Annotated in this window: 47 protein-coding genes (1 of these 47 only partly in view); 19 read left to right on the top strand and 28 right to left on the bottom strand. The window is 72.9% G+C overall.

Annotated features, from left to right (window positions below; all coding sequences use genetic code 11):
- Positions 1–282: 282 nt before the first annotated feature.
- A complete protein-coding gene (locus tag ACFCZ1_RS18920; RefSeq protein WP_376679404.1) occupies positions 283–1,686 on the bottom strand; it encodes a DUF3152 domain-containing protein in 1,404 nt (467 codons plus the stop codon).
- Between the two features lie 5 nt (positions 1,687–1,691).
- The gene (locus ACFCZ1_RS18915; RefSeq protein WP_376679403.1) at positions 1,692–2,660 is read right to left on the bottom strand and encodes an alpha/beta fold hydrolase; all 969 of its coding nucleotides are present in this window, start codon (positions 2,658–2,660) and stop codon (positions 1,692–1,694) included.
- A 130-nt stretch (positions 2,661–2,790) separates the two neighbouring features.
- On the opposite strand from ACFCZ1_RS18915, the gene ACFCZ1_RS18910 reads away from it, so the two are divergent.
- The 4 genes from ACFCZ1_RS18910 (at position 2,791) to ACFCZ1_RS18895 (ending at position 4,554) form a co-directional block, all read left to right on the top strand.
- The gene (locus ACFCZ1_RS18910; protein WP_376679402.1) at positions 2,791–3,009 is read left to right on the top strand and encodes a hypothetical protein; all 219 of its coding nucleotides are present in this window, start codon (positions 2,791–2,793) and stop codon (positions 3,007–3,009) included.
- 126 nt (positions 3,010–3,135) lie between these two features.
- Positions 3,136–3,774, top strand: coding sequence for a TetR/AcrR family transcriptional regulator (locus tag ACFCZ1_RS18905; protein ID WP_266784876.1), 639 nt, complete (start codon positions 3,136–3,138; stop codon positions 3,772–3,774).
- Between the two features lie 117 nt (positions 3,775–3,891).
- On the top strand, positions 3,892–4,119 hold the full coding sequence (locus ACFCZ1_RS18900) for a DUF3107 domain-containing protein (protein ID WP_215149754.1): 228 nt from the start codon (positions 3,892–3,894) through the stop codon (positions 4,117–4,119).
- Positions 4,120–4,251: 132 nt separating this feature from the next.
- Positions 4,252–4,554 (top strand): hypothetical protein, encoded by a 303-nt coding sequence (locus tag ACFCZ1_RS18895; RefSeq protein WP_376679401.1) that lies wholly within the window; start codon positions 4,252–4,254, stop codon positions 4,552–4,554.
- A gap of 92 nt (positions 4,555–4,646) precedes the next feature.
- On the opposite strand, the gene ACFCZ1_RS18890 is transcribed toward ACFCZ1_RS18895, so the two are convergent.
- Positions 4,647–5,405 carry a ferritin-like fold-containing protein gene (locus ACFCZ1_RS18890; RefSeq protein ID WP_376679400.1) on the bottom strand — a complete coding sequence of 253 codons (759 nt, stop codon included), beginning with the start codon at positions 5,403–5,405 and terminating at the stop codon, positions 4,647–4,649.
- Between the two features lie 450 nt (positions 5,406–5,855).
- On the opposite strand from ACFCZ1_RS18890, the gene ACFCZ1_RS18885 reads away from it, so the two are divergent.
- The 3 genes from ACFCZ1_RS18885 (at position 5,856) to ACFCZ1_RS18875 (ending at position 9,183) form a co-directional block, all read left to right on the top strand.
- Positions 5,856–7,913 (top strand): DEAD/DEAH box helicase, encoded by a 2,058-nt coding sequence (locus ACFCZ1_RS18885; RefSeq protein WP_376679399.1) that lies wholly within the window; start codon positions 5,856–5,858, stop codon positions 7,911–7,913.
- 136 nt (positions 7,914–8,049) lie between these two features.
- The gene (locus ACFCZ1_RS18880) at positions 8,050–8,919 is read left to right on the top strand and encodes an alpha/beta fold hydrolase (protein WP_376679398.1); all 870 of its coding nucleotides are present in this window, start codon (positions 8,050–8,052) and stop codon (positions 8,917–8,919) included.
- A gap of 111 nt (positions 8,920–9,030) precedes the next feature.
- Positions 9,031–9,183 carry a hypothetical protein gene (locus ACFCZ1_RS18875; protein WP_376679397.1) on the top strand — a complete coding sequence of 51 codons (153 nt, stop codon included), beginning with the start codon at positions 9,031–9,033 and terminating at the stop codon, positions 9,181–9,183.
- A 79-nt stretch (positions 9,184–9,262) separates the two neighbouring features.
- Here ACFCZ1_RS18875 and ACFCZ1_RS18870 read toward each other — a convergent pair whose 3' ends face one another.
- The 4 genes from ACFCZ1_RS18870 to ACFCZ1_RS18855 all read right to left on the bottom strand — a co-directional run bounded on the left by ACFCZ1_RS18870 (position 9,263) and on the right by ACFCZ1_RS18855 (position 12,244).
- Entirely contained in the window at positions 9,263–9,868 is a 606-nt protein-coding gene (locus tag ACFCZ1_RS18870; RefSeq protein ID WP_376679396.1) for a MarC family protein, read from the bottom strand.
- Positions 9,869–9,923: 55 nt separating this feature from the next.
- Positions 9,924–10,790: a PHP domain-containing protein gene (locus ACFCZ1_RS18865; protein ID WP_376679395.1), complete on the bottom strand. Its 867-nt coding sequence runs from the start codon at positions 10,788–10,790 to the stop codon at positions 9,924–9,926.
- 166 nt (positions 10,791–10,956) lie between these two features.
- A complete protein-coding gene (locus tag ACFCZ1_RS18860; protein WP_376679394.1) occupies positions 10,957–11,601 on the bottom strand; it encodes a DUF6758 family protein in 645 nt (214 codons plus the stop codon).
- 58 nt (positions 11,602–11,659) lie between these two features.
- Complete coding sequence (locus ACFCZ1_RS18855; protein WP_376679393.1) at positions 11,660–12,244, bottom strand: suppressor of fused domain protein; 585 nt, start codon at positions 12,242–12,244, stop codon at positions 11,660–11,662.
- Between the two features lie 375 nt (positions 12,245–12,619).
- Between ACFCZ1_RS18855 and ACFCZ1_RS18850 the strand changes: the two genes are divergently transcribed.
- Positions 12,620–13,735: a magnesium and cobalt transport protein CorA gene (locus ACFCZ1_RS18850; RefSeq protein ID WP_328927502.1), complete on the top strand. Its 1,116-nt coding sequence runs from the start codon at positions 12,620–12,622 to the stop codon at positions 13,733–13,735.
- 31 nt (positions 13,736–13,766) lie between these two features.
- Complete coding sequence (locus tag ACFCZ1_RS18845) at positions 13,767–14,276, top strand: hypothetical protein (RefSeq protein WP_376679392.1); 510 nt, start codon at positions 13,767–13,769, stop codon at positions 14,274–14,276.
- Between the two features lie 23 nt (positions 14,277–14,299).
- Here ACFCZ1_RS18845 and ACFCZ1_RS18840 read toward each other — a convergent pair whose 3' ends face one another.
- Positions 14,300–15,103 (bottom strand): hypothetical protein, encoded by an 804-nt coding sequence (locus tag ACFCZ1_RS18840; RefSeq protein WP_376679391.1) that lies wholly within the window; start codon positions 15,101–15,103, stop codon positions 14,300–14,302.
- Positions 15,104–15,438: 335 nt separating this feature from the next.
- Here ACFCZ1_RS18840 and ACFCZ1_RS18835 point away from each other — a divergent pair, with 335 nt between their 5' ends.
- From ACFCZ1_RS18835 to ACFCZ1_RS18825, 3 genes are all read left to right on the top strand, one after another.
- Positions 15,439–16,710, top strand: a complete 1,272-nt coding sequence (locus ACFCZ1_RS18835) for a magnesium transporter MgtE N-terminal domain-containing protein (protein ID WP_376679390.1) — start codon at positions 15,439–15,441, stop codon at positions 16,708–16,710.
- 91 nt (positions 16,711–16,801) lie between these two features.
- On the top strand, positions 16,802–17,407 hold the full coding sequence (locus tag ACFCZ1_RS18830) for a DUF1003 domain-containing protein (protein ID WP_376679448.1): 606 nt from the start codon (positions 16,802–16,804) through the stop codon (positions 17,405–17,407).
- 42 nt (positions 17,408–17,449) lie between these two features.
- Complete coding sequence (locus ACFCZ1_RS18825) at positions 17,450–18,619, top strand: Mrp/NBP35 family ATP-binding protein (protein ID WP_376679389.1); 1,170 nt, start codon at positions 17,450–17,452, stop codon at positions 18,617–18,619.
- Positions 18,620–18,683: 64 nt separating this feature from the next.
- Here the strand turns inward: ACFCZ1_RS18825 and ACFCZ1_RS18820 are convergent, their stop codons facing one another.
- From ACFCZ1_RS18820 to sigE, 5 genes are all read right to left on the bottom strand, one after another.
- Entirely contained in the window at positions 18,684–19,403 is a 720-nt protein-coding gene (locus tag ACFCZ1_RS18820; protein ID WP_376679388.1) for a hypothetical protein, read from the bottom strand.
- A gap of 137 nt (positions 19,404–19,540) precedes the next feature.
- A complete protein-coding gene (locus ACFCZ1_RS18815; RefSeq protein ID WP_376679387.1) occupies positions 19,541–19,975 on the bottom strand; it encodes a sec-independent translocase in 435 nt (144 codons plus the stop codon).
- A 57-nt stretch (positions 19,976–20,032) separates the two neighbouring features.
- Complete coding sequence (locus ACFCZ1_RS18810; RefSeq protein WP_376679386.1) at positions 20,033–21,352, bottom strand: S1C family serine protease; 1,320 nt, start codon at positions 21,350–21,352, stop codon at positions 20,033–20,035.
- Positions 21,353–21,406: 54 nt separating this feature from the next.
- Positions 21,407–22,102 carry a zf-HC2 domain-containing protein gene (locus tag ACFCZ1_RS18805; RefSeq protein ID WP_376679385.1) on the bottom strand — a complete coding sequence of 232 codons (696 nt, stop codon included), beginning with the start codon at positions 22,100–22,102 and terminating at the stop codon, positions 21,407–21,409.
- Positions 22,099–22,875, bottom strand: coding sequence for an RNA polymerase sigma factor SigE (gene sigE, locus ACFCZ1_RS18800; protein ID WP_376679384.1), 777 nt, complete (start codon positions 22,873–22,875; stop codon positions 22,099–22,101). The genes ACFCZ1_RS18805 and sigE overlap by 4 nt, the downstream gene beginning before the upstream one ends.
- Positions 22,876–23,054: 179 nt before the next feature.
- Here sigE and ACFCZ1_RS18795 point away from each other — a divergent pair, with 179 nt between their 5' ends.
- On the top strand, positions 23,055–23,717 hold the full coding sequence (locus ACFCZ1_RS18795) for an O-methyltransferase (protein ID WP_376679383.1): 663 nt from the start codon (positions 23,055–23,057) through the stop codon (positions 23,715–23,717).
- A gap of 76 nt (positions 23,718–23,793) precedes the next feature.
- On the opposite strand, the gene ACFCZ1_RS18790 is transcribed toward ACFCZ1_RS18795, so the two are convergent.
- A complete protein-coding gene (locus tag ACFCZ1_RS18790; protein ID WP_376679382.1) occupies positions 23,794–24,411 on the bottom strand; it encodes a hypothetical protein in 618 nt (205 codons plus the stop codon).
- A 131-nt stretch (positions 24,412–24,542) separates the two neighbouring features.
- Positions 24,543–24,710: a DUF3117 domain-containing protein gene (locus ACFCZ1_RS18785; protein ID WP_003966491.1), complete on the bottom strand. Its 168-nt coding sequence runs from the start codon at positions 24,708–24,710 to the stop codon at positions 24,543–24,545.
- A gap of 332 nt (positions 24,711–25,042) precedes the next feature.
- On the opposite strand from ACFCZ1_RS18785, the gene ACFCZ1_RS18780 reads away from it, so the two are divergent.
- Entirely contained in the window at positions 25,043–25,846 is an 804-nt protein-coding gene (locus tag ACFCZ1_RS18780; protein WP_376679381.1) for an enoyl-CoA hydratase/isomerase family protein, read from the top strand.
- A gap of 29 nt (positions 25,847–25,875) precedes the next feature.
- On the opposite strand, the gene ACFCZ1_RS18775 is transcribed toward ACFCZ1_RS18780, so the two are convergent.
- Complete coding sequence (locus ACFCZ1_RS18775) at positions 25,876–26,454, bottom strand: DNA-3-methyladenine glycosylase I (RefSeq protein WP_376679380.1); 579 nt, start codon at positions 26,452–26,454, stop codon at positions 25,876–25,878.
- Positions 26,451–26,810 carry a DivIVA domain-containing protein gene (locus ACFCZ1_RS18770; protein ID WP_376679379.1) on the bottom strand — a complete coding sequence of 120 codons (360 nt, stop codon included), beginning with the start codon at positions 26,808–26,810 and terminating at the stop codon, positions 26,451–26,453. The genes ACFCZ1_RS18775 and ACFCZ1_RS18770 overlap by 4 nt, the downstream gene beginning before the upstream one ends.
- A gap of 76 nt (positions 26,811–26,886) precedes the next feature.
- On the opposite strand from ACFCZ1_RS18770, the gene folP reads away from it, so the two are divergent.
- Positions 26,887–27,747: a dihydropteroate synthase gene (gene folP, locus ACFCZ1_RS18765; RefSeq protein ID WP_376679378.1), complete on the top strand. Its 861-nt coding sequence runs from the start codon at positions 26,887–26,889 to the stop codon at positions 27,745–27,747.
- A gap of 52 nt (positions 27,748–27,799) precedes the next feature.
- On the opposite strand, the gene ACFCZ1_RS18760 is transcribed toward folP, so the two are convergent.
- Entirely contained in the window at positions 27,800–28,567 is a 768-nt protein-coding gene (locus tag ACFCZ1_RS18760; RefSeq protein WP_376679377.1) for a TIGR00730 family Rossman fold protein, read from the bottom strand.
- A gap of 64 nt (positions 28,568–28,631) precedes the next feature.
- Complete coding sequence (gene dapE / locus ACFCZ1_RS18755) at positions 28,632–29,711, bottom strand: succinyl-diaminopimelate desuccinylase (protein WP_376679376.1); 1,080 nt, start codon at positions 29,709–29,711, stop codon at positions 28,632–28,634.
- 85 nt (positions 29,712–29,796) lie between these two features.
- Here dapE and ACFCZ1_RS18750 point away from each other — a divergent pair, with 85 nt between their 5' ends.
- Both ACFCZ1_RS18750 and ACFCZ1_RS18745 read left to right on the top strand, forming a co-directional pair.
- The gene (locus ACFCZ1_RS18750; RefSeq protein WP_376679375.1) at positions 29,797–30,747 is read left to right on the top strand and encodes a hypothetical protein; all 951 of its coding nucleotides are present in this window, start codon (positions 29,797–29,799) and stop codon (positions 30,745–30,747) included.
- Positions 30,748–30,971: 224 nt separating this feature from the next.
- Positions 30,972–31,331 (top strand): ATP-binding protein, encoded by a 360-nt coding sequence (locus tag ACFCZ1_RS18745; RefSeq protein WP_376679374.1) that lies wholly within the window; start codon positions 30,972–30,974, stop codon positions 31,329–31,331.
- A gap of 70 nt (positions 31,332–31,401) precedes the next feature.
- Here ACFCZ1_RS18745 and dapC read toward each other — a convergent pair whose 3' ends face one another.
- Positions 31,402–32,496: a succinyldiaminopimelate transaminase gene (gene dapC, locus ACFCZ1_RS18740; RefSeq protein WP_376679373.1), complete on the bottom strand. Its 1,095-nt coding sequence runs from the start codon at positions 32,494–32,496 to the stop codon at positions 31,402–31,404.
- A 108-nt stretch (positions 32,497–32,604) separates the two neighbouring features.
- Positions 32,605–32,934 carry a ferredoxin gene (gene fdxA / locus ACFCZ1_RS18735; RefSeq protein ID WP_030713714.1) on the bottom strand — a complete coding sequence of 110 codons (330 nt, stop codon included), beginning with the start codon at positions 32,932–32,934 and terminating at the stop codon, positions 32,605–32,607.
- A gap of 117 nt (positions 32,935–33,051) precedes the next feature.
- Between fdxA and ACFCZ1_RS18730 the strand changes: the two genes are divergently transcribed.
- Positions 33,052–34,038 (top strand): GNAT family N-acetyltransferase, encoded by a 987-nt coding sequence (locus ACFCZ1_RS18730; protein WP_376679372.1) that lies wholly within the window; start codon positions 33,052–33,054, stop codon positions 34,036–34,038.
- Positions 34,035–34,829, top strand: coding sequence for a transglutaminase-like domain-containing protein (locus ACFCZ1_RS18725; RefSeq protein WP_376679371.1), 795 nt, complete (start codon positions 34,035–34,037; stop codon positions 34,827–34,829). Before ACFCZ1_RS18730 ends, ACFCZ1_RS18725 begins: the two co-directional genes overlap by 4 nt.
- Before the next feature lie 321 nt (positions 34,830–35,150).
- Here the strand turns inward: ACFCZ1_RS18725 and ACFCZ1_RS18720 are convergent, their stop codons facing one another.
- From ACFCZ1_RS18720 to mshB, 7 genes are all read right to left on the bottom strand, one after another.
- Positions 35,151–35,768 carry a response regulator gene (locus ACFCZ1_RS18720; RefSeq protein WP_376679370.1) on the bottom strand — a complete coding sequence of 206 codons (618 nt, stop codon included), beginning with the start codon at positions 35,766–35,768 and terminating at the stop codon, positions 35,151–35,153.
- Positions 35,765–36,931, bottom strand: coding sequence for a sensor histidine kinase (locus tag ACFCZ1_RS18715; RefSeq protein ID WP_376679369.1), 1,167 nt, complete (start codon positions 36,929–36,931; stop codon positions 35,765–35,767). The genes ACFCZ1_RS18720 and ACFCZ1_RS18715 overlap by 4 nt, the downstream gene beginning before the upstream one ends.
- A 4-nt stretch (positions 36,932–36,935) precedes the next feature.
- The gene (locus ACFCZ1_RS18710; protein ID WP_376679368.1) at positions 36,936–37,691 is read right to left on the bottom strand and encodes an ABC transporter permease; all 756 of its coding nucleotides are present in this window, start codon (positions 37,689–37,691) and stop codon (positions 36,936–36,938) included.
- Positions 37,685–38,623: an ABC transporter ATP-binding protein gene (locus ACFCZ1_RS18705; protein ID WP_376679367.1), complete on the bottom strand. Its 939-nt coding sequence runs from the start codon at positions 38,621–38,623 to the stop codon at positions 37,685–37,687. Before ACFCZ1_RS18705 ends, ACFCZ1_RS18710 begins: the two co-directional genes overlap by 7 nt.
- 128 nt (positions 38,624–38,751) lie before the next feature.
- Positions 38,752–40,545 carry a peptidoglycan binding domain-containing protein gene (locus tag ACFCZ1_RS18700; protein WP_376679366.1) on the bottom strand — a complete coding sequence of 598 codons (1,794 nt, stop codon included), beginning with the start codon at positions 40,543–40,545 and terminating at the stop codon, positions 38,752–38,754.
- 358 nt (positions 40,546–40,903) lie between these two features.
- On the bottom strand, positions 40,904–41,287 hold the full coding sequence (locus ACFCZ1_RS18695) for a DUF6113 family protein (RefSeq protein WP_376679365.1): 384 nt from the start codon (positions 41,285–41,287) through the stop codon (positions 40,904–40,906).
- On the bottom strand, positions 41,284–42,163 hold the 3' portion of the coding sequence (gene mshB / locus ACFCZ1_RS18690; RefSeq protein ID WP_376679364.1) for an N-acetyl-1-D-myo-inositol-2-amino-2-deoxy-alpha-D-glucopyranoside deacetylase. Its footprint extends 17 nt past the window's final position; the window shows 880 of its 897 coding nt (coding positions 18–897); the start codon falls outside the window, past its right edge; the stop codon is at positions 41,284–41,286. The genes ACFCZ1_RS18695 and mshB overlap by 4 nt, the downstream gene beginning before the upstream one ends.

Raw genomic sequence — 42,163 nt, 5'->3', positions numbered from 1 at the left:
TGGGGGCCCCCCCCCCTGGGGGCGCGGGGGGGGGGGGGGGGGGGCGCCCCCCCCGCCGCTTAAACACCCCCGTGCTTCCGCGGGGGGCGCGGGGGCGGGGGCCCCCCCCCGCCACCGGAAGGGGTGAAGAGTCGTAACTTTCCCGTACGGTTCGCGTTCGAGCACGCTAGGAAGGGGTGTCCTACACGAAGATCTCCCGCCGCGGCGCACGGCGCCGCGCGGCCGGTCCGGGACCGGGCGCCGGTGCGGCGGGGCCGCCGGTGCGGACGGCCGGGTGACCGGTCAGCTGCCGGGAAAGACCCAGGGGTTGGGCTTGCACTGGATCCCGTCGATGTCGAGGGACTTGGTCTGCTGCTGCATGATCGGCGCGAGCGCGCCCGGGGTGCGGCAGTTCACGTGGCCGTGTCCGAGCCGGTGGCCGACCTCGTGGTTGATGAGCATCTGGCGGTAGGCGAGCATCTGGTCCGGGCCGTACGTGGCCGAGCCCTGGGCCCAGCGGAACGCGTTGATCATCACCCGCTCGGTGGACGCCGAGTCGCAGGAGACGTTGTCGACGGTGGTGTCCAGCCCCGATTTGGCGCACCACGTCCCGGTGGTCCCCGGGCTGGCCAGGGTGATCACGAAGTCGGCCTCGCCGCCCGGCACCCGCTCGAAGGTCTTCGCACCGCCGTGGCCCCAGCTGCGGTCGTCGTTGAGGGTGCGGTGCACGGCCTCGGCGAACAGCTGCGGGTCCAGGCCCAGGCCCTGCTCCACGTCGACCCGGTAGCGCACGACTTTGCCCTTGCCGGGGGCCTTGGCCACACCGGGCACGGTGTCGAAGGTGCCGGGCCCGGCGAGCTTCTCGTCGATCGGCAGCTGCTGGGCCATCTTCTGCTCGTACGTCAGCTCGGGCGCGGCCGGCTGCGCGCCGCCGCCGGCGGCGGCGTCCGGCGTCGGGCGGCCGTCGGAACGGGAGGTGGGCGCCTCGGCCCGGCCGCTGTCGCCGGCGGCGAGCGTGCCGTGCTGGGCGGTCTCGCCGTGGTGGAGCACCTGGCCCGCGACGACGACGGCGACGACGGCGGTGACCGCCACGGCGGCCGCGCCGGTGTAGGCGCGGACCTTGCGGCTGCGGCCGGGGCCGGAGCCGGGGCCGGGCTGCTCCGCCGGGGCGTCGGCCGGCGTGCGCGGCCCGGGCACGCGGCGGTGCGATCCGGTGGACGTGACGGGGTCGGGTGCGGGTCCGGGCGCCGGGGCGCGCATCGGCGCCGGCGCCGGCTCCGGCAGGACGACCTGCGGGAAGCCCACGGCGGGGGTGCCGTAGGCCGGGGTGTCGGTGTCGAGCAGGGCGGTCGCGGTCCGGGCCCGCGGGATCCCGCGCCAGTCGCCGTACACGGAGCCGGACGAAGTGCCCCAGGCGCCGCCGGGCTCGCGCTGCTCGGGGTGGCCGCCGGGAACGGACCGCTCCTGGGGCGCGTATCCCTGGTGGGTGACGGTGGGTTCGGGCCACTGCCGGGTGCGCGGTTCCGCGTACGGTGCGCGTCCCTCGAACGGGGCACGTCCCTCGTCCGGGAATTGGTCCCCGTACGGAAACGGGTCCTCGTACGGGAACGCCTGCTCGTACGCAGCCGGTTCCTCGTACACCTGCGCCGGGCGGGCCGGGGCAGGGGCGGGAGCCGGGGCGGGGTCCTTGCGACTATGTCGTCCCACGGTTCTCAGCCTCTGCCGTCTTCGGTGTCCAGGAGCAGCTCCCGGAAGGCGGCGGCCACCACCTCGGGATATTCCATCATCGCCACGTGCCCGGCCTCGGGCAGGCACAGCAGCCGCGAACCCCGGAAGGCGGCGGCGGCCTTGTGCGCCATACGGTACGAGACGAGCTGGTCCCGGCCACCGTAGACCAGCAGCGTCGGCGCGAGCACCCGCTGCGCCTGCTGCCACAGCCCGTGCTGCCCACCGAGGGTGTAGGCGTCGACGATGCCGCGCGAGGAGCGGCTCAGGGACTCCCAGAAGTACGGCAGGGCCATCCGCCGCTCCATCTCCTCCACGGCGTCGCGGAAGCCCTCCGGTGTCACCCGCGCGGGGTCCCCGTAACAGAGCTCCGTCACTCCCCGGGTGCGCTGTTCGGCGGTCAGCCCCTGCGCCAGCCGCGCCAGCAGCGCGCCCATGCCGGGCACGGCGAGCAGCGCCGTCGGCACGGCGGCCCGCTGGACGCGCAGCTCGGGCAGGGCGGGCGAGACCAGGGTGAGCGAGCGCACGAGGTCGGGCCGGACGGCCGCGACGCGGGTGGAGACGGCGCCGCCGAGGGAGTTCCCGATCAGGTGGACCGGCCCGCGCGCGGCGGCGTCGAGGTGCCGGATGACCACGCGGGCGAACGCGGTGACGGAGTAGTCGCGGTCGGCGGGCGGCGGGGACCAGCCGAAGCCGGGCAGGTCGAGGGCCTCGCCGTCGACGGTGTCCGCCAGCCGCGCCATGAGCGTCGACCAGTTCTGCGAGGAACCGCCGAGTCCGTGGACGAACAGCGCGGGCGGCAGGTCCGCGCGCACGGACGGACGCCCCCGGACGGCCACTTCCAGCCCGGGCAGCGCGACGGTGCGCAGCTGCTCTCCGTCGGCCACGCGGACGGCTCCCGCCGGGGAAGTCGGCTCGGCGGCGGACCGTACGCCGGGCAGCTCGGTCGAAGACATGCGGGCAATGTTACGAGACGATCACACTCCACTTCTTGTGTTCGCCGTCACAGACGCATGCGGATCCGCATAGCGGGGCACCCGCGATCCTCATAGGCTCATAGGAGAAGAAGGAAGCGAGGGGAGTGGTATGACTGTCGACCCTGCGGAACCGGACACCTTCCGGGAGCCGTTTCCCGAATCCATCGACCCCGAGGCGCCGGAGGCGGACCTGGCGGAACAGCTGACCGAGGCGGAGCCGCCGGAGGACGATGACCGGGTCACCGGTGTGGAGCGCGGCGAGGCCACCGACGGCGACGCGGTCGAGCAGGCCCGGGTGGTGCCGCTGGACGACGACGACTACCGCTGACCAGCGCATCCGACCGGTCCGTACCGCGAGAAAAGTCGGCTTGAACCCACCAGATTCGGTTACCGAAAAGTACGATGGCGGCGCGGCGCAGAGCGCACTGTGTTCTTAGAGAAAGTGGGAGGCGGCGTGACAGCCATCGAGCAGACCGAGGCAGCGCGACCGCGGGGCACGCGACTGCCGCGCCGGGCCCGGCGCAATCAGCTGCTGGGCGCGGCTCAGGAGGTCTTCGTCGCGCAGGGTTACCACGCCGCGGCCATGGACGACATCGCCGAGCGGGCCGGGGTGAGCAAGCCGGTGCTGTACCAGCACTTCCCCGGCAAGCTCGACCTCTACCTGGCGCTGCTGGACCAGCACTGCGAGGCCCTGCTGCTCGCCGTGCGCACCGCGCTCGCGTCGACGACCGACAACAAGCTGCGCGTGGCCGCCACGATGGACGCGTACTTCGCGTACGTGGAGGACGAGGGCGGTGCCTTCCGGCTGGTCTTCGAGTCCGACCTGACGAACGAGCCGGCGGTGCGCGAGCGCGTCGACCGGGTCTCGCTCCAGTGCGCGGAGGCCATCTCGGACGTCATCGCCGAGGACACGGGCCTGTCGAAGGACGAGTCGATGCTGCTGGCCGTGGGACTGGGCGGGGTCTCGCAGGTGGTGGCCCGGTACTGGCTGTCGAGCGAGAGCCCGGTCGCCCGGGACACGGCGGTCGGCCTGCTGACCTCGCTCGCGTGGCGCGGCATCGCCGGATTCCCGCTGCACGGCACCGAGGGCTGAGTGGCTGTTCGCTGCGAGCATGTCCGCTCCGCGCGGTCCGCGTCCCCTCTCCGGGCTAATGTGGACCGCGTACGGCGCGGCTGATCGCGCGAACCGGATCGTCGGAGGGACAAAGCCGTGGAGGTCAAGATCGGCGTGCAGCACGCACCCCGGGAGATCGTGCTGGAGAGCGACCTGAGCGCCGAGGAGCTGGAGACCATCGTCGCCGCCGCGCTGTCCGGTACGGCGCCGCTGCTCAGCCTCACCGACACCAAGGGCCGCAAGGTCCTGGTGCCGTCCGACCGCCTGTCGTACGTCGACCTGGGCGAGCCGAGCGCGCGCAAGGTCGGTTTCGGCGCGCTCTGACGCGGCGGCACGTGACGTGCCGAGAACTGAGTGAAACGGCCCGGTGGTTGGATCCACCGGGCCGTTTCCCTTTCCTCCGCTTCGGGTAGGACGGCAGTGATCCGGTATGCCCCGACGTGTGGGAGGGAACCCATGCTGCTGATGGAGACGTTCGGCTCGGCTCTGCTGGGGCTCGCCCTGTCCGCGACCGCCGCCCGCGCGCTCGCCAGCCGGCTGCCCGACCGGAGGGTGGTGCTGGTCAGCGGGGTGCTCGGGGCGCTCTTCGGGGCCTATCTGACGCACTTCGCGCTCGGCCCCGGGCACAACACGCTGACCGCGACGTTCGTCGGGGCCGTGCTGGTGTCGGCCGTGGTCCTGTCCCTGCTGCTCCGGCCGGCCGCCGGGCCCCGCAGGCCCTCGCACAGGACTCCGTTTTCACTCCCGTCACGGGGCTGACCCCTGATCCCGGCCCCTCATCGTTCACGTACGCCGGCCCCGGCGCGGAGGATTCCGTGCCGGGGCCGGCGTACGTGCGCGGGGAACGACGCCTAGGCGGCGAGGCCGAGGGCCGCCATCCGCTTGGTGTGCGCCTTCGTGATCCGGGTGAACATCTCGCCGACGGCGGCGAGGTCGAAGCCCGCGGCCATGCCGTCGACGCCGCCGACCAGCATGGTGGACAGCGCGTCGCGCTCGGCGACCACGCGCTGGGCCTGCGAGAGCGCCTCGCCCATCAGCCGGCGTGCCCACAGGGCGAGGCGGCCGCCGCAGCGCGGGTCGGCCTCGATGGCGGCGCGCACCTTCTCGACGGCGAAGTTGCCGTGGCCGGTGTCGTCGAGCACGCCGAGCACGAGGGCGCGGGTGTCGGTGTCCAGGTGGCTGGCCACCTCGCGGTAGAAGTCACTGGCGATCGAGTCGCCCACGTAGGCCTTGACCAGGCCTTCCAGCCAGTCCGACGGCGCGGTCTGGCGGTGGAAGTCGTCAACGCCCTTGGCGAAGGGCTGCATGGCGGCGGTGGGCTCCGCGTCGATCGCGGCGAGCCGGTCGCGCAGCCGCTCGAAGTGGTGGAACTCTGCGGAGGCCATGGCGGCGAGCTCGGCCTTGTCGTCGAGGGTGGGCGCGAGCTTCGCGTCCTCCGCGAGGCGCTCGAAGGCCGCGAGCTCGCCGTACGCGAGCGCGCCGAGCAGGTCCACGACGGCGGCCCGGTACTGCGGCGAGGCAGAGGCGGTCGCCCAGTCCTGGGCGGCGATGCCCGAGGTTTCGGCGGGGGCGCCGTCGTCGGCGGGCGAGGCGTTTTCAACGGTCGACATGCTCCGCACAATAGCCGTCCGGCAGGCGGCCCACGCCACCACACATCCACACCGTCCGTCCACGTAAACGCGCCGGGCCGGTGAATTCGCCCGACACAGCTGCGCGATTCCGGGGTACAGTGGTAATGCGCCTGCCGGATACTCGGCGGGCCATCCGAATGAGGATGCCCGGTCGGTGGCCCGATCGGCTCCAACCGACCCGCCCTCTGCGTGGTGCGTGCGTTCATGTGCCGCCACCCTTGAGGGGCCCCCTCAGCGGCACAAGCGCTTGAGCGAAGGCTAGTGGTCCCGCGCAGCTTCGTACGTACGTAGCAGTACTGCAAGCCCGGCACGGTACGACCCCCCTCGCCGCCTCGCGCCGCGTCTCACAGAAGAGGCAGCACCCTGACTACGTTCCGAGACCTCGGGATTCTCCCCGAGACCGCCGAAGCCCTTGAGGCCGTCGGCATCGTGTCCCCCTTCCCGATCCAGGAGATGACCCTTCCCGTCGCCCTTTCCGGCACGGACGTCATCGGCCAGGCCAAGACCGGAACCGGCAAGACGCTCGGTTTCGGCCTTCCGCTGCTGGAGCGGGTCACCGTCCCCGCGGACGTCGAGGCGGGCCGGGCCAAGCCCGAGCAGCTGACCGACGCCCCGCAGGCCCTCGTGGTGGTTCCCACCCGCGAGCTGTGCACCCAGGTCACCAACGACCTCCTGACCGCGGGCAAGGTCCGCAACGTCCGCGTGCTCGCCATATACGGCGGCCGCGCGTACGAGCCCCAGGTCGAGGCGCTCAAGAAGGGCGTCGACATCATCGTCGGCACCCCGGGCCGCCTGCTCGACCTGGCCGGTCAGAAGAAGCTCGACCTGTCGCACGTCCGCGCCCTGGTCCTGGACGAGGCCGACGAGATGCTCGACCTGGGCTTCCTGCCCGACGTCGAGAAGATCATCAACTACCTGCCGCCGAAGCGTCAGACCATGCTGTTCTCGGCGACCATGCCGGGCGCGGTCATCGGCCTGGCCCGCCGGTACATGACGCAGCCGACGCACATCCGCGCCACCTCGCCCGAGGGTGAGGGCGTGACCGTCGCCAACATCAAGCAGCACGTCTTCCGTGCGCACAACATGGACAAGCCGGAGCTGGTCTCCCGCATCCTGCAGGCCGAGGGCCGTGGCCTTGCCATGATCTTCTGCCGCACCAAGCGCACGGCGGCCGACATCGCCGAGCAGCTGGAGAAGCGCGGTTTCGCGTCCGGCGCCGTCCACGGCGACCTGGGCCAGGGCGCGCGCGAGCAGGCGCTGCGCGCGTTCCGCAACGGCAAGGTCGACGTGCTGGTGTGCACCGACGTCGCCGCGCGCGGTATCGATGTCGAGGGTGTCACCCACGTCATCAACTACCAGACGCCGGAGGACGAGAAGACCTTCCTGCACCGTGTGGGCCGCACCGGCCGCGCGGGCAACAAGGGCATCGCCGTCACCCTGGTCGACTGGGACGACATCCCGCGCTGGCAGCTGATCAACAAGGCGCTGGAGCTGGACTTCCACGACCCCGTCGAGACGTACTCCACCTCCCCGCACCTGTTCGAGGAGATGAACATCCCGGCCGGCACCAAGGGTGTCCTGCCGCGCGCCGAGCGCACGCGGGCCGGCCTGAAGGCCGAGGACCTCGAGGACCTGGGTGAGACCGGCGGCCGTGGTGGCCGTGGCGGGCGCTCCGGCCCGGCCGCGGCGGCCGTGGTGACCGAGGAGCGTCCGGCCCGTACCCGTACGCCGCGTCAGCGCCGCCGTACGCGGGGCGGGTCCGAGCTGGGCGCCGAGTCCGACGCCGTCACGCCCGTCGCCGCCGAGGCTCTCGAGGCTCCGGCCGCCGACGAGCCGCGCAGGCCGCGCCGCCGCCGGACCCGCGTGTCCGCCGGTGCCGCGCTCGTCCCGGCGCCCGCCGTCGAGGCGACTGCGGTAGCCGTGGCCCCGGCCCAGGTGGCCGTCGCGGTCGCCGAGGCCGCCCCGGAGGCTCCGGTCAAGCCGAGGCGCACCCGGACCCGCAAGGCCGCCGAGGCCGCCCCGGTCGCCGAGGCGGCCGTGGTCGAGGCCCCGGCCGCGGTGGCCGAGGAGGCTCCGGTCAAGCCGAAGCGCACCCGGACCCGCAAGGCCGCCGAGACCGCTCCGGTCGCGGAGGCCGCCCCGGCCGCCCCGGTCGCCCCGGTCGAGGAAGCCCCGGAGAAGCCCCGCCGTGCCGTGCGCCCGCGCAAGGCCGCCGCCGCCCCGGAGCCGGACTTCCAGATGGCCGCGCCCCTGGAGCCGGTCAAGGCCCGCCGCACCACCCGGCCCCGCAAGGCCGCCGAGGCAGCCCCGGAGCCGGACTTCCAGATGGCCCCGCCCGTGGAGCCGGTCAAGGCCCGCCGCACCACCCGGCCCCGCAAGGCCGCCGAGGCAGCCCCGGAGGCTCCGGCCACCGCGGCCGCCGAGGAAGCTCCGGCCAAGCCGAAGCGCACCCGCACCCGCAAGGCCGCGGCCGCGCCCGAGGCGTGAGCACGGCCCGACGGCCCGGTCCCCTGTCGCAGGGGGCCGGGCCGTCGGCGTATCCCGCCGCGGCACCTCGTACGGGCTGCCGCAGCACCTCGTACGGGCCGCCTCAGCACTTCGTACGGGCCGGTAACCTCGGGCCATGAGCAAGCCGCCGCGTCTCACCCTGCCGTCCGTCGCCCGCGCCCGCCGCCTTTCGACCGCCCGTGGCGATTTCGCCGTGCACGAGGCGGGCGAGGCCGTCCGGGGAACCGCCCTGCTGGTCCCGGGCTTCACGGGGAGCAAGGAGGACTTCATCGCCCTCCTGGAACCGCTGGCCGCCGCCGGGTACCGGGTGGTCGCGGTGGACGGGCGCGGCCAGTACGAGACCCCGGGGCCGCGCGAGGAGTCGGCGTACGCCCTGGAGGAGCTGGCCCAGGACGTCCTCGCGCAGGTCCGCGCCCTGGGCGCGGGGCCCGTACACCTCGTCGGCCACTCGCTCGGCGGGCTGATCTCGCGCACGGCCGTACTGCGCGATGCGGCGCCCTTCGCCTCGCTGACCCTGATGAGCAGCGGGCCCGCCGCGATCTCGCCGGAGCAGCAGGCGCGCACCAAGCTGCTGGTGTCCGCGCTGGAGGCACTGCGCGAGACGGCGCCCGCTGACAGCATGCCGGCGGTGTGGGAGGCGATGCGCGCGCAGGACCCGCAGGACGCCGTCCCGGACTCCCCCGAGCTGGCGGCCTTCCTGCGCGGGCGGTGGCTGGCCACCGTCCCCGAGCAGCTGATCGCCACGGGCCGGGTGCTGCTCTCGGAGCCGGACCGGGTCGCGGAGCTGGCGGGCGTCCCGCTCCCCAAGCTGGTGCTGTCCGGAGCGGTGGACTACGCCTGGCCGGTGCCGCTGATGGATGACATGGCGGACCGCTTGGGTGCGTCGCGTGTGGTCGTCGAGGGGGCCGAGCACTCCCCCAACGCAGAGAATCCGCAGGTCACAGCCGATTCCCTGGTCGTGTTCTGGGACTCCTGGGGCCGCTGACCGCCCACACTCGTTAGCAAGTGAAAAAATTTCCTTAGCGTAGGGAATGTTTGCTTCTTACACTTCGTTGAACCCTCTGCAAGGAGAAACACCGACGAAGGGAGAAGCCCCATGCGCTTCGAGATTCTGCGCCTGGACGACGTCGACGGATCCGCCGTGGACAGCACCGTCGTGGACGCGGCCTCCGTCAACCGGATCGTGCAGCAGGCCGCCGCAGTCGGCCAGCGCATTCTGATCCGACCGGCCGGGACGGCGTCCTGCTGACGCTGCACACACCGCACACACGTCGACGCCCCCACACCGATGCCGGTGCGGGGGCGTTCTCGCGTCCCGTGGCGTGCGGTCAGCCGCCCCGGACCACCTGGAGCACGCCGTTGATGATCTGCTGGACCGCGATCGCGGAGAGCATCATGCCGGCGAGGCGCGTCACGAGGACCACACCGCCGTCCTTGATGACCCGGATGATCACGAGCGAGTAGCGCATCGTGATCCACAGGACGATGTGCATGGCGACGATCGCGCACCAGACGGACACCTGCCCGCTGAACCCGTCGGCCTTCTGCACCGCCAGGATCACGGACACGATCGCGCCGGGCCCGGCCAGCAGCGGCATGCCCAGCGGGACGAGGGCGACGTTCACGTCCTTGGTCTGCTTCGGCTCGTCGTTCTTGCCGGTGAGCAGGTCGAGCGCGATGAGCAGGAGCAGCAGACCACCGGCGATCATCAGCGCCGGGACGGAGACGTGCAGGTAGTCCAGGATCTGCTGGCCGCAGAGCCCGAAGACGGCGATGACGCCGAAGGCCACGCAGACCGCCTGCCAGGCCATCCGGCGCTGCACCTTGACGGGGCGGCCGGAGGTCAGGGCGAGGAAGATCGGCGTGATCCCCGGCGGGTCCATAATCACAAAAAGGGTGAGAAAGAGGGATCCGAAGACGGCGAAGTCGAACACAGTGATGCCTTGCAGGTGAGGGGTGTGAAGAAAAGCGGGAAGGGCGGAGCGGCGCTTACGCGCGGACGCCTCCGCCGGCGCCGGGGACGGGGAAGGCCCCGGTCGCGCGGCGCGTGATCTCGCCGTAGATCTCGGGATCGGTGGTGTAGTCCCCGAGGCGACAGGTCTTGCGGCTGCCGTGGTAGTCGCTGGACCCGGTGGTCAGCAGCCCGAGCTCCGCCGCCAGGCCACGCAGACGCGCGCGGGTGGCGGTGTCGTGGTCCATGTGGTCGACCTCGATGCCGTCCAGGCCCGCCGCCGCCAGCTCGGCCATCGCGGACTCGGGCACGCACTCGCCGCGCTTGACGGCCGCGGGGTGCGCGAAGACGGTGACGCCGCCGGCCGCCTTGACCAGGCGGATGGCGTCGAAGGGGTCGAGCTCGTGCTTCTCGGCGTAGGCGCGGCCGCCGTCGGCGAGCCAGTCGGGCGTGAAGGCGTCCGAGACGGTGGGCACGACGCCCAGCTCGACGAGCGCGGTCGCGATGTGCGGGCGCCCCACGGAACCCTCGCCGGCGATCCGGGCCACCTGCTCCCAGGTGACGTCCACGCCGAGCGCCCGGAGTTTGCCGACCATCGCCTGGGCGCGGGGCGTGCGGTCGTCCCGTACGAGCTCCCGTTCACGGGCGAGCTCGGGCTCCTGCGGGTCGAAGAGGTACGCGAGCATGTGCAGCCCGACGCCGTCCAGTCGGCAGGACAGCTCGGCCCCGGTCACCAGCGTCAGCCCTGCGGGCAGCGCGGCAAGGGCCTCGGCGTACCCGCCCACCGTGTCGTGGTCGGTCAGCGCGACCACGTCCAGCCCCGCGGCGGCGGCGTTGCGCACCAGTTCGGCGGGGGTGTCCGTACCGTCGGAGGCCGTGGAGTGGGCGTGCAGGTCGATGCGCACAGCCGGGCTCCAGGATCGTTCGTACGGACGGTGGGGGCACCTCCCCGGGGTCCCACCCGGACGGAGTCCGGGGGAGGCAGCCGGGGGTGACACTCCAGGATAACCGGGCCGAGGGCCCCTCCCGGTCGGCGCCGGCCGGTGCCGGTGGACCCTGCCGGTCACAGCACTAGGCGGGGCCCAGGATGCGCGGGCTCAGCGCCCCGCACGGAAGGAGCTCGACCTCGGCTCCCGCGTCGCGGAGGTCGGTGAGGACGAGCTCGTCGTACATCAGGAGGCCGGACTGCTCCGGCCAGACGATCGCCCAGAGCCACAGGCCCCGGGCCTCGCCCGCGAAGACGGCCCGGTCGTCGGGGCTTCCCTTGACGTGCCACAGCGGTGTCGGCCGGCCGGCCGCGACCACCTTGGCGTGCGGTGGCGCCGATACGTCGATGTACGTACCGGGGTCGGGACCGTCGATGCCCGCGAACCGCGCGCCGAGCCCCACGCCCAGCTCCTCGGCGACCAGCAGCAGCTCGCCGATGCCGCCCAGCGGTCCGGGCCCCGAGCAGGCCACCGCCGTCGCCCGTCCCCCGCTGCGGTCGTCACCGGCGGACGCCACGCCGGTGAACAGCCACCCCACCGGGAGGGGCCACGGCATCCACACCGGTACCTGCGTCCGGTGGACGACCACGCGCAGGCCCTCGACGCTGGGCGGGATCACGGGTTGCAGGGGGTGGACAGTGCCGTGCACCGCGCACTGCCAGGAGTCGGAGAAGAGACCGGGCGCCCTGACCCGGCCACCGCACTTCGGGCAACTTGGTTCGCCCCTCATAAGAAGCCACGCTCCTCCCCGCCCGGCGCGCCGTCAAGACGCGATCACCCGTCCGGGCTCAGTCCAGTGCGACTGCGGTACGCAGAGGATCCCGCAGATCCGTGCCGCGCGCGAGCCAGCGTTCCTGGAGGGCGGCCGCGCCGTGCACCCGTTTCCAGGCGGCCTCGTTCGCCGTCATGGGCAGGAGCGGCAGGAACCGCACCGGGTCCATGGGCTCGTCCAGCTCCAGGTCCTCCACCAGACCGCCCGGCTCCGCCACCAGGACGGAGCTGAAGGCGGCCCCGTCCCAGAGCGGTTCGCCCACGTCCAGCGAGGCTCCGGGGGCCACGATCAGCCCCTCCACCTGCGGGGAGGCGGCCAGTACCGCGAGCGGCCTGAGCAGTTTGTCGGTGGGCGCCAGTCCACCCCGTACGGTCAGGACCAGCTCGGCGCGCGGCCCGCGTACGGGGTCCGCGACCACGGCGGTCGGGTCGGTCATCGGATGCGCGGACATCCCGAGGGTCGCGTACCGCACGAGGTCGCCCTCGGTGAAGCGGAGTACCTCGATGCGGTCGGTGCCCAGGAAGGTGACGGCGGCGCGTGCGTCGGGTACGCCGAACGCAGTGCTGAGCCGAGCCTCCACGAGGGCCAGAATTTCTGCCATGGAGCGAGCATAGAACTCGTATCCGCCGGGTAAAGGGCGGGTCTTGACCATCCGTCGGCTGATAGTGTTGACAGCTGGTTCGGGCCGCACGCAGACGCGTTGTTTCAAGGCCTGGACGACAGGACGTCTCTCACGGGGGACCGGCCGGAGGAGGTGGGGCTGCGGTGGATCGAAGTCGATCGTGCAGTACCAATCGCTCTTCCACTTCTGTGACGGGCGCCTCCCGCCCCCTTTGATCTTCTGATCAGTAGAAGAGCGACGGCAGAACTTTGTCCTCCCGTCCTGTTTCCTTCCGTCCGCCGGGGCTGCCTGCCCGCGCTCACGGAAGGCCTCCCACCCGTACGGTCCGCAGCCGTGCGCGCGAAGGAGCCTGCCATGTCGATGCTGCCCTACATCCGTGCCGCCGTCCGCCCGGCACTGCGCAAGTCCAGCCCGGCCCAGCCCGGATACGACACCACCCGCGACCCGTCGGCGAGCAGCGCCGTGGTCGACTGCGCCGTGTACCGCGAGGGCCGGCGCGTGCTGGGGCCGGCCTGCCTGACGCCCCGTGAGGCGATCCGCCGGGTCCGCGAGGACGGCGGCTTCGCCTGGATCGGCCTGCACGAGCCGACCGAGGCGGAGTTCGCGGGGATCGCGGCGACCTTCGGCCTGCACCCGCTGGCCGTGGAGGACGCGGTGCACGCGCACCAGCGGCCGAAGCTGGAGCGCTACGACGACACGCTCTTCACCGTCTTCAAGACGATCCACTACGTCGAGCACGCCGAACTGACCTCCACCAGCGAGGTGGTGGAGACCGGCGAGGTGATGTGCTTCACGGGCCCCGACTTCGTCATCACCGTCCGGCACGGCGGCCAGGGCTCCCTCAAGGGGCTCCGCCACCGCCTCCAGGACGACCCGGACCTCCTCTCCAAGGGCCCCTCGGCCGTGCTGCACTCCATCGCCGACCACGTCGTCGACGGGTACATCGCGGTCGCTGCGGCCGTGCAGGACGACATCGACGAGGTGGAGAGCGAGGTCTTCGCCGCGCCCGCGAAGGGCGGTACGCGCGGCGGTGACGCGGGCCGCATCTACCAGCTCAAGCGCGAGGTACTGGAGTTCAAGCGGGCGGTCTCGCCGCTGCTGCGTCCGATGGAGCTGCTGAGCGAGCGCCCGATGCGGCTGGTGGACCCCGACATCCAGAAGTACTTCCGCGACGTCGCCGACCACCTGGCGCGGGTGCACGAGCAGGTCGTGGGCTTCGACGAGCTGCTGAACTCGATCCTCCAGGCGAACCTCGCGCAGGCGACGGTCGCCCAGAACGAGGACATGCGCAAGATCACCTCCTGGGCGGCGATCATCGCCGTCCCCACGATGATCTGCGGGGTCTACGGGATGAACTTCGAGCACATGCCCGAGCTCCAGTGGAAGTACGGCTACCCGATGGTGATGGCCTCCATCGTCGGCATCTGCTTCACCATCCACCGCGCGCTGCGCCGCCACGGCTGGCTGTAGCGCCCCGGGAAGCACCCCCTACCCTGTCCGCATGACTCTCAGCACGCTCGACCTCGCCCTCGTCGAGGAGGCCACCAAGAAGTCCGGCCTGATCTGGGTCCGCGGCGCCGGGGCCGACCGCGCCCTGTGGCACGCCTGGGTGGACGGCGCGGCCCACGTACTGGGCGACGGGCCCGGCGAGCAGCCGTTCCCGGGACTGGCCGACGGCGCGGCCGCCGAGGTGACCGTGCGGAGCAAGGACAAGGGCGGCCGGCTGGTGGCCTGGACGGCGACGGTACGCGAGCTGGCGCCCCGCGGCGAGGAGTGGAAGGCGGCCGTCGCCGAGCTCAAGGGCAAGCGGCTGAACGCGCCCGACTCGGAGGAGATGACCGAGCGGTGGGCGCGGGAGTGCCGGCTGCTGCGCCTGGAGCCGGAAGCGGTGTCGGCCCTGCCGGGCGGCTCCCTGGCCGCGGCCCCGCTGGCCTCGCCGGCGATCACCCGCAGGCCCGTCCCGGCGGGCCTGCCGAAGCTGCTGCTGAAGCGGAAGAAGGCCGCCCGCTAGGCGGTCCGGGACCGGGACGCGGCCTACGGCTGGGTGGGGTTGGAGCCCTGGCCGGAGCCCTTGGTGCTCTCCGGGCCCTTGGTCTGCGTGCCCTTCGCCTCGCCGTCCTTGGTCGTCGGCAGCTGGGACCCGTAGTCGACGGTCTGGTCCTGCGCGGGCGCGACGAGCGGGAAGGGCTTGCCCCACTCCGCGAGCTCCACCCGGCCCGCGCCCCCCGCGCGCTCCATTATCAGCGGGTACGGGGTCCCCTCCAGGGACACCGAGAGCTTGCCGCCCTTGCCCGCGTCCGCCGTCACCTGGACCGCGCGGGTGTGCCCGACCTTGGTGTAGGACCCCTTGGCGAGCTTGCCCTGAAGCCCCAGCAGTCCGTCCAGCAGCACGTCCATGTCGGTGAAGCCGCGGAACTGCTTGTACGAGGGGTCGCCCTCGGGCACCTTCACGTACTTGTCGCCGAGCTTGCCGGCCGAGTCGGACTGGCCCCAGAACGCCGCGTTCGCCTTCAGGTACAGCTGCTCCCCCACCCGCAGCAGCTGGAAGGTGTCGTCCTGGGACTTCACCTCGCCCGAGCCGCCGTCCGACTTCAGCCGCATGTCGAGGGTGAAGGACTTGCCGCCGGTCACCAGCGTGCCGGACAGGTGCACCGACTCCGCTTCGCCGGCGGCCGCCTTCGCCTTCGCCTCGATCTTGTCGGCGGACAGCTTGCCGATCCCGTTCGTGCCCTCGTCGGGATCCTCCCCGCAGCCCGTACCGGTGACGGCGAGGCCCGCGCACAACACACCGATGAAGGCGGCCCGGCGCAGCCGCGCGGCAGGGAAGTAGGCGGTCACGTGCGGGGGCCTCTCGTCGTCCTCTTCGAGCAGCAGGCAGCGTACCTTTCCTGTTGATGCCGGCCGCTGTCGGCCGGGTCACTCTCGACCGGACCGGCGGGTCGTGGCCCCGAAGGGTCTTGGGAGACCGGGACCGGCGAGAGCCGGCCGCCCCCGCCTCCCCGTCGGCCGGGCACGCCCGCCGCACCCCTCGTTCACGCGTGGCAGCAGCCCGTGCGCCTTCCACGCCCGGCGAACGGACCCCGGGCGGACCGCCCCACCAGGACGCTCGCCGATGGCACGGGCTAGCCTGAGGGTCGGCAGGACTTTTGATTGACGCGTCTGGAGGCGCTCGGATGGCTGCAGGCGCCCCGCGGATCTTCGTCTCGCATCTGTCGGGTGTGCCCGTCTTCGACCCCAACGGCGACCAGGTCGGCCGGGTCCGCGACCTCGTGGCGATGCTGCGCGTCGGCGGCCGCCCGCCGCGGCTGCTGGGCCTGGTGGTCGAGGTGGTCAGCCGGCGCCGGATCTTCCTGCCGATGACCCGGGTCACGGGCGTGGAGTCCGGGCAGGTCATCACCACCGGTGTCGTCAACATGCGGCGCTTCGAGCAGCGCCCCACCGAGCGGTTGGTCCTCGGTGAACTGCTGGACCGCCGGGTGACGCTGACCGCGACCGGCGAGGAGGTCACCGTCCTGGACGTGGCCATCCAGCAGCTGCCGGCCCGCCGGGACTGGGAGATCGACAAGATCTTCGTACGGAAGGGCAAGGGGGGCGCCCTGCGCCGCCGCGGCGAGACCCTGACCGTGGAGTGGTCCGCGGTCACCGGCTTCTCGCTGGAGGAGCACGGGCAGGGCGCCGAGAACCTGGTCGCCACCTTCGAGCAGATGCGCCCGGCCGACGTGGCGAACGTACTGCACCACCTGTCGCCCAAGCGGCGCGCCGAGGTGGCCAACGCCCTCGACGACGACCGGCTCGCGGACGTCATGGAGGAGCTGCCGGAGGACGAGCAGGTGGAGATCCTCGGCAAGCTGAAGGAGGAGCGCGCCGCCGACGTCCTGGAGGCGATGGACCCGGACGACGCGGCCGACCTGCTGTCCGAGCTGCCGGAGGACGACAAGGAGCGGCTGCTCACGCTGATGCAGCCGGACGACGCGGCCGACGTGCGGCGCCTGATGTCCTACGAGGAGCGGACGGCGGGCGGTCTGATGACCACCGAGCCGATCGTGCTGCGGCCGGACGCGACGGTCGCGGACGCGCTGGCCCGTGTACGGCAGGCGGACCTGTCGCCGGCGCTGGCGGCGCAGGTGTACGTGTGCCGGCCGCCGGACGAGACGCCGACGGGCAAGTACCTGGGCACGGTGCACTTCCAGCGGCTGCTGCGGGACCCGCCGTTCACGCTGGTCAGCTCGATCGTGGACACCGGCCTGGCGCCGTTGCGGCCGGACGCCTCGCTGCCGGTGGTGACCAGCTACCTGGCCGCGTACAACATGGTGGCCGTGCCGGTGGTCGACGAGAGCGGCTCGCTGCTGGGAGCGGTGACGGTGGACGACGTGCTGGACCACCTGCTGCCGGACGACTGGCGCGAGACGGACTTCCACTCGGAGGAGGTCGTGGGTGGCCACTGAGCGGGGGCGCGGCGACCAGTCGCGTGAGCGGCGGCGCGAACAGATCCGGGAGCGGCGCGAGCAGGCGCGGCGACAGGCGCGCGAGCACGGGCTGGCGGAGGCGGCCGCGGAGCGGGTGGAACGTTCCTCCTTCGAGCGCGGCGAGCGGGCGAAGGCCGGTCAGTTCGGCCCGTCGACCGGTTCGAGCGCGCTGACGCGTTCGCGGGCCCGGCTGGACCTGCCGCGCCCGGCGCGCCGGCGGCTGCTGCCGGAGTACGACCCCGAGGCGTTCGGGCGGCTGTCGGAGCGGGTGGCGCGGTTCCTCGGCACGGGCCGGTTCATCGTCTGGATGACGGTCGTCATCATCGTCTGGGTGCTGTGGAACATCTTCGCGCCGCAGGACCTGCGGTGGGACGAGTACCCGTTCATCTTCCTGACGCTGATGCTGTCGCTGCAGGCCTCGTACGCCGCTCCGCTGATCCTGCTCGCGCAGAACCGGCAGGACGACCGGGACCGGGTCAACCTGGAGCAGGACCGCAAGCAGAACGAGCGGTCCATCGCCGACACCGAGTACCTGACGCGGGAGATCGCGGCCCTGCGGATGGGTCTGGGCGAGGTCGCCACGCGTGACTGGATCAGGTCCGAGTTCCAGGACCTGATCAAGGAGATGGACGAGCGGCGGCTATTCCCGCAGGAACGTGACGAAGGCGACCGCTGACGGGCTTTCCTGAGCCGTGCTACCGAGCCGTACCATCGGGGCATGGCTACCGACACAAGCTCCGCCGACGCCGCCGCAGCGCCTGAGCAGGACGCGATCCTCGATGCGCTGGCAACGGTGAACGACCCCGAGATCCACCGGCCGATCACCGAACTCGGCATGGTGAAATCGGTGGAGATCGGCGACGGCGGCGCGGTCGCCGTCACCGTCTACCTGACGGTGTCGGGCTGTCCCATGCGCGAGACCATCACCAAGAACGTCACCGAGGCCGTCGAGCGCGTCGCCGGCGTCACCTCGGTCGAGGTCTCGCTCGACGTCATGAGCGACGAGCAGCGCAAGGAGCTCGCCAGCAGCCTGCGCGGCGGTACCGCCGAGCGCGAGGTTCCCTTCGCCAAGCCGGGCTCGCTGACCCGGGTGTACGCGGTCGCGTCCGGCAAGGGCGGCGTCGGCAAGTCCTCGGTGACGGTCAACCTGGCCGCGGCGATGGCGGCGGACGGCCTGAAGGTCGGTGTCGTCGACGCCGACATCTACGGTCACAGCGTGCCGCGCATGCTCGGTGTGGAAGGCCGCCCGACCCAGGTCGAGAACATGATCATGCCGCCGTCCGCGAACGGCGTGAAGGTCATCTCCATCGGCATGTTCACTCCGGGCAACGCGCCGGTGGTGTGGCGCGGGCCGATGCTGCACCGCGCCCTCCAGCAGTTCCTGGCGGACGTGTACTGGGGCGACCTGGACGTGCTGCTGCTGGACCTGCCGCCGGGCACCGGTGACATCGCGATCTCGGTGGCCCAGCTGGTGCCGAACGCCGAGATCCTGGTCGTCACCACGCCGCAGCAGGCGGCGGCGGAGGTCGCGGAGCGGGCCGGCTCCATCGCCGTGCAGACCCACCAGAAGATCGTCGGCGTCGTCGAGAACATGTCGGGCATGCCGTGCCCGCACTGCGACGAGATGGTGGACGTCTTCGGCTCGGGCGGCGGCCAGAGGGTCGCCGACGGGCTGACGAAGACGGTCGGCGCGACGGTGCCCGTGCTGGGCTCGATCCCGATCGACGTCCGGCTGCGCGAGGGCGGCGACGAGGGCAAGCCCGTCGTGCTCTCCGACCCGGACTCCCCCGCGGGCGCGGCGCTGCGGTCGATCGCGGGCAAGCTGGGCGGCCGCGCGCGCGGTCTGTCGGGCATGTCACTGGGCATCACCCCGCGCAACAAGTTCTGATCCGCACGCACGCGAAGGGGCGCCGCTCGACGAGCGGCGCCCCTTCGCGTTGCCGGCGCGGCCGCTACTCGTACGCCGCCAGGTCGCCGATGACCGAGAAGCCGAGGCCGTACGCGCTCATGCCCCGGCCGTACGCACCGAGGTGCACCCCGCTGCCGGTGGACCCGGCGAGAACCCAGCCGAACTCCGACTCGCGGTAGTGGAACGGGGTCGGCTCCCCGTCCACCGGCAGCGACAGCGTCGACCAGTCCGGCCCGGCGAGGTCGTCCGCGAGTTCCCACGCGGCCTCGGTCTGCTGGTCGAGCCAGTCGCTGCGCAGGGAGTGGTCCATCTGCCCGGGCCAGCTGTAGGCCAGCAGCCCCGACCCGGCCAGCCAGGCGGCCGACGAGACCGAGGTGGCCTCCAGGGTGCCGGTGCCGTCGCCGCTGCGGCGGACCGGGTTGCTCGCGACGGTGACGACCACCGCGAAGCGCTCCTTCTCACCGGTGGCGATCTCGCCCCGGGCGGACGGCTCGTCGCCGTGGCCGGTGGATCCGTGCTCGACGGTGCCGTCGGCGCCGGTGCCGACCTGCATGAGCCAGCGCGGGCCGGTGAAGGCACCGTCCAGCCCGTACCAGGGGAAGTCTGCCGCCAGGAACCCCTCGGCCGTCCGGCGGGCCGCCGGGACGGGAGCGGCGGCCTCCTGGGGCTGCGTGGTGGTCTGCGGTTCCTGCGCGGGTGCGGCGGCGTGGGCGGGAGTCTCGGCGGTCTGCGCCCCTACCCGACTACTGCTCGTCGTCTCCATCTGGCGGCCTCTCGTTCGTGGGGTCCGGAGCCGGCCCTCCCCCTCGCTTCGCTGGGGGGACCCCCACCCGCGGGCGTCCTGGACCCGGACTCATGGAGGATAGCCATCCGATCCCGGATCGCCCGGCAGGGCGCGCGTCAGGTGGCGTCGGCGTCGAAGCGGGCGCGCTGGTCGGAGGCCGGGGCGGCGGGCTTCTTCAGCAGGTCGGAACCGGTGCCGTCGGCGGGCGTGGCGGCCGACGGCAGGTCCGTCTCCTTGCTGTTGACGGCGTCGGTGACGTCGTTCAGCTCCTTGCGGAGATCGAAGCTGCTGCGGATCTCCTTGAGGTCCTCGTTCTCGTTCAGCTGCTTGCGGATGAAGGTCTTCGGGTTCAGGTCCTCGAACTCGAAGTCCTTGAATTCCGGGCCGAGTTCTGAGCGGATGTCCTGCTTGGCACTGTCCGAGAACGCACGGATCTTCCGGATGACGCCCGTCACGTCCTGAATGACCTTGGGCAGTTTGTCCGGGCCGAAAACGAGAATGGCGAGCACCACGATCGTGACGAGTTCGAGTGCGCCTATGTCGTTGAACACCTTGCCGCTCCTCGGCTCTCTTCACTGCGGGCCCGGACCCACGGTACCCCAGTGCCCCTACGAGCCGTTCGCCGATCCGAGGACCACTTCCAGCGTCCGCTCGCGGCCTTCGCGGAGCACGGTCAGCGTCAGCGGATCACCCGGCCGGTGGGCCCTGATCTTGATGATCAGCTCGTCACCGCCGCGCACGCGCTGGCCGTCGACCTTGGTGATCACGTCGCCGGCCTTGACGCCGGCGCGGGCGGCCGGGCCGTCGGCGGTCACGGCCGGCTTGCCGTCCTCGCCCTTGTCCCCGACCCGGGCTCCGTCACCCGTGTACTGCATGTCAAGGGTGACCCCGATGACGGGGTGCGTGGCGCGGCCGGTGCGGATGAGTTCCTCGGCGACGCGCTTGCCCTGGTTGATCGGGATGGCGAAACCGAGCCCGATGGAGCCGCCCTGCCGCGTGGGATCGTCCTTGTCGGCGCCCCGGATCGCGCTGTTGATGCCGACCACGCGGGCCTTGGCGTCGAGGAGGGGGCCGCCGGAGTTCCCGGGGTTGATGGGGGCGTCGGTCTGCAGGGCGTCCACGTAGCTGATGTCGCTGCCGTCGCCCTTGTCGCCGCCCGCGGTGACCGGCCGGCCGGTGGCGCTGATGATGCCGGCGGTGACGGTGTTGGACAGGTCGAAGGGGGCTCCGATGGCCACCACCGGGTCGCCGACCTTCACGTTCTCGGAGTTCCCGAGGCTCAGCGGCTGGAGCCCCCGTACCCCGCTGACCTTGACCACGGCCAGGTCGTACCCGGAGTCGCGGCCCACCAGCTCGGCGGTGACGCTCTCGCCGGTGCTGAAGGTGACCGCTATCTCCTTGGCGTCGGCGACCACGTGGTTGTTGGTCAGGATGTGGCCCTGCTGGTCGAGTACGAAGCCGGTGCCCGTGCTGCTGCTCGACGCGCCCCGCACGTGCAGGGTGACCACGCCGGGGAGCGCCGTGGCCGCGATGCCCGCGACGCTCTCCGGCGCGCGGCCCTTGTCGGCGACGGCCGCCTGGGGCAGCTCCAGGCGGGTGCTGCTCTCCCGCTCGGCGAGCACGCCGAGGTACCCGCCTATCGCGCCGGCCAGCAGGGCGGCACCCGCGGCGAGGGCCGCGACCTGCCACAGCCGGAACCCGCGGGCCCGCCCGCCCCGGTCCACGGCCTGCAACGGCTGGTCGCCCCAGGGGTCGTAACGCACCGCGCGGGCCGCCGCCCGCGCGTCGGCCTCGGTCACGGCCGGGGCTTCGCCGCCGGCCGCGCCCTCGGGCCGCGGGGAGGGGACCCCCTGGCGGAGCGCGTCCGTCGTTCCGTCGGGCCGGCTCCACCACTGTGGAGCCGGGTCGGTCTGCTGCCTGTCGGCCATGGGCGCTCCCCGCGTACCTATCCGCATGTGCCGCAGATTCAACCAGGTCCCCGGTCAGCGCAGCAGCGAGACCGGGCGGGTCGAACTCTGCGCGGAGGGGTGGAGCGGCGGGAGCGGGGTCGCGGCGGTCGACAGGAGGCTCGGTACCCGGGCGGGCGTGGGCGGCAGGTCGCGGACGGACGCGTCGGCCACGGACACGGCGGGGCCGGGCCTGGACGCGGGTGACGGCCCGGCCGGGTGCGTCGTACCCCGCACGTTCGGATCCACGCCGTCCAGCGGCATCGCGCCGCCCAGCGCGATCGCCGCCAGCGACACGGCCCCGGCGGCGACGAAGGCGAACCGGCGGCGGGGCCGGCCCACCTCATGGATCGGGAAGCCTCCCCGCGGCTGCCCGGCGGCCCCCGGCAGCGCGTAGGCGAACGAGGCGAGCGGGTCGTTGCCGGAGAGACCGGCGCGGCCGTGCGGAGCCGCGGAGCCGGACGGTCCCGGCAGCCCCGACGGCCCGTCGAGGCCGCCGCCCGGCAGCCCCTGCAACCGGGCCAGCAGCCCGGCGGACAGCGGCGGCGGCGCACTCTCCACGAACATGGTCTTCAGGCGGCGCTGGGCATCGGCCTCGGCCTTGCACTTGGCACAGGTGGCCAGGTGGGCCAGGACCCGCTCGCGCACGTCATGCGTCAGCTCGCCGTCCACCAGGGCGGCGAGCCGGTCGCCCAGGTGCTGTTCGGCGGGGGAGGGACTGGCTCCGCTCACTCGGCTCCGCCCTCTCTCCCGGCGCCCGGCGCACCCATGGCCACCCCGGCCAGCGCGCGCTGCTCGGCGCGGGCCGCGGGAGAGCGGTGCTTGAGCGCCTTGCGCAGGTGCGAACGGCCCCGGTGGATACGGCTGCGCACGGTACCGAGCTTCACGCCGAGCGTGGCGGCGATCTCCTCGTACGACAGGCCCTCGATGTCGCACAGCACCACGGCCGCGCGGAACTCGGGCGCGAGGGTGTCCAGCGCCTGCTGGACGTCCGCGTCGAAGTGCGTGTCGTGCAGGACCTGCTGCGGGGACGGCTCGCGGCTGGGCAGCCGCTCGGCGGCGTCGTCGGCGAGCGCGTCGAAACGGATCCGCTGCTTGCGGCGGACCATGTCCAGGAACAGGTTCGTGGTGATGCGGTGCAGCCAGCCCTCGAAGGTGCCGGGCGTGTACGTGGACAGCGAGCGGAAGACGCGGACGAAGACCTCTTGGGTCAGGTCCTCGGCATCGTGCTGGTTACCCGTCAGCCGGTAGGCAAGGCGGTAGACCCGCGCACTGTGCGTGCTGACGATCTCCTCCCATGAGGGAGGGGTCCACGCCTGCGAGCCCGCATCGGCGGCAAAGGTCGCGGTGGTTGCGGTGGCGGTGTGGAAGCTGTCAGCGATGTCGGTCACGGATTTCGGCTCACCCGCCGACCAGAAGAGGCGTCTGAACACGCCCCCACGATCCACAGGCGCAGCCGCACCTCCCCTATCGGCTCTGGTGGTGTCCAGTGGAGTCCCTACCATAGCCACCCCCTCTGTCAGCTCGGGATAAGCATTTTTGCAGTATCTTTACGCGATTCTTAAGTCCCGGAGCGGTCCTGGACTGCCGATCTGCCCGGCACCGTCCCTTCTTATCCCGCCCACGCCCTTCACAACGCCCGGTCCCATCTGCGGGTTCCCGACGTCAACGGATACAGTCACCGTTGCGCCAACTATGGGGACAGGAGAGGGTCATTACCGGCAACCGGCAGACGAGCTGGGCGTTCGCCGACGCGTTTGTCGCCGAGGACGACGCTCTGCGATGGGCCCGCGACCGGTCCAGGGAAGCGGGCGTACGCTCCGTCTCCCCCGGCACCGGGGCCGCGCTGCGCCTGCTGGCAGCCACCGCGGACGCCAAGGCGGTGGCCGAGATCGGTACCGGAACCGGCGTCTCCGGCATCCACCTGCTCCACGGGATGCGCCCCGACGGTGTGTTGACCACGGTGGATCCCGAAGCGGACCGGCAGGCCTTCGCCCGCCAGGCCTTCCGCGCCGCGGGCTTCGCGGGCAACCGCGCGCGGTTCATCCCCGGCCGCGCACTGGAGGTACTCCCCCGCCTCGCCGACGGCGGGTACGACCTCGTCTTCTGCGACGGCGACCCGGCCGAGTCCCTCGACTACCTTGCTGAATCGTTGCGCCTGCTGCGCCCCGGCGGGCTGGTGTGCTTCGAGGGGGTCTTCTCCGACGGCCGTACGGTCGACTCCGCGGCCCAGCCGGTGGAGGTGCTGCGCGTCCGCGAACTGCTGCGCAGCGTCCGGGAGAGCCCCGCACTGGAGGCCGCCCTGCTCCCGGTGGGCGACGGGCTGCTGTGCGCCGTGCGGCGCTGACCCGCGCGCCGCACCCCCCGCCTGGACCGCACCCCCGCCTACCCCGCACCCGCCGCGTGCGCTCCGTACGTACGTCTCAGCGCACCAGGGCGAAGGTGAGCGCCGCCGTACCGCCCAGGGCGGAGCCGGCGAGCAGCTGGGCGGCCGTGTGCGCCCGCAGGACCAGTCGCGACCAGCCAACGGCGGCGGCGATCAGCGCCACGGGGAGCGCGGACGGACCGAAGACGAGTGCCAGGATCATCACGGCACCGCCGGCCACCGACATGTGGAGGGATATCTGCCAGCCGATGGTGACCAGCAGGGACGACACGAGGCCGACGAGCATCGCCACGACGAGTGCGCAGACGTCCCCGGGCGCGCCGAGCGCGCGCAGCAGGGTGATCCCGGCGACGACGGAGACCAGGCTCAGGGCCATCGGGACCACGCGCTGGCGCCGCACGCGGATGTGCTGGTCGGTCAGCGCCCCGCGGCGGACGCCGAGCGCGATGATCCCGATCGGGACCACACCGCAGAACAGCGCGGCGAGCAGCCCCCAGCCGAGGCCGGACCACGAGGCGGTGCTGTGCCAGCCGATCAGCAGGAGGAGGGCGACCACCAGGTTCGCCGGTGCCAGGACGTCGGAGAGGACCCGGGCGGCCTTCTGGCGCGGCGTGCAGTCGGCGAAGGCGGGCGGCGCGGGCGGGGAGAACGTCACGGCGTGGCTCCGGAGGGGGAGGGGACGGCCGGAAGCGGAGGGGACGGCCTGGAGGCGACACAACACTGCCCCGGCCGCTGATCGCGGTCGGGGCAGCGCAGAGAATGCAGAACGCAGATGGTGCCGACGATTCAGCCGACGACCTTCTTCAGGGCGTCACCCAGGGCGTCCGCCTCGTCCGGCGTCAGCTCGACGACAAGCCGACCGCCGCCCTCGAGCGGTACGCGCATGACGATGCCCCGCCCCTCCTTGGTGACCTCGAGCGGGCCGTCGCCCGTCCGCGGCTTCATGGCCGCCATGCTCGTTCCCCTTCCTGAAACCAGCTCATCGTCAGCCGACGGCCCCGTTCAGGCGCCTAGTACCCGGCATCGAACACATTGCTTCCCAGCCATTATCCCGCATGTCAGGACCCGATGACCAACATCGCCCGGGAACGGTTGGGCAACGCGCTCGGCCAAAACCACTCATTTCGGGGACCCGCCTGCGATACTGCGCCGCCGCACCCCGCGAACCGCGCCCGCTTTCTTTGACGCACATCACATGTGCGCGTGCGCTCCGGTCCGCCATGCTGGCCCTTGCACCGGCCGGTACCGGCCGGTAGCCATCCCGCGACGAAGGGGGACTCCCTGCCATGGCCGACAGCGTGCTCTACGAAGTGAACGACGGACTCGCGACCATCACGATCAACCGCCCGGACGCGATGAACGCCATGAACACCGAGGCCAAGGTCGCGCTGCGCGACGCGGTCCGGGCGGCGGCCGCGGACACCGGGGTACGGGCCGTCCTGCTCACCGCGGCCGGCGACCGGGCCTTCTGCGTGGGCCAGGACCTCAAGGAGCACATCGGGAACCTGGCGTCGGACCGCGAGACCGGGACCTCGCTCACGATGAACACGGTCTCCGAGCACTACAACCCGATCGTCCGGGCGCTCACGGAGATGCCGAAGCCGGTGGTGGCCGGGGTGAACGGCGTCGCGGCCGGGGCGGGCTTCGGTTTCGCGCTGGCGGCGGACTTCCGCGTCGTCGCCGACACCGCTTCCTTCAACACCGCGTTCACCGGGGTGGCGCTGACCGCCGACTCCGGGGTCTCGTGGACCCTGCCCCGCCTGATCGGTGCCTCCCGCGCCTGTGACCTCCTGCTCTTCCCGCGCTCCCTCAAGGCCCAGGAGGCGTACGAGCTCGGCATCGCCAACCGCCTGGTCCCCTCGGACTCCCTGCACGCCGAGGCGGAGGCCGTGGCCCGCGCGCTGGCGTCCGGCCCCACGGTCGCGTACGCGGCCCTGAAGGAGTCCCTGGCGTACGGGGCCTCCCACTCCCTCGCCGAGGCGCTGGAGCGCGAGGACGTCGTCCAGACCCGCGCGGGAGCCTCTGAGGACCACGCCATCGCCGTCCAGGCCTTCCTCGCCAAGCAGCCGCCGAAGTACCTCGGCCGCTGAGACCGCCGGCCGGGCCGTCGCGGCCCGGCTCAGGCCGGGTCGCGCGAGGTGCAGTCGGTCAGGTGGTCGTTGACCAGCCCGCAGGCCTGCATCAGGGCGTAGGCCGTGGTGGGGCCGACGAAGCGGATGCCGGCCTTCTTCAGGGCCTTGGCCAGGGCGGTGGACTCCGGCGTGACCGCCGGCACCTCGGTGACGGTGCGCGGCGCCGGGCCCGGCTCCTCGGGGGCGTGGGACCAGATCAGGGCGTCCAGCTCGCCCGGCTCCCAGCCGGCCAGGACCTTCGCGTTGGCCAGGGTCGCCTCGATCTTGGCCCGGTTGCGGATGATCCCCTCGTCGGCGAGGAGCCGCTCGGTGTCCGCGGGCCCGAAGTCCGCGACCTCCGCGATCACGAACGAGGCGAACGCCTTGCGGAACCCGTCCCGCCGCCGCAAGATCGTCAGCCACGACAGCCCCGACTGGAAGGCCTCCAGGCACAACCGCTCGTAGAGCGCGTCGTCGCCGTGGACCGGGCGGCCCCACTCGGTGTCGTGGTACGCGACGTACTCCTCCGTGGACAGCGCCCACGGGCACCGCAGCAGCCCGTCCGGGCCCGCCACCGTGCCGGTCACCGCTCACCGCCCTTGGTGAGGTCGACGCTCCCCGCACGGGCCGCGCCCCCGGGGCCCGCCGGGGCGGCCGCCGCGGCCGTCAGCTGCGCGATCCGCGCGTCCCGCTCGGCCAGCTCGGCGGCCAGCCGCTCCAGTACGTCGTCCACCTCGGCCATGCGGTAGCCGCGGGGCGCGACCGGCAGGCGCAGCGCGTCGATGTCCGCCCGTACGACGGGCCGGGTCTCCGGCAGCCCGTCGGCCACCCGGTCCGGCTCCGCTTCCGGCAGGACGGCCTCCGAGCCGCCGCCGATCACCGCCAGGGTGACCGCTGCCACGACCACGACCAGCGCGATCATCAAGAAGAAGAACACGATCAACTCCCCTGAGAGACTCCGGCCACCAGGTTAAGGTCGCAGGCGAGGCGCGTGGGCCGCCGAAGGAGGAAAGAGCAGGATGCTGCGACTGGGCAGGCGCGAGTTCGGCACTCACGAGCCGGTGATCATGGCCATCGTGAACCGGACCCCGGACTCCTTCTACGACCAGGGCGCGACGTTCCGCGACGAGCCGGCGCTCGACCGGGTCGAGCAGGCGGTGGCCGAGGGCGCCGCGATCATCGACATCGGCGGGGTCAAGGCGGGCCCGGGCGAGCACGTGGACGCGGCCGAGGAGGCGCGGCGCACGGTCGGCTTCGTGGCCGAGGTCCGGCGCCGCCACCCGGACGTGGTGATCAGCGTGGACACCTGGCGGCACGAGGTCGGCGAGGCCGTGTGCGAGGCCGGGGCGGACGTGCTGAACGACGCGTGGGGCGGGGTGGACCCCCGGCTGGCGGAGGTCGCGGCGCGCCACGGGGCCGGGCTGGTGTGCACCCACGCGGGCGGGGTCGAGCCGCGGACCCGGCCGCACCGGACCGAGTACGAGGACGTGATGGAGGACATCCTGCGCGTGACGGTCGGCCTGGCGGAGCGGGCGGCCGCGCTGGGCGTCCGCCGCGACGCGATCATGATCGACCCGGGCCACGACTTCGGGAAGAACACCCGCCACTCCCTGGAGGCCACCCGCCGTCTGTCGGAGATGACCGACACCGGCTGGCCGGTCCTGGTCTCGCTCTCCAACAAGGACTTCGTCGGCGAGACCCTCGACAAGCCGGTCAAGGAACGCCTGCTGGGCACCCTGGCCACGACGGCCGTCTCGGCCTGGCTCGGCGCCCAGGTCTACCGCGTCCACGAGGTCGCCGAGACGAAGCAGATCCTGGACATGGTCCGCTCCATCCAGGGCCACCGCCCCCCGGCCGTCGCCCGCCGCGGGCTGGCCTAGGGAGTGGTGAGGGCCCGGGCCGGGGTCGCGGCCGGGCCCGGGCCGGCGGGTCCTACTTGCCGACTTCCTTCGTCACGAGCGCGATCGCCTCGTCCACGTCGTCCGTGACGTGGAAGAGGTACAGGTCCTTCTCCGAGGCCTTGCCCTGCGCGATCACCGTGTTCCTCAGCCAGTCGACCAGACCGCTCCAGTACTCGGTTCCGAACAGCACGATCGGGAAGCGGGTGATCTTCTGGGTCTGGACCAGGGTCAGCGCCTCGAACAGCTCGTCCAGCGTGCCGAGGCCGCCCGGCAGGACCACGAAGCCCTGGCTGTACTTCACGAACATCGTCTTGCGGACGAAGAAGTACCGGAAGTTCAGCCCGAGGTCGACGTGCTCGTTGAGCCCCTGCTCGAAGGGGAGCTCGATGCCGAGCCCGACCGAGATGCCGCTCGCCTCGCGGGCGCCCTTGTTGGCCGCCTCCATCGCGCCCGGACCGCCACCGGTGATCACCGCGAAGCCCGCGTCGACGAGCGCGCCGCCGATCCGCACCCCGGCCTCGTACTCGGGTGAACCGGCAGGCGTGCGGGCCGAGCCGAACACGCTGATCGCGGGCGGCAGCTCGGCGAGCGTGCCGAAGCCCTCGATGAACTCCGACTGGATGCGCAGGACCCGCCAGGGATCGGTGTGCACCCACTCGGAGGGCCCGGCCGAATCCAGCAGCCGCTGGTCCGTCGTGCTGCCGGCCTTGATCTGGCTCCGCCTCCTCAGCACCGGACCGAGCTGCTGCTCCTCGGGCCGGCGCTGAGCGTCCCCGTCAGGATTACGGTGGTTGCCCATGATGTGCTCCCTCCTGCTGATCGTTGGATCAGATTAGGCGCACGAAGTTGACGGGAAGCGGAATTCAGGCGGTCAGCCAGGCGCGGAGTCGTTCCTCGCAGTGCAGGATCGCCTTCGTCTCGACGCGCTCGTCGACCTTGTGGGCCAGCAGGGCGTCGCCCGGCCCGTAGTTCACCGCGGGGACGCCCAGCGCGCTGAAGCGGGAGACGTCCGTCCAGCCGAACTTCGGCATGGCGCGGCCGCCGACGGCCTCCATGAAGGCCGCCGCCGCCGGGTGGGAGAGACCGGGGAGCGCGCCGCCGGAGTGGTCGTCGACCACGAACTCGGCGACGCCGCAGTCCGCGAAGACCTCCCGCACGTGGGCCAGCGCCTCGGCCTCGCTGCGGTCGGGGGCGTAGCGGAAGTTGACCGTCACCGTGCACGCGTCGGGGATGACGTTGTTGGCGACGCCGCCTTCGATGCGCACCGCGTTGAGGCCCTCGTGGTACTCCAGGCCGTCGATGACCGGCTTGCGGGGCTCGTACGCCGCCAGCCTGGCCAGGATCGGGCTCGCCGCGTGGATGGCGTTGGAGCCCATCCAGCTGCGCGCGGAGTGGGCGCGCTCGCCGGCCGTGCGCAGCAGTACGCGCAACGTGCCCTGGCAGCCGCCCTCGACCTCCGCGTCGGAGGGTTCCAGCAGCACCGCGAAGTCGCCGGTCAGCCAGTCGGGGTGGGCCTCGGCGACCTTGCCGAGGCCGTTGAGGTCGGCGGCGACCTCCTCCTGGTCGTAGAAGACGAAGGTGAGGTCCCGGTTCGGCTCGGGGACGGTCGCCGCGATGCGCAGCTGTACGGCGACACCGGACTTCATGTCGGTCGTGCCGCAGCCCCACAGGACGTCGTTCTCGTCGAGGCGGGAGGGGACGTTGTCGGCGATCGGCACGGTGTCGAGGTGGCCGGCGAGTACGACGCGCTCGGCGCGGCCGAGGTGCGTGCGGGCGACGACGTTGTTGCCGAAGCGGTCCACGGTCAGGTGCGGCAGGGCTCGCAGCGCGTGTTCCACGAGGTCGGCGAGTACCTTCTCGTCGCCGCTCACGGAGGGGATGTCGACGAGCCGGGCGGTCAGCTCGGCGGCGTCCTGGGTGAGGTCCAGCTCGGATTCGGGCATGGACCGACCCTAACGCCCGGGCAGGGCCCAAGCCTCTGACGTCCGGCCTCTGGACGCGTCATATGGCTCAAGTACCGTGGGCCGCGTGCCCGAGAACCGTGATCCCCGCCCCCGCCGCCGCAGGCCGCTCCGTGCGGCCGTGGGTCTGCTCGTCCTGCTCGCGGTGGTCGGCTATTTCGCCGTCCAGCGGTACTCCAACGGCGGCGTGGGCGCCCCGTACTGCACGGCCGCCGCGACCGCCGGCGGTGAGCAGGCGTACGAGATGACCCCGGAACAGGCGGCGAACGCGGCGACGATAGCCGCCGTCGGCATCTCCAAGGGGCTGCCGGACCGGGCGGTGACCATCGCGCTGGCGACCGCGATGCAGGAGTCGGCGCTGCGCAATCTCGACCACGGCGACCGGGACTCGCTGGGCCTGTTCCAGCAACGGCCCTCGATGGGCTGGGGCACTCCGGAGCAGATCATGGACCCCGTGTATTCGGCCGACATCTTCTACGAACACCTCGCGGACGTTCCGGGGTACTCGCGGATGCCGCTGACGGTCGCCGCGCAGAAGGTGCAGCGCAGCGGCTTCCCGCAGGCGTACGCGAAGCACGAGTCGGACGCGACGGTCCTGACGGCGGCCTTCGGCGAGAGCGGCACGCTGTCCTGCTCGGGCCCGGCCCCGCTGCGGGGCGATCCGGAGAAGGTGAAGGCGGAGCTGGTACGGGCCTTCGGCAAGGAGGCGCTGGTCGACGGCCGCAGCGGCGCGCCGGCCGGCCGGACGGCCCCGGGCGGGGTCGCGGAGCCCGAGATCAGCCTCCGGCTGAAGCGGGACGGCGGCCCGGCCGAGGTGCGCCGGGGCCGGGCGATGGCGCACTGGGCGGTCGCCCGGTCGCACGAGCTGGGGATCGCCCGGGTCTCGTTCGCGGGCAACGACTGGACCGGCGGGCAGGCCCGGGGCGCGTGGCAGCGGAAGGGCGGGGGCGGCACGTCCGGCGACGGTGGTCCGCAGGCCGCGCCCGACGACGAGGTACGGATCTTCATAGCCCGCTGAGGCCCGGGCAGACGTACGAGCGATCCCTCCTGCGGGGGTGGCCCAAGGAGCTTCCGCGAGGGCCCCGGAAGCACAGAATGCCTGGTGGGCGCGCATCCAATGCGCTTGTCGCGGAAGCCGATTAAACGATGCGTTACACATTCTTTACCTAACGGATCCGCAACTCCACCCGCCCCCTGAGCGGTTGTACATGGCGTACTCAGCCGCTACCGCTTAGGAGCAACATGTCTCTCCCCCTGACCCGTCGCATCGCCCGTGCCGCGCTGCTCGTCGCAGCCGGGGCGGCGCCCGTGGTCGGTGCGGCCGGTGCGGCCAGCGCCGCCGGTCTGGAGTCCGTGCCGCAGCTGGGCGCACTGACCGCCCCGGAGGCCGCCGACGCCTCGGCCGTGACCGGTGTCGCCACGGAGGCCGCGGGTGCCGCGACCGAGGCCCTGCCCGCCGCCGCCCCCGCCGCCGACGTGGCCGGTACCGCGACCGGACTGCTCGGCGGTCTGCCCGCCACGTCGCAGCTGCCGCTGGCCGACGGCGGTCTGCCGGGCGGTCTGCCCGGTGGCCTGCCCGGTGGTCTGCCGCTGGGCGGCTGATCCGCCGCGGGAACACCGAAGGGGCCGGGAGCACGAACTCCCGGCCCCTTCGGGCTGTTCGAGGGCGTCCTCAGCCGAGGCGCTTGACCGCCGCCTCGACGCGCTCGTCGGTGGCGGTGAAGGCGACACGCACGAACCGCGCGCCCGCCTCGCCGTAGAAGTCGCCCGGTGCGACCAGGATGCCCAGGCCCGCGAGGTGGGCGACCGTCTCCCAGCAGGGCTCGTCCCGGGTCACCCAGAGGTAGAGGCTCGCCTCGCTGTGCTCGACGCGGAACCCGTGCGCCTCCAGGGCGCCGCGCAGCGCCGCGCGGCGGGCGGCGTAGCGGCCGCGCTGCTCCTCGACGTGCGCGTCGTCGCCGAGCGCCGCGACGGTGGCCGCCTGCACCGGGGCGGGGGTCATCATGCCGCCGTGCTTGCGGATCTCCAGCAGTTCGCCGAGCACGTCCGCGTCACCGGCGATGAACGCCGCCCGGTAGCCGGCCAGGTTGGACCGCTTGGAGAGCGAGTGGACGGCGACGAGGCCCTCGTACGAACCTGCGCACACGTCGTCGTGGAGGACGGAGACGGGCTCGGCCTCCCAGCCCAGCTCCAGGTAGCACTCGTCGCTGAAGACCAGGATCCCGTGCTCCCGCGCCCAGGCCACGATCCGGATGAGCTCCTCCTTGGGGAGGACCTGCCCGGTGGGGTTGGACGGGGAGTTGAGCCACAGCAGCTTCACGCCGGCCGGGTCGAGCTCCGTGGGGTCGTCGTAGACGACCGCCTCGGCGCCGCACAGCCGCGCACCGACCTCGTACGTCGGGTAGGCGAGCCGGGGGTAGGCGACCTTGTCGCCGGCTCCGAGGCCCAGCTGGGTCGGCAGCCAGGCCACCAGCTCCTTGGAGCCGACGACCGGCAGGACGTTGCGGTGACCGGCGGCGCTCGCGCCGAGGCGCCCGCGCACCCAGCCCGTGATCGCGTCCCGCAGGGCGGGCGTGCCCCAGACGGTCGGGTAGCCCGGGGAGTCCGCGGCGGCGATCAGGGCGCGCTGGATCAGCTCCGGCACCGGGTCCACGGGCGTGCCGACCGACAGGTCGACGATTCCGTCCGCGTGGGCCGCCGCCGTCGCCTTGTACGGCTCCAGCTTGTCCCAGGGGAAGGCGGGAAGACGGTCGGATACTGCGGCCACGGTGGTCTCTGCTCTCTCTGGGTGCTGGACGCGAAGGTCGGGAAAACACCTCGGTCCCGTGCGGCGGGCAGGCCGTACGGGACCGAGTGGCGCTTCTGCCGCGAAAGGTCAGTGCTCGCCGTTGATACCGGCGGGCAGCGCCGCGATGAAGGGGTGGTCGCGCTCGATCAGGCCGAGCTTGGAGGCACCACCGGGCGAACCGAGCTCGTCGAAGAACTCGACGTTCGCCTTGTAGTAGTCCTTCCACTCCTCCGGAGTGTCGTCCTCGTAGAAGATGGCCTCGACCGGGCAAACCGGCTCACAGGCACCACAGTCGACGCACTCGTCCGGGTGGATGTACAAGGACCGCTGGCCCTCGTAGATGCAGTCGACCGGGCACTCTTCGATGCATGCCTTGTCCTTGACGTCGACACAAGGCTCCGCGATGACGTAGGTCACGCTCTCGTTCCTCCTCGGTAGGGCTTTCCATATCGCGCGGGAGCGCGGCGTCGTCGATGCCCGCACCTAGTATCTCCGTTCCCGGGCACGATCCGAACAGGAGGGGCGTACAGAGCTGTGGAAATCACCGCCGGTGGGCTGCTGGAAGTCCGTATTACCCCAGCTGACGTGGGTAAACGAGTCTCTGTGCGACGGGTGGAGCGCGGCCCGGGCGGGGTGCCCGGGTACGCGGACGCGGTAGGGGTTCTCACATCCTGGAACAGGGGTGTGCTGCTGATCACACGAAAGAACGGTCAAACCGTCCGCATCTCGGAATCCTCCCTGGTGGCGGGCAAGGTCGTGCCGCCCGCGCCGGCCCGCCGAAGGGGTCCGGCGGCCTCTTTCGAGGAGCTTTCGCAGGTGGGGGCGCGGTCCTGGCAGCCGCTGGAGAGCGAACCGCTGGGCGGGTGGACGCTGCGGGCGGCCGCCGGATTCACCCGGCGGGCCAATTCGGTGCTGCCCCTCGGCGATCCGGGGATACCGCTGGACGATGCACTCGCGCGAGTGACCTCCTGGTACGCGGAGCGAGGACTTCCGGCGTATGTGCAGGCCGCGACGGGGGCGGCCGGCACCCAGGAGCTGCTGATCGCGGAGCTGGAACGGCGCGGCTGGGCGGCCGAGGTGTCGGCGCAGGTGCGGATCGGGGCGCTCGCGCCGGTGGGCGACGCGGACGCGCCCGCCGCCGGGGACGTCCGCCTGACGCGCGTCCCGGACGAGGAGTGGCTGGGGCGCTACGGGAAGGTCCGCGACCCGGACGTGGCCCGGCGGGTGCTGACCCGGGGCCCGTCGGTGTGGTTCGCGGCGCTGCCCGGGGGCCGGGCCGTCGGGCGGTGCGTGGTGGACGGCCGGTGGGCCGGCTTCGCGGCGGTGACGGTCGACCCCGCGCACCGGCGGCAGGGCCTGGCGACGGCGGTGATGGCGGCGCTGGCGCGGCGGGCGCTGGAGGAGGGCGCGTCGGCGGCGTGGCTCCAGGTGGAGACGGACAATCCGGGGGCGCTGGCCCTGTACGACGGGCTGGGCTTCGCGCTGCACCACACGTACCACCACTACCGGGCGGCGGCGTGAGTCCGGCGGACCGGCGGGAGCGGTTCGCGGCGGAGGCGCGGTCGGAGCGGCCGGACCTGGCGCTGCTGTGCCTGCTGCTGGCGGCGGAGGCGGACCCGGAGCTGGACGAACGTGCCATGGACTGGGCGCAGATCGAGCTGGACCGGCTGGCCGGGATGCTGCCGTTCGGGCTGCGCGGCGGGCGGGCGTGGGCCTCGGCGGTCACGGAGCTGCTGGGCGGACGCCTCGGTTTCCACGGCACCCCGGCGGACTACGACCGGCTGTCCTCCTCGCTGCTGCACGAGGTGCTGCGGCGTCGGCGGGGGCTGCCGATCCTGTTGTCGGTGGTGTGGCTGGAGGTCGCCCGGCGGGCGGGTGCGCCGGTGTACGGGCTGGGGCTGCCGGGGCACTTCGTGGTGGGCTTCGGGGACCCGGAGGAGGGCGTGGTGGTCGACCCGTTCGCGGGCGGCGCGTCCCTGGGCGCGGGGCCCGCGGAGCTGGCGGAGGGGCCGCGCAGGCCGGCCGGCACGCTGGACATCGTGCTGCGGATCCTGAACAACATCCGGGCGTGGGCCTCGGCCCGGCCGGAGCAGTCCGGGGTGGCGCTGTGGGCGCTGGAGCTGTCGCTGCTGCTGCCGTCGCATCCGGCGTCGCTGCGGTTCGAACGGGCGCGGCTGCTGGTGGAACGGGGTTCCTTCCAGGAGGGCGCGGCGGAACTGGAGGCGTACGCCGATGTGGTGGCCGCGGTGGACGGCGACGCGGCGGCCCGTATCCGCGCCGAGGCCCTGTCCGCTCGCGCTCTGCTGAACTGAGCCCCGGCCGCGGCCGCGGTCGCCGCTGCGCGGGGGGCCGCCCTTCCCCACCCGCCCCTCCCCGCAACCGGGCTCTGCGCGGGCCCGGGCCCGGGCCCGCGCCTCACCCCCCCCCCGCCCGCGCCGGGCGGCCCCGGGGGGGGGGGGCCCCCCCCCCCCCCCCCCCCCCCCCCCCCCCCCCGGGGGGGGGGGGGCCGGGGCCCGGCCCCGCGCCGCGATGCCGCAGCTCGAAGGCGCGGGGCCAGGCTCCGGCCCCCGCGCCTCAGCCGCCCGGCACGGCCCGGCCCGGCGGGCGTTCGAGGGGGCTGGGCGGAGCCCCGGTCAGAGCCAGCCCTTCTCGCGGGCCGTGCGGACGGCTTCGGCGCGGTTGCGGGCCGCGAGCTTCTGGATCGCCGTCGAGAGGTAGTTGCGGACCGTGCCCTGGGACAGGTGGAGGCGGGTCGCCAGTTCCGCGTTCGTCGCGCCCGACTCCGCCGCCCGCAGGACCTCCCGCTCCCGGTCCGTCAGCGGGTTCGCGCCCTCCGCCAGGGCCGCGGCGGCCAGTGTGGGGTCGATGACGCGCTCCCCCGCCAGGACCTTGCGCACGGCGGCCGCCAGCTGCGCGGCCGGCGCGTCCTTGACCAGGAAGGCGGAGGCGCCCGCCTCCATCGCCCCGCGCAGGTAGCCGGGGCGGCCGAAGGTGGTCAGGATGACGATCCGGATCGCGGGGTGGGCGGCGCGCAGGGCCGCGGCCGCCTCGATGCCCGTCATGCCCGGCATCTCTATGTCCAGCAGCGCGACGTTCACGTCGTGCGCGCCCGCCGCCGTCACCACCTCGTCGCCGCGTGCGACCTGGGCCAGTACCTCGATGTCCGGTTCCAGGCCGAGGAGCGCGGCCAGGGCCTCGCGGACCATCGACTGGTCCTCCGCCAGGAGGATGCGGATGGGGCGTGGGGTCATGATCCTGATCCTAGGTCCAGCGGGACACGGGCCGTGAGGGCGAAGCCGGCCTTGCCCACCGGGCCGGCCGACAGGGTGCCGCCGACCGCCTCCAGGCGTTCCGTCAGGCCCGTCAGGCCGTTGCCGGGCAGACCCGGGCCGCCCGCGCCGTCGTCCGACACCGTCAGCTCGGCCACCGGGCCCGCGAGCGTCTGGCGGGTCTCCAGCGTGACCCGGCAGCGTTTGGCCCCGCTGTGCCGGACCACGTTGGTCACCGCCTCGCGCAGCGACCACGCCAGCGCCGACTCCGCCGCCTCCGGAAGCCCGTCCCGCGACTGCGCCGGGACGTCCGCCACCACGCCCGCCGCGGCCAGCGCCGTCCGGGCGCCCGCGAGTTCGCCGGGCAGGGTGGGCCGCCGGTAGCCACTCACCGCTTCGCGCACGTCGACCAGCGCCTGCCTGCTGACCCGCTCGATGTCCGCCACCTGCTGGGCGGCGGCCTCGGGCCGTCCGGGCAGCATGCGGCCCGCCAGCTCGCTCTTCAGCGTGATCAGCGACAGCGAGTGGCCCAGCAGGTCGTGCAGGTCGCGGGCCAGCCGCAGGCGCTCCTCGTTGGCCGCGAGCTGCGCGACCGTGGCCCGGGCCTCGCGCAGTTCGATGGTGGTCCGGATCATCGCCCGGATGCCGACCATCGCGAAGCCGCCCATCAGGGCCGGGATCAGCAGGCCCGCCAGGTAGTCGTCCCCGCCCGGTACCGCGTAGGCCGTGGCCGTCAGCAGCGCGGTCGCGCCCGGGACCGTCCAGCGGGAGATCTCCCCGGGCAGGGCGGCGCCGGAGGAGATGGACACGTAGACGAAGAGCACGAGCCATTCGCGGCCCAGCGTCAGCGACAGGATCGTGGCCTGGGCGGAGAGCACCGCCAGCGAGAGCAGGACCCGGCGGACCGCCATCTGCCGGACGGTGCGGAAGACCAGCACCAGGTACCAGGCGACGAAGGCCGCGAGGCCCAGGCCGCCGAGCAGCCTGACGCCGGGGCTGTGCCCGCCGTGGATCAGGTCGGTGACGGGTGCGCTCAGGTAGAAGAGCCAGATGCTGATCCAGAGCGCCTTCACCAGCTTCTGGCGGCGGTTCTCCGGCGGCCTGCCGATCCCCGTGCGGTCGTCGTGCTCCTGCGTCAGCGCCACTGGATCAGGCCTTCATCGAGTCCTTGCGGTACAGCCAGGCGGCGGCACCGGTGAACAGTACGAAGTACACGGCGAGGATCGCCACGTCCTCGGCCCGGGGGGCGCGGCCGAGCTCGATGGCCTGGCCGAGGCCCGCGTAGGCGTGGGTGGGGAGCCAGCTCGCGACGGTCTGGAGCCACTGCGGGAAGTTCGCGGTGGGCATCCACAGGCCGCCGAGGATCGACAGGCCGAAGTAGAAGAGCATCGTGAGGGGGCGGACGTTGTCCCCGGTCGCCAGGTATCCGATGGCGACGCCGAGCGCGGCGAAGACGAGGCTGCCGGCCCAGATCGCACCGGTGAGGGCGAGCCACTGCCAGGCGGCGAACCGTACGTCCTTCGCGGCGGCCGCCACCGCGAAGACGGTCAGGATGGACGGGAGCGAGAGCACGCCCGCGCCGGCCGTCTTGGCGAGGACGTAGCCGCGGCCGGGCAGGGCGGTCAGCCGGAGCTGGCGGACCCAGCCCTGCTCGCGCTCCTTGGCGATGCGCTCGCTGTTGCCCACCAGGACGGCGGTCAGGGCGCCGAAGGAGGCCATGGCGACCATGTAGAAGGCGGGCATGGTCAGTTCGGTGCCCATGACCTTCGTCGTGCCGTCCAGGGTGCCGCCGAGCATCAGGAAGAGGGCGGCCGGGTAGAGCACGGTGAAGAAGAGGTACTTCTTGTTGCGCAGGGCGCGGGTGATCTCGAGCTTGATCAGGGGGATCGTGGAGATGTTCAGCACTTCGAGGCCTCCTCGGTGAGGGCGATGAAGGCCTGTTCCAGGCCGAGGCCCGCGACCTCCAGGTTGCGGGGGTAGACCCCGAGCGCGTAGACCGCGTGCACGGTCGCGTCGGCGTCACGGGACTGGAGCCGCACGGTCGCGCCGTGCCGCTCGTAGCCGGTGAGGGCGGGCAGGGCGCGGAGCACCTGCTCGTCCACGGCGTCCTGGCCGTCCAGGTCGAAGCAGATCTTCCGGGCGCCGGCCCGTGCCTTGATCTCGGCGGCGGTGCCGTCGGCGAGCAGCCGGCCGTTGGCCAGCACCAGTACCCGGTCGGCGATCGCGTCCGCCTCTTCCAGGTAGTGCGTGGCGAACAGGACGGTGCGGCCCTGGGCGGCCTGTTCCCGCATGGTGGCCCAGAAGGCCTGCCGGGAGGTCACGTCCATGCCGGTGGTCGGCTCGTCCAGCACGATCAGGTCGCTGTGTCCGGCGGTGGCGAGGGCGAAGCGGACGCGCTGTTGCTGGCCGCCGGAGAGCTTGTTGACCGTCCGGTCGGCGATGCCGTCGACTCCGGCGCGGGTCAGCACCTCGTCCACCGGGTACGGGCGGGGGTGCAGGGAGCAGCCGAGGGCCACGATCTCGCGTACGGTCACGTCCTCCATCAGGCCGCCGCTCTGGAGCATCGCGCCGACGCGGCCGGCGGTGACGGCCTCGCGCGGGGTGGTGCCGAAGAGCCGGACGGAGCCGGTGTCGGCGGGGCGCAGGCCGAGCAGGAGGTCGAGGGTGGAGGACTTTCCGGCGCCGTTGGGGCCGAGGAGTGCGACGGTCTCGCCCGGGTGGAGTGAGAGGGAGAGGCCGTCGACCGCCCGGACGGTGCCGTAGCTCTTGGTCACGTTCTCGAAGCTCACCACGGTGCCGGTGGTGGGCTGCGCGGTGCGTGTCGCGGTCGTCGTCATGGCCCAAGATTCGCCCGTACGGGGACGTGCGCGGCAGTGTCGACCGTCGTGGGTGCCGCATGACGGATGTCATGCGCCGGACATGACGGTGCCCCCGCCCGGGTGGGGCGGGGGCAGCGTCCGGGGGTTCAGCTCGCGTTGGTGTCGATGACCACGGTCCGCTCGGCCGCCGTCTTGCCGCGCAGGGCCTTGACGAGGGCGCCGGCGACGTCCTGCGGGGTGACGGGGGTCTTGGAGCCGTCGCCGCGGGTGATCAGGACGCCGTCGAACGCGTTCCCGTAGGTCTGCTTGAGGGCTTCCAGGTCGAACTTCTCGACGAGGTGACCGTCGACCGGCTGCATGCTGAGGATGCGGGGCAGGGACTTGCTGCCGAAGGGGATGGACTTGGTGCCGGCCTTGACCGTGGCGTTGGCGGACATCGCGGGTTCGGCGAAGTCCTTCATGGCCCGGTCGAGTTCGGCCTGGTCGATGACCGGGCCCTTGGTGGTGACCGGCAGCTCGGGCACGGTCGGCTTGCCGGTGGCCACCATGTCGCGGAAGGCCTTGGTGACCAGCTCGGCAGAGGCGTCCACGTCCAGGGTGGTGCCGGGGGCGCCGGGGACGGCCACGGCCTTGCCGGTGTCGAACTTGATGGTGCCCTCGGTGGCCGAACCGGAGGTGCCCGCGAGCTCCTGGAGGGCGACCTGGAGCTTCTCCTCGTCGACCGGCAGCACGGCGTCGGCCTTGCGCTCGTTGCCGAGGAGGGAGCCGATGACGGTGATCGGGTTGTAGTCGCTGCCGGCCGCGTTGCGGACGGTGGTCTGGCTGTCGAGGGTCAGGCCGGCCTTCTCGGGCTTCAGCTCGACCTGCTTGCCGCCGACGCTGAGCTGGAGCGGGGCGGCTGCGCGGCTGCCGAAGGCCGTCTGGAGCTTGGCCGCGGCCTCGTCGCGGCTGCCGCTGATGTCGACGCCGAGGACGGTGGTGCCCTTGGGGACGTCGGAGTGGTTCAGGAGCAGCCCGGCGCCGTAGGCCACGCCGAAGAGGGCCACGACGGCGCCGCCGAGGAGGACCAGCTTGGAGCGGCCCTTCCTGGCCGGCGCCGCGGCCTTGGCGGGCGCGGCCTTCTGCTGCTGGGGCGCGGGGCGCGGGACGGCCGGAGCGGGCGTCGGGACCGGGGTCGGCTCACGGCCCGCCTCGGGTCCGGGCCAGCGCGGCTCCTCCTCGGCGGGGCGGCCGCCGACGGGACCGCCGACGGGACCGGTGCCGAAGCCGGGGCCGCCCGTGGGGCCGGGGTAGCCGTCGCCCTGGCTGTCGTAGACCGGGAACGCCTCGGTGACGGGGCCGGAGTCGTCCTGGCCGCTCCCGTACGCCGGGAAGCCCTGGGTCGATCCCACGCCGGGGCCGCCCGGGGCCGGGGAGAAGCCCGGGCCGTAGTCCACGACCGGCGGGGGCCCTGTGCGCGGCGGCGCGAAGGCCGCTTCGGGCACCGGCGGGGCCTGGGTGCGCGCGGGCGGCGGGAAGCCGGCGCCCGGCACGGGTCCGGGCGGCGGAGTCTGCTCCCGGACGGGCAGCGGCGGGGCGGACGCGGGCGCCGGGGCGGACGCCTTGCGGGGGGCGAACCAGTTGCTGGCCGGCTCCTCCGCCTCGCCCGCGCCCTGGGCGGGGGCCGGCTCCTGCTCGGCCTCGATCCGGGTCGGCACGGGCTTCGGCCGCTGCGCGAGCGGGGGCTCGGGCGCCCGCCCGGCCGTCGGCTCGGATGCCTGCTGCGGCGTCGGCCGCGCGTCCGGCGCGGCGCCGGCCGCTGCGGAGCCGCTGCCCATCGCCTTGCGTACGACCACGGGCGGGATCGGCCGCGAACCCGGGATGTTGATCCGGATCCGGGTCGTCAGGGTCGTCTCGGTCTTGGGCCCGTCGGAATCGGGCGTGGACGGCTTCGAGGTCACAGAGTCCTCCTCCGGGGCGGTCGACGCGCCGGGCCCAGGTGGCACAGTCGTGGACGGATACTGGCCGGTTCCATACGGCGGCGTACCCGAGGGGTATGCGGCTCCTCCGCGCCCGTTGGGCCCGGAGGACGAACTGTCAGTTTCACGACTCAAGGCAGGTTCTCCCGGTTGGCTCCGCCGCCCGTCATACCGTGCGCGGGCAGCTCGGCGGCCCGTCCACCATACTGGCCGTCGCCGCCGCGCAACTGACCCGCGGGAATCACTGGTTCCTCATAGGCCCCGCCAAACCCCCCTGAAGCGGCCCTTCGGCCCCCGTGCGCGGACATCGCGCCGGCTCTCTAAGGAGTCCGACACCACGTCACTTGGCAGGCCGCGCGGCCGAAACCGGCCGATCCAGCGGACCGCGCATCGTGGCGCACATCACAGCGAACACCGTTCCACCCAAAAGGTAGGCGTACAGGCCGATTCCGGACGAACTGAGGAGGAAGTCCCCCTCAGGGCGCGGAGCGCCGAGCAGCACGTACGCGAGGAACCAGCCGACCGCGGCGCCGCCCACCCCGAGTCCGGTCCCGAGCGCGATCCTGCCGCCGAGGAACAGCCCGAAGGTCGCCAGCAGCGCGAGGAGCAGGCCGCCGGGGAACCACAGGTCCACCACCAGCCAGCCTGCCGTGCCGGTCAGCGCACCCGCCACCAGCAGGCCCAGGCAGCCGGCGATCCGCGCCGGGGTCAGTGCCGCGCTCATGCGTCCACCCCCGCGAACAGGTCGTGCTCGCGCTCGCCCGCCGGTGCGCCCGGGCGGCCCTCCACGAGCTCGTAGTACTCCCGCGCGAACAGCGGCTGCGCCAGGTCGTTGGAGAGGGCGAAGAAGGGCCCGTCCACGGCGATCTGGGTGGCGTGGGCGCGCATGGCGGACGCCTTCGCCGCCACGAACCGCTCCTCGGCGCCGATCTCCGCGGTGATCCGCTCGTCCGGGACGACACCCGGCACGTCCTGCGGCGAGGCCAGCCCCGGGAAGGGCGCCGCGCCTGCGGCCTCCCTCAGCCTGGCGAAGCCCTCCTCGACCACGGAGAGCGGGACGCGGTTCCAGTAGATCTTCCCGACCGCGTGCGGCTCGCCGAGATCGCGCCGGAACGCGCCCTCCGCGGCGAGTTCGGCCGCGCGCATGGCGACCCGGTGCGCCTGGATGTGGTCGGGGTGCCCGTAACCGCCGTTCGGGTCGTAGGTGACGAGCACCTGCGGACGCACCTCCCGGATCACCTCCACGAGGTGGGCGGCGGCCTCGTCCACGTCGGCGGACCAGAAGGCCTCCGGGCGGTGGTTCTGCGGGGCGCCCATCATCCCGGAGTCCCGGAAGCGGCCGGGGCCACCGAGGAACCGGTGGTCGACGACGCCCAGTTCGGCCATGGCGGCGGCGAGTTCGCCGACGCGGTGGGCGCCGAGGCTGTCGTCGCGGTCGGCCGCGAGGTGGGCGAGCGCGGGCGGGATGACCTCCCCCTCCTCACCGAGGGTGCAGGTCACCAGGGTGACGTGGGCACCCTCGGCCGCGTACTTGGCCATGGTGACGCCGTTGTTGATCGACTCGTCGTCCGGGTGCGCGTGCACGAGGAGCAGACGACGG

This window comes from Streptomyces sp. NPDC056224 (assembly GCF_042267665.1).
Lineage (GTDB): Bacteria > Actinomycetota > Actinomycetes > Streptomycetales > Streptomycetaceae > Streptomyces.
The sequence above is the reverse complement of the archived record's forward strand: the minus strand, read 5'-3'. Positions and strand labels throughout refer to the sequence as shown.

What these genes read in the sequence shown, in the direction of transcription:
- ACFCZ1_RS18825 (WP_376679389.1), top strand. Translation starts at nt 17,450, where the DNA reads ATGGCTACCGACACAAGCTCCGCCGACGCCGCCGCAGCGCCTGAGCAG.
- ACFCZ1_RS18880 (WP_376679398.1), top strand. Translation starts at nt 8,050, where the DNA reads ATGAGCAAGCCGCCGCGTCTCACCCTGCCGTCCGTCGCCCGCGCCCGC.
- ACFCZ1_RS18705 (WP_376679367.1), bottom strand. Translation starts at nt 38,623, where the DNA reads ATGACGACGACCGCGACACGCACCGCGCAGCCCACCACCGGCACCGTG.
- ACFCZ1_RS18835 (WP_376679390.1), top strand. Translation starts at nt 15,439, where the DNA reads ATGGCTGCAGGCGCCCCGCGGATCTTCGTCTCGCATCTGTCGGGTGTG.
- ACFCZ1_RS18785 (WP_003966491.1), bottom strand. Translation starts at nt 24,710, where the DNA reads ATGGCGGCCATGAAGCCGCGGACGGGCGACGGCCCGCTCGAGGTCACC.
- ACFCZ1_RS18845 (WP_376679392.1), top strand. Translation starts at nt 13,767, where the DNA reads ATGACTCTCAGCACGCTCGACCTCGCCCTCGTCGAGGAGGCCACCAAG.
- ACFCZ1_RS18820 (WP_376679388.1), bottom strand. Translation starts at nt 19,403, where the DNA reads ATGGAGACGACGAGCAGTAGTCGGGTAGGGGCGCAGACCGCCGAGACT.
- dapE (WP_376679376.1), bottom strand. Translation starts at nt 29,711, where the DNA reads ATGCCCGAATCCGAGCTGGACCTCACCCAGGACGCCGCCGAGCTGACC.
- ACFCZ1_RS18720 (WP_376679370.1), bottom strand. Translation starts at nt 35,768, where the DNA reads ATGACCCCACGCCCCATCCGCATCCTCCTGGCGGAGGACCAGTCGATG.
- ACFCZ1_RS18895 (WP_376679401.1), top strand. Translation starts at nt 4,252, where the DNA reads ATGCTGCTGATGGAGACGTTCGGCTCGGCTCTGCTGGGGCTCGCCCTG.
- sigE (WP_376679384.1), bottom strand. Translation starts at nt 22,875, where the DNA reads ATGGTAGGGACTCCACTGGACACCACCAGAGCCGATAGGGGAGGTGCG.
- ACFCZ1_RS18855 (WP_376679393.1), bottom strand. Translation starts at nt 12,244, where the DNA reads ATGGCAGAAATTCTGGCCCTCGTGGAGGCTCGGCTCAGCACTGCGTTC.
- ACFCZ1_RS18915 (WP_376679403.1), bottom strand. Translation starts at nt 2,660, where the DNA reads ATGTCTTCGACCGAGCTGCCCGGCGTACGGTCCGCCGCCGAGCCGACT.
- ACFCZ1_RS18810 (WP_376679386.1), bottom strand. Translation starts at nt 21,352, where the DNA reads ATGGCCGACAGGCAGCAGACCGACCCGGCTCCACAGTGGTGGAGCCGG.
- ACFCZ1_RS18860 (WP_376679394.1), bottom strand. Translation starts at nt 11,601, where the DNA reads ATGAGGGGCGAACCAAGTTGCCCGAAGTGCGGTGGCCGGGTCAGGGCG.
- folP (WP_376679378.1), top strand. Translation starts at nt 26,887, where the DNA reads ATGCTGCGACTGGGCAGGCGCGAGTTCGGCACTCACGAGCCGGTGATC.
- ACFCZ1_RS18780 (WP_376679381.1), top strand. Translation starts at nt 25,043, where the DNA reads ATGGCCGACAGCGTGCTCTACGAAGTGAACGACGGACTCGCGACCATC.
- ACFCZ1_RS18850 (WP_328927502.1), top strand. Translation starts at nt 12,620, where the DNA reads ATGTCGATGCTGCCCTACATCCGTGCCGCCGTCCGCCCGGCACTGCGC.
- ACFCZ1_RS18695 (WP_376679365.1), bottom strand. Translation starts at nt 41,287, where the DNA reads ATGAGCGCGGCACTGACCCCGGCGCGGATCGCCGGCTGCCTGGGCCTG.
- ACFCZ1_RS18875 (WP_376679397.1), top strand. Translation starts at nt 9,031, where the DNA reads ATGCGCTTCGAGATTCTGCGCCTGGACGACGTCGACGGATCCGCCGTG.
- ACFCZ1_RS18760 (WP_376679377.1), bottom strand. Translation starts at nt 28,567, where the DNA reads ATGGGCAACCACCGTAATCCTGACGGGGACGCTCAGCGCCGGCCCGAG.
- ACFCZ1_RS18910 (WP_376679402.1), top strand. Translation starts at nt 2,791, where the DNA reads ATGACTGTCGACCCTGCGGAACCGGACACCTTCCGGGAGCCGTTTCCC.
- ACFCZ1_RS18745 (WP_376679374.1), top strand. Translation starts at nt 30,972, where the DNA reads ATGTCTCTCCCCCTGACCCGTCGCATCGCCCGTGCCGCGCTGCTCGTC.
- ACFCZ1_RS18890 (WP_376679400.1), bottom strand. Translation starts at nt 5,405, where the DNA reads ATGTCGACCGTTGAAAACGCCTCGCCCGCCGACGACGGCGCCCCCGCC.